56 protein-coding genes and 3 pseudogenes (2 of these 59 only partly in view) are annotated in these 56,176 nt (G+C 57.7%); 27 read left to right on the top strand and 32 right to left on the bottom strand.

The annotated features are described in order from the left end of the window. The 4 genes in view from ASD46_RS08660 to pyrF are tightly spaced (each overlapping or abutting the next) and all read left to right on the top strand, a layout consistent with a single transcriptional unit that may run on beyond the window. Positions 1–247 carry the 3' end of a hypothetical protein gene (locus tag ASD46_RS08660; RefSeq protein WP_060642041.1) on the top strand. It extends 689 nt beyond the left edge of the window, so only the last 247 of its 936 coding nucleotides appear in the window; the start codon falls outside the window, past its left edge; its stop codon occupies positions 245–247. Next, complete coding sequence (locus tag ASD46_RS08655; RefSeq protein ID WP_060642040.1) at positions 231–1,355, top strand: aminotransferase class V-fold PLP-dependent enzyme; 1,125 nt, start codon at positions 231–233, stop codon at positions 1,353–1,355. The genes ASD46_RS08660 and ASD46_RS08655 overlap by 17 nt, the downstream gene beginning before the upstream one ends. Continuing rightward, entirely contained in the window at positions 1,352–1,657 is a 306-nt protein-coding gene (locus tag ASD46_RS27320) for a hypothetical protein (protein ID WP_060642039.1), read from the top strand. The genes ASD46_RS08655 and ASD46_RS27320 overlap by 4 nt, the downstream gene beginning before the upstream one ends. Continuing rightward, a complete protein-coding gene (gene pyrF / locus ASD46_RS08645) occupies positions 1,657–2,310 on the top strand; it encodes an orotidine-5'-phosphate decarboxylase (RefSeq protein ID WP_060642038.1) in 654 nt (217 codons plus the stop codon). Before ASD46_RS27320 ends, pyrF begins: the two co-directional genes overlap by 1 nt. Positions 2,311–2,490: 180 nt before the next feature. Here pyrF and ASD46_RS08640 read toward each other — a convergent pair whose 3' ends face one another. The 6 genes and pseudogenes from ASD46_RS08640 to ASD46_RS08610 form a co-directional block, all read right to left on the bottom strand. Further along, positions 2,491–3,399 carry a helix-turn-helix domain-containing protein gene (locus tag ASD46_RS08640; protein ID WP_060642037.1) on the bottom strand — a complete coding sequence of 303 codons (909 nt, stop codon included), beginning with the start codon at positions 3,397–3,399 and terminating at the stop codon, positions 2,491–2,493. A 352-nt stretch (positions 3,400–3,751) separates the two neighbouring features. Next, complete coding sequence (locus ASD46_RS08635; protein WP_156390002.1) at positions 3,752–4,993, bottom strand: MFS transporter; 1,242 nt, start codon at positions 4,991–4,993, stop codon at positions 3,752–3,754. Positions 4,994–5,047: 54 nt separating this feature from the next. After that, positions 5,048–5,335, bottom strand: coding sequence for a hypothetical protein (locus ASD46_RS27585; RefSeq protein ID WP_060642036.1), 288 nt, complete (start codon positions 5,333–5,335; stop codon positions 5,048–5,050). 65 nt (positions 5,336–5,400) lie between these two features. Then, positions 5,401–8,360 (bottom strand): annotated as a pseudogene (locus ASD46_RS08625) (Tn3 family transposase). 62 nt (positions 8,361–8,422) lie between these two features. Next, the gene (locus ASD46_RS08620) at positions 8,423–9,157 is read right to left on the bottom strand and encodes an ImuA family protein (protein ID WP_323455101.1); all 735 of its coding nucleotides are present in this window, start codon (positions 9,155–9,157) and stop codon (positions 8,423–8,425) included. Between the two features lie 469 nt (positions 9,158–9,626). Further along, entirely contained in the window at positions 9,627–10,019 is a 393-nt protein-coding gene (locus ASD46_RS08610) for a winged helix-turn-helix transcriptional regulator (RefSeq protein ID WP_060642034.1), read from the bottom strand. Positions 10,020–10,100: 81 nt separating this feature from the next. Here ASD46_RS08610 and ASD46_RS08605 point away from each other — a divergent pair, with 81 nt between their 5' ends. Beyond that, positions 10,101–10,832 (top strand): SDR family NAD(P)-dependent oxidoreductase, encoded by a 732-nt coding sequence (locus ASD46_RS08605; RefSeq protein WP_060642033.1) that lies wholly within the window; start codon positions 10,101–10,103, stop codon positions 10,830–10,832. Between the two features lie 112 nt (positions 10,833–10,944). Next, positions 10,945–11,081, top strand: a pseudogene (locus tag ASD46_RS27930) (NAD(P)-dependent dehydrogenase); the annotation flags it as partial. On the opposite strand, the gene ASD46_RS08600 reads toward ASD46_RS27930, so the two are convergent. After that, on the bottom strand, positions 11,066–12,391 hold the full coding sequence (locus tag ASD46_RS08600; protein ID WP_323455100.1) for a PAS domain S-box protein: 1,326 nt from the start codon (positions 12,389–12,391) through the stop codon (positions 11,066–11,068). The pseudogene ASD46_RS27930 and the gene ASD46_RS08600 overlap by 16 nt on opposite strands. Here ASD46_RS08600 and ASD46_RS08595 point away from each other — a divergent pair. Next, complete coding sequence (locus ASD46_RS08595) at positions 12,366–12,803, top strand: VOC family protein (protein WP_060642032.1); 438 nt, start codon at positions 12,366–12,368, stop codon at positions 12,801–12,803. The genes ASD46_RS08600 and ASD46_RS08595 overlap by 26 nt on opposite strands. Positions 12,804–13,002: 199 nt before the next feature. Here the strand turns inward: ASD46_RS08595 and ASD46_RS08590 are convergent, their stop codons facing one another. Next, positions 13,003–13,575 carry a TetR/AcrR family transcriptional regulator gene (locus tag ASD46_RS08590; protein ID WP_056536345.1) on the bottom strand — a complete coding sequence of 191 codons (573 nt, stop codon included), beginning with the start codon at positions 13,573–13,575 and terminating at the stop codon, positions 13,003–13,005. Between the two features lie 139 nt (positions 13,576–13,714). On the opposite strand from ASD46_RS08590, the gene ASD46_RS08585 reads away from it, so the two are divergent. The 5 genes from ASD46_RS08585 to ASD46_RS08570 all read left to right on the top strand — a co-directional run bounded on the left by ASD46_RS08585 (position 13,715) and on the right by ASD46_RS08570 (position 18,668). After that, positions 13,715–14,065: a DoxX family protein gene (locus ASD46_RS08585; protein ID WP_060642031.1), complete on the top strand. Its 351-nt coding sequence runs from the start codon at positions 13,715–13,717 to the stop codon at positions 14,063–14,065. A gap of 98 nt (positions 14,066–14,163) precedes the next feature. Further along, positions 14,164–14,748 (top strand): flavodoxin family protein, encoded by a 585-nt coding sequence (locus tag ASD46_RS08580; protein ID WP_060642030.1) that lies wholly within the window; start codon positions 14,164–14,166, stop codon positions 14,746–14,748. Between the two features lie 219 nt (positions 14,749–14,967). Then, positions 14,968–15,261 (top strand): I78 family peptidase inhibitor, encoded by a 294-nt coding sequence (locus tag ASD46_RS26365; RefSeq protein WP_082546156.1) that lies wholly within the window; start codon positions 14,968–14,970, stop codon positions 15,259–15,261. Between the two features lie 336 nt (positions 15,262–15,597). Next, complete coding sequence (gene ligD / locus ASD46_RS08575; protein ID WP_060642029.1) at positions 15,598–18,252, top strand: DNA ligase D; 2,655 nt, start codon at positions 15,598–15,600, stop codon at positions 18,250–18,252. Beyond that, positions 18,249–18,668: a DUF4112 domain-containing protein gene (locus tag ASD46_RS08570; RefSeq protein ID WP_060642028.1), complete on the top strand. Its 420-nt coding sequence runs from the start codon at positions 18,249–18,251 to the stop codon at positions 18,666–18,668. The genes ligD (ASD46_RS08575) and ASD46_RS08570 overlap by 4 nt, the downstream gene beginning before the upstream one ends. A gap of 26 nt (positions 18,669–18,694) precedes the next feature. On the opposite strand, the gene ASD46_RS08565 is transcribed toward ASD46_RS08570, so the two are convergent. The 6 genes from ASD46_RS08565 to ASD46_RS08540 all read right to left on the bottom strand — a co-directional run bounded on the left by ASD46_RS08565 (position 18,695) and on the right by ASD46_RS08540 (position 22,754). Further along, positions 18,695–18,970, bottom strand: coding sequence for a hypothetical protein (locus tag ASD46_RS08565; RefSeq protein WP_060642027.1), 276 nt, complete (start codon positions 18,968–18,970; stop codon positions 18,695–18,697). Between the two features lie 10 nt (positions 18,971–18,980). After that, on the bottom strand, positions 18,981–19,280 hold the full coding sequence (locus tag ASD46_RS08560; RefSeq protein WP_060642026.1) for a DUF982 domain-containing protein: 300 nt from the start codon (positions 19,278–19,280) through the stop codon (positions 18,981–18,983). A gap of 71 nt (positions 19,281–19,351) precedes the next feature. Continuing rightward, positions 19,352–19,828 (bottom strand): Hsp20 family protein, encoded by a 477-nt coding sequence (locus ASD46_RS08555; protein WP_060642025.1) that lies wholly within the window; start codon positions 19,826–19,828, stop codon positions 19,352–19,354. A gap of 173 nt (positions 19,829–20,001) precedes the next feature. Then, on the bottom strand, positions 20,002–21,033 hold the full coding sequence (ligD, locus tag ASD46_RS08550; RefSeq protein WP_060642024.1) for a non-homologous end-joining DNA ligase: 1,032 nt from the start codon (positions 21,031–21,033) through the stop codon (positions 20,002–20,004). After that, positions 21,030–21,842, bottom strand: a complete 813-nt coding sequence (locus ASD46_RS08545) for a Ku protein (protein WP_060642023.1) — start codon at positions 21,840–21,842, stop codon at positions 21,030–21,032. Before ASD46_RS08545 ends, ligD (ASD46_RS08550) begins: the two co-directional genes overlap by 4 nt. Positions 21,843–21,854: 12 nt before the next feature. Continuing rightward, positions 21,855–22,754, bottom strand: coding sequence for a Ku protein (locus ASD46_RS08540; protein ID WP_060642089.1), 900 nt, complete (start codon positions 22,752–22,754; stop codon positions 21,855–21,857). Positions 22,755–22,953: 199 nt separating this feature from the next. On the opposite strand from ASD46_RS08540, the gene ASD46_RS27450 reads away from it, so the two are divergent. The 4 genes from ASD46_RS27450 (at position 22,954) to ASD46_RS26985 (ending at position 24,411) form a co-directional block, all read left to right on the top strand. Beyond that, entirely contained in the window at positions 22,954–23,130 is a 177-nt protein-coding gene (locus tag ASD46_RS27450; protein WP_010974312.1) for a hypothetical protein, read from the top strand. Positions 23,131–23,140: 10 nt separating this feature from the next. Further along, positions 23,141–23,917 (top strand): exodeoxyribonuclease III, encoded by a 777-nt coding sequence (gene xth / locus ASD46_RS08530; RefSeq protein WP_060642088.1) that lies wholly within the window; start codon positions 23,141–23,143, stop codon positions 23,915–23,917. Positions 23,918–23,999: 82 nt separating this feature from the next. Then, positions 24,000–24,245 carry a hypothetical protein gene (locus ASD46_RS08525; protein WP_060642022.1) on the top strand — a complete coding sequence of 82 codons (246 nt, stop codon included), beginning with the start codon at positions 24,000–24,002 and terminating at the stop codon, positions 24,243–24,245. A gap of 13 nt (positions 24,246–24,258) precedes the next feature. Continuing rightward, positions 24,259–24,411: a hypothetical protein gene (locus ASD46_RS26985; RefSeq protein WP_156390000.1), complete on the top strand. Its 153-nt coding sequence runs from the start codon at positions 24,259–24,261 to the stop codon at positions 24,409–24,411. A 197-nt stretch (positions 24,412–24,608) separates the two neighbouring features. Here the strand turns inward: ASD46_RS26985 and ASD46_RS08520 are convergent, their stop codons facing one another. Next, entirely contained in the window at positions 24,609–25,478 is an 870-nt protein-coding gene (locus ASD46_RS08520; RefSeq protein ID WP_060642021.1) for a nucleotidyl transferase AbiEii/AbiGii toxin family protein, read from the bottom strand. Then, positions 25,466–26,545 (bottom strand): type IV toxin-antitoxin system AbiEi family antitoxin, encoded by a 1,080-nt coding sequence (locus ASD46_RS08515; RefSeq protein ID WP_060642020.1) that lies wholly within the window; start codon positions 26,543–26,545, stop codon positions 25,466–25,468. The genes ASD46_RS08520 and ASD46_RS08515 overlap by 13 nt, the downstream gene beginning before the upstream one ends. Positions 26,546–26,742: 197 nt before the next feature. Here ASD46_RS08515 and ASD46_RS08510 point away from each other — a divergent pair, with 197 nt between their 5' ends. Genes ASD46_RS08510 through ASD46_RS08500 form a run of 3 tightly spaced genes read left to right on the top strand, consistent with a single transcriptional unit; the run spans position 26,743 to position 28,993 of the window. Next, entirely contained in the window at positions 26,743–26,970 is a 228-nt protein-coding gene (locus ASD46_RS08510) for a hypothetical protein (protein ID WP_060642019.1), read from the top strand. A 52-nt stretch (positions 26,971–27,022) separates the two neighbouring features. After that, the gene (locus ASD46_RS08505) at positions 27,023–27,940 is read left to right on the top strand and encodes an alpha/beta hydrolase (RefSeq protein ID WP_323455099.1); all 918 of its coding nucleotides are present in this window, start codon (positions 27,023–27,025) and stop codon (positions 27,938–27,940) included. Between the two features lie 21 nt (positions 27,941–27,961). Next, the gene (locus ASD46_RS08500) at positions 27,962–28,993 is read left to right on the top strand and encodes an ankyrin repeat domain-containing protein (RefSeq protein WP_060642018.1); all 1,032 of its coding nucleotides are present in this window, start codon (positions 27,962–27,964) and stop codon (positions 28,991–28,993) included. Between the two features lie 295 nt (positions 28,994–29,288). Here the strand turns inward: ASD46_RS08500 and ASD46_RS08495 are convergent, their stop codons facing one another. After that, positions 29,289–30,230 (bottom strand): NmrA family NAD(P)-binding protein, encoded by a 942-nt coding sequence (locus ASD46_RS08495; RefSeq protein ID WP_060642017.1) that lies wholly within the window; start codon positions 30,228–30,230, stop codon positions 29,289–29,291. A gap of 74 nt (positions 30,231–30,304) precedes the next feature. On the opposite strand from ASD46_RS08495, the gene ASD46_RS08490 reads away from it, so the two are divergent. Then, positions 30,305–31,120 (top strand): AraC family transcriptional regulator, encoded by an 816-nt coding sequence (locus ASD46_RS08490; RefSeq protein ID WP_060642016.1) that lies wholly within the window; start codon positions 30,305–30,307, stop codon positions 31,118–31,120. Between the two features lie 383 nt (positions 31,121–31,503). Here ASD46_RS08490 and ASD46_RS08485 read toward each other — a convergent pair whose 3' ends face one another. The 3 genes from ASD46_RS08485 to ASD46_RS08475 form a co-directional block, all read right to left on the bottom strand. After that, complete coding sequence (locus tag ASD46_RS08485; protein ID WP_060642015.1) at positions 31,504–32,535, bottom strand: LLM class flavin-dependent oxidoreductase; 1,032 nt, start codon at positions 32,533–32,535, stop codon at positions 31,504–31,506. Beyond that, positions 32,535–33,707, bottom strand: coding sequence for an alpha/beta fold hydrolase (locus tag ASD46_RS08480; protein ID WP_082546153.1), 1,173 nt, complete (start codon positions 33,705–33,707; stop codon positions 32,535–32,537). The genes ASD46_RS08485 and ASD46_RS08480 overlap by 1 nt, the downstream gene beginning before the upstream one ends. Positions 33,708–33,819: 112 nt before the next feature. Beyond that, positions 33,820–35,025 (bottom strand): MFS transporter, encoded by a 1,206-nt coding sequence (locus ASD46_RS08475; RefSeq protein WP_060642014.1) that lies wholly within the window; start codon positions 35,023–35,025, stop codon positions 33,820–33,822. Between the two features lie 72 nt (positions 35,026–35,097). Here ASD46_RS08475 and ASD46_RS08470 point away from each other — a divergent pair, with 72 nt between their 5' ends. Both ASD46_RS08470 and ASD46_RS27690 read left to right on the top strand, forming a co-directional pair. After that, positions 35,098–36,060: an AraC family transcriptional regulator gene (locus tag ASD46_RS08470; RefSeq protein ID WP_060642013.1), complete on the top strand. Its 963-nt coding sequence runs from the start codon at positions 35,098–35,100 to the stop codon at positions 36,058–36,060. A 311-nt stretch (positions 36,061–36,371) separates the two neighbouring features. Continuing rightward, positions 36,372–36,590: pseudogene (locus ASD46_RS27690) on the top strand (hypothetical protein); the annotation flags it as partial. On the opposite strand, the gene ASD46_RS26980 reads toward ASD46_RS27690, so the two are convergent. From ASD46_RS26980 to ASD46_RS08455, 3 genes are all read right to left on the bottom strand, one after another. Beyond that, complete coding sequence (locus ASD46_RS26980; protein WP_156389998.1) at positions 36,539–36,937, bottom strand: hypothetical protein; 399 nt, start codon at positions 36,935–36,937, stop codon at positions 36,539–36,541. The pseudogene ASD46_RS27690 and the gene ASD46_RS26980 sit on opposite strands and share 52 nt — an antisense overlap. 59 nt (positions 36,938–36,996) lie before the next feature. Then, complete coding sequence (locus tag ASD46_RS08460) at positions 36,997–38,586, bottom strand: peptidoglycan D,D-transpeptidase FtsI family protein (RefSeq protein WP_156389996.1); 1,590 nt, start codon at positions 38,584–38,586, stop codon at positions 36,997–36,999. A 70-nt stretch (positions 38,587–38,656) separates the two neighbouring features. After that, entirely contained in the window at positions 38,657–41,080 is a 2,424-nt protein-coding gene (locus ASD46_RS08455; protein WP_060642010.1) for a penicillin-binding protein 1A, read from the bottom strand. A 228-nt stretch (positions 41,081–41,308) separates the two neighbouring features. Between ASD46_RS08455 and gcvA the strand changes: the two genes are divergently transcribed. The 3 genes from gcvA (at position 41,309) to ASD46_RS08440 (ending at position 44,504) form a co-directional block, all read left to right on the top strand. Continuing rightward, the gene (gene gcvA, locus ASD46_RS08450; protein ID WP_060642009.1) at positions 41,309–42,232 is read left to right on the top strand and encodes a LysR family transcriptional regulator; all 924 of its coding nucleotides are present in this window, start codon (positions 41,309–41,311) and stop codon (positions 42,230–42,232) included. 775 nt (positions 42,233–43,007) lie between these two features. Beyond that, complete coding sequence (locus ASD46_RS08445) at positions 43,008–43,817, top strand: nucleotidyltransferase domain-containing protein (RefSeq protein ID WP_060642008.1); 810 nt, start codon at positions 43,008–43,010, stop codon at positions 43,815–43,817. Between the two features lie 282 nt (positions 43,818–44,099). Beyond that, positions 44,100–44,504, top strand: coding sequence for a VOC family protein (locus ASD46_RS08440; protein ID WP_060642007.1), 405 nt, complete (start codon positions 44,100–44,102; stop codon positions 44,502–44,504). Positions 44,505–44,911: 407 nt separating this feature from the next. On the opposite strand, the gene ASD46_RS08435 is transcribed toward ASD46_RS08440, so the two are convergent. Then, entirely contained in the window at positions 44,912–46,105 is a 1,194-nt protein-coding gene (locus ASD46_RS08435) for an IS91 family transposase (RefSeq protein WP_060642006.1), read from the bottom strand. Between the two features lie 3 nt (positions 46,106–46,108). Beyond that, positions 46,109–47,014, bottom strand: a complete 906-nt coding sequence (locus ASD46_RS08430) for a tyrosine-type recombinase/integrase (RefSeq protein ID WP_060642005.1) — start codon at positions 47,012–47,014, stop codon at positions 46,109–46,111. A 348-nt stretch (positions 47,015–47,362) separates the two neighbouring features. Here ASD46_RS08430 and ASD46_RS08425 point away from each other — a divergent pair, with 348 nt between their 5' ends. Together ASD46_RS08425 and ASD46_RS08420 are read left to right on the top strand one after the other, a co-directional pair. Beyond that, on the top strand, positions 47,363–48,976 hold the full coding sequence (locus ASD46_RS08425) for a hypothetical protein (protein WP_060642004.1): 1,614 nt from the start codon (positions 47,363–47,365) through the stop codon (positions 48,974–48,976). 426 nt (positions 48,977–49,402) lie between these two features. After that, entirely contained in the window at positions 49,403–50,434 is a 1,032-nt protein-coding gene (locus ASD46_RS08420; RefSeq protein WP_060642003.1) for a PIN domain-containing protein, read from the top strand. 33 nt (positions 50,435–50,467) lie between these two features. Here the strand turns inward: ASD46_RS08420 and ASD46_RS08415 are convergent, their stop codons facing one another. From ASD46_RS08415 to ASD46_RS08385, 7 genes are all read right to left on the bottom strand, one after another. Next, a complete protein-coding gene (locus tag ASD46_RS08415; RefSeq protein ID WP_060642002.1) occupies positions 50,468–51,757 on the bottom strand; it encodes a hypothetical protein in 1,290 nt (429 codons plus the stop codon). A 17-nt stretch (positions 51,758–51,774) separates the two neighbouring features. Continuing rightward, positions 51,775–52,956 (bottom strand): HNH endonuclease, encoded by a 1,182-nt coding sequence (locus ASD46_RS08410; RefSeq protein WP_060642001.1) that lies wholly within the window; start codon positions 52,954–52,956, stop codon positions 51,775–51,777. A 4-nt stretch (positions 52,957–52,960) separates the two neighbouring features. Continuing rightward, complete coding sequence (locus ASD46_RS08405) at positions 52,961–53,656, bottom strand: Abi family protein (RefSeq protein ID WP_060642000.1); 696 nt, start codon at positions 53,654–53,656, stop codon at positions 52,961–52,963. An 88-nt stretch (positions 53,657–53,744) separates the two neighbouring features. Next, positions 53,745–54,227 (bottom strand): helix-turn-helix domain-containing protein, encoded by a 483-nt coding sequence (locus ASD46_RS08400; protein ID WP_060641999.1) that lies wholly within the window; start codon positions 54,225–54,227, stop codon positions 53,745–53,747. A 342-nt stretch (positions 54,228–54,569) separates the two neighbouring features. Continuing rightward, entirely contained in the window at positions 54,570–55,412 is an 843-nt protein-coding gene (locus ASD46_RS08395) for a hypothetical protein (protein ID WP_060641998.1), read from the bottom strand. 9 nt (positions 55,413–55,421) lie between these two features. Next, on the bottom strand, positions 55,422–56,147 hold the full coding sequence (locus ASD46_RS08390; protein WP_060641997.1) for a DUF6602 domain-containing protein: 726 nt from the start codon (positions 56,145–56,147) through the stop codon (positions 55,422–55,424). Continuing rightward, positions 56,144–56,176: the end of a hypothetical protein gene (locus ASD46_RS08385; protein ID WP_060641996.1), read on the bottom strand. 723 nt of this gene lie beyond the right edge of the window; 33 of the gene's 756 nt are visible here — the last part of the coding sequence; the start codon falls outside the window, past its right edge — the gene reads right to left on this strand; it ends in the stop codon at positions 56,144–56,146. The genes ASD46_RS08390 and ASD46_RS08385 overlap by 4 nt, the downstream gene beginning before the upstream one ends.

Here is a 56,176-nt window from a genome sequence, read left to right as displayed (position 1 = left end):
GGATGACGATTTCAATACCTTCGTCGCCGCCGTAAAGGCACAGGGCCTCGTGCCGCTTTTCCATTCATCCGTGTGCGTCAACGCCTGGGCGCTGGATCGCATCCCTATGCCGCACATATGGAAGGAATATCCGGCGCTGTGCGTCAACTGCCGCAACTGTGAGCGTGATCTACAGGACCGTTTTTCACAGTCAGCTGTTCCCTCCTTCACCTCTCCGCAGCCGGTGTATCATGTCAGTCTACCTTAACAATGCCACCACAGGATATCCAAAGGCCATCTCTGCGGTAGAGGCCTATTCCGCGGCGCTGCAATCGATACCATCGGATGTGCGTCACAGCGCTGAGCCGCAAATCGAACTGGTGCGGGGGCGCATAGGCTCGCTGCTGGGCGTGGACCACACGCATCTCTTCTTCCTTTCGGATGCGACGCTGGCGCTTAATGCCGTAATCCGGGGATACGTCGGCGCGGGAGACCATTGCGTCACCGACAACAGGTCGCACAACGCGGTTCTGAGAACACTCAACGGAATACCGGGCGTCAGTTGGCAGGTTGCTCGGGTTCATGATCTTCACGAGGAACCCGACTTTTCCTTCCTCGACGTCATTGACGAGCCAAAACTGGTTTGCCTGACCCACACCAGTAACGTCACCGGTTCTGTTTATGATGTGACGACGCTCATCAGGCGCATCCGCTCGCGATTTCCGAAAGCGGCTGTGCTCGTGGATGCGTCACAATCGGTCGGCTTTTGCCCCATTGACGATCTGGATGACGCTGACTTCATCGTATTTCCGGCTCACAAGCATCTGCATTCAATGCCTGGTGCGGCCGTGCTTGTGGCACGCCGCAGGCTTGTTCCGTTTATTCTTGGCGGTACCGGCAGCAATTCAGCTGAACTCGCGCTCGGCGATACTGGCAGGAATTTCGTCGAGGTTGGCACACCGAATTTACCGGCGATACTTGCACTGGGCGCAGCACTTGAAGAGCAGAATGACGGTGCTCACGACATTCGCCGTCGGATCGAAAACCTCACCGAGATGCTCTGGAGCGGACTTCAGTCGGTTCCCGGCATCCAGCCTCTCGGGCGGCGACCCTATCAGAAGCGTTCAGGCGTTGTCGCCTGCAAGCTGCCGGGCTCACCGGAAGCTGACTGGATTCCCTTTCTGCGCAGCCAGGACATAATCGCCAGGGGAGGGCTTCACTGTGCCCCGACAATTCACGAAGAACTAGGTCTGGGAAACGTCGGCACCCTCCGCTTCAGCATCAGCCGGTTCACTCGTGAAGACGAGATCCGTAGCGCTGTAGAGGCTGTTCAGATATTTGCGGACTTTGTCGCAGAGGAGACGGGTCGGCCATGACGCTATATCGATCCGATCGCCTTGTAATCGAAGAACCACGCCCCTGCGCAGAGGAGCCCGACCGTATCCACCTGGTAGGCCATCTAAGGTCGACGACACTCGACGAGATCGCCACGCTCCTGCTCGAGGACCGCTGGCGAACCTTGCGACTGAAGCAGCCCGCCGCACTGGTGGCGCACGGCCCGGACGGAGAATTGCTCACGCTGAACGCGGAATGCGAATTCTCGCTCTCGCGGCTGATCGACGCGCAATCCGGCCTTGCATTTTTTCACGATCTGATCACGAGAATGGAGTTGCAATAATGAGCAAGTTTCTGGGAGAAAAACGCACCGGTCTTATATTCGCGGCGGATTTGCCCTCTTTCGATGAGAATGCCCGGGTACTCGATGTCATCAGTGAATATGTCGATGTTATCAAGGTCTGTAACCCTCTGGTAATGCGGGAGGGCGCTGCAACGATCCGCAAACTGGCAGACCGTTACGGGAAGCCTGTGTTTGCTGACCTCAAGGTCGCCGACGTTCCGCATACGAGTGCCCAGATCGTGAAAATCGTGGCGGACAACGGCGGTTCAGCCGTAATGGTGCACGGCTTTGTCGGTCCCGACGGGATTTCGGAATGCATGGAGGCCGCCGGCGATAAGGTAGGCATCATTGTCCAGTTGGAACTGACGAATCCGGGTGGGAAATTATTTACCGCTCCAATTGCCAACGACATGGCCCGGCTTGCAGCTGACATGGGGGTCTACGGCACCCAGGCGCCTGGCAACAGACCCAACAGGATCGCAGAAATCAGAGACATTATTGGTCCCGACCCGGTCATCGTTTGCTGCGGCGTCGGAGCCCAGGGCGGCAAGCACAACGAGGTTATGCAAGCCGGGGGCACCTATTCCATCGTCGGGCGGGCGATCTATAACGCCGAGGATCCCATCCAGGCGGTCACGGCTGTGCTGAACTGACCCTGGAGGCCGTCTCCATTTGTGGACGGCTTCTCCCGTTAACTGCGCGCTCCGGCAGTTACCGGATCTGTCCACAGACCATCAGCCGCCGGAGAACTACAGTGGCTGATGCAAACCACCCCGCGACAGCAACCCGCGCGGGACGCGTCGTCGTCGAAAGACCGGAGGTTCCACTCGACCCTACCGGTCGTCGTCCAAACCGTATTTGGCTATCAGATTATCGATGAAGTCCGCCGCTTCGGTCGCCTTCAGCGCCTGCTCCCACATTTGACGTGAGATGTCCTCATGCAGTCGCACGCCGTCCTGAGAGGTAGTTATCAGACCGACCCCGACGCGAATATTTGGCTGCTCTCCCAAACGGAACGGACTGATCGCCAACACCGAGTGATCGGCCTGACGAAAAATCTGGAAGCTGGTCGAGGGGACCGATTGCGGAAGAATCCCCAGTTGCACCCCCAGGGGCTGCTTTCGAAACAGGCTGCTGATGTGGCGCACTTCCCGGCATGCCATGACACGGCGGCGCCTCTGAACTTCTTCCGGCAAATCCTGGCGACCAATCAGCCCATGGAGAAGGAAACGCTCAAGATCTGAGGAGGCGATCAGGCTAACGAGCAAAGGCCGGCGCAATCGGTAGTTTTTCTTTCGTCCCTTCAACGTATCGATCAACCGGCGGATTGCGTCTTTGGTCGCGTCATCCATGGGAGCTGTATCGAGGAAGACCTCCTGAAGCATCTCATCGTAGACTTCGGAGGTCAGCAGATAAGAGATCGGGCCAAAAAAACCGATGATCTGCTCGCTCTTCTCCTCCAGTTGACGCATGCGCTCAAAGAAGGAGCCGGCGGTGTCAATATATTCGATGTCAACGCCAAGGAGACTCTGGATAGAAACGCCCAACACCTTGGTGATGCTGACGAGCAGCTCTATCTTGAGAATCTCCCCTTTCTCCGCGCGATAAAGGGCGGCACGGGAAATGCCGAGACGTTTCGCCATTTCCTCCGGCGAAAGACCGTGACCGATACGATAGGCCTGCAATCGCGCACCAATCTCCTCGATCCGAATTACATCATCATATGCAGTTTCGTCAGTCATCCTGATGCCGCCGCCAACTTTCAAAGACTAATACATGAGCGATACCGTTCGCATACCGGAAGGATCGGGGCAACATGCCACAATGCCCGCATGGTATTTATACAAATCTAAACTTCTAGACCCCCCGATAAAATACCGCCAAGCAATCGCTCGATGGGACGACCGTTGAACTTTGCAGTGACGGGCAGGCGGGAATTATGCTGCGAAAAAAATCAATGCATCTTCCTGTTGCGCCGAAAACGCCGCATGGGCGGCATCATTTCAGCATTTCGCTCCGCTTGCCAGTCGGGTTCACCCTGCCGCGTTCTGCGGCAGGGTGTCGAATTTGCAGCCGTTGATGCTCGCTCAATCGTCAGGAAAGCTCACGTCCGCGCCGTTCCGGGATCAGGAGCCACATGGCGACCATGTCGAGAATATACAACGTCGCCAACAGCGCGATCGCCAGTTCAAATCCGTAAAACGAAGCAATAGTGCCAACCACGACGGGACCAAATCCACCGACACCGCGTCCGACATTAAAGAGGACATTTTGTGCAGTAGCGCGGGCCGCGGTCGGAAAAAGCTCGCTGATAAGGGCACCGTAACCGCCAAGCATTCCGTTGACGAAGAATCCCATAACTGCACCTGCCACCAGCAATTCATATGGGTCGGTCAATTGCGAGTAGATCACGACCATAACAGCGGCCATGAACATGTACCCGAAGAAGGCAGGACGACGACCGATCCGGTCTGCAATGTGACCAAACATAAAAATGCCCAGCGCCATCCCCGCAATCGTCACGGTCGTCCAGATCGCCGATTGTGTCAGTGCAAAACCAAATCGAGTAGCAAGATAGTTCGGAAGCCAGATCATAACGCCGTAATATCCGAAATTCTGAACTGAGCAGAGAATAGCCATGCCGATGCTCAGCTTTGTGGTGCCCCAATCGGCTACGAGGAGTCGCAGCGACGACTTTGTAGACTTTGTTGCCTTGTTCGCAACAAAGACCTCCGGCTCATGCAACGAGTTCCGAATGAAGTAGGCAACGAAAGCCGGAAAAATCCCGATCGCGAACATCCCGCGCCACCCGATCATAGGCAAGAGCATTGGCGTCACTATCGCCGCTGCCAGGACACCGAGTTGCCACCCCAGACCGACATAGGATGACGCTCTGGCGCGTTTGTTTGCCGGCCAGGCCTCGGCCACCAAGGCCATCCCGATGCCGAACTCACCACCAAGGCCGAGGCCGGCCATCGTCCGGTAGAAAAGAAGGTCCCAATAGCCCTGTGCAAGGGCGCAAAGTCCAGTGAAGATGGCAAAAAGTACGATGGTCCAGGTAAGAACTTTAACGCGGCCCAGTCTGTCGGAGAGCATGCCGAATAGGACGCCTCCGATGACGGCGCCAACGAGCGTTGCGGTAACGAGCGATGCCGCCTGACCCTGGCTTAGGGAGAGGTCGCTCGAAATTGCTTTTAACATAAAGCCCAGGATCAGCAGATCGAACCCGTCCATCGCATAACCGATGGCGGCACCCAGCATCGCCTTCTTTGCCTTTCCATCAACCTCACCTGGACTCGAGATCACTTCCTCACGATACGCGGTGTCCATGGTCATTTTGTTCCCCTTTTTGACCTTATGACGAAAATAAGACTAGATCACATCAATGTCTCACGGGTCAATATTAGTCTCAGTATTTAGACGAATAAAATTTTGTCGCCGCATCATCGCGTATTCTGAAGAGCTCGACGCGGCTAATCCATAAGCCGGCGAAGGATAGGCGCGCTGCGCGGAGGGCTGCATGTAACTGCCCCGATTGCATTGGGGAGCGCCACGTTCTGCTGCCAGTGCGAGCTTCTCAAGCCTTTCGATCCGCTCGTCCTTGCGAGCGATATGCTCTTCCTTACTGGCTATCTGGGCGTCTTTGTCTGCCGCGCGTACCTGGGCCGCAATCAGCATCGCCTTCAGGGGGTCAAAACAAGAGGAGTGCAAAATCGTACGCTAAGGGCGAACGGAATGAGAACTTATGCGGCCCGCCGTAGCCCAGCTGGAAGGCGGAGCGGTCGAAATCCGTTGGGCATCTGATGTTCGGCATCCCAGGTGTAGATGCCGGTAAGGTTGATATGTTCCCAACTCAGCGGCGAGATGTGCTTCAACAGAGTATCAGGAATGTCTCGTCCCGCTCGTTTCAGCTGTGTGACCGCGCGATTAAGATAGACCGTATTCCAGTGCACGATTGCACTGACGACGAGATTGAGCCCTGAAGCGCGGAATGCCTGGCTCTCGAACGACCGATCACGGATCTCGCCTCGCTCGTGGAAAAAGACAGCGCGCTTCAGCTTATGGGCGGCCTCGCCTTTGTTGAGACCGGCTTGGCATCTCCGCCGTAGTGCCGGGCTTGAGTACCATTCGATCATGAAGAGCGAACGTTCAATCCGACCGAGTTCGCGGAGCGCCTTCGCGAGATGGCTTTGCTTCGGAGACGCAGAAAGCTTCTTCAGGATCGTAGACGGCACCACGGACCGCGTCGTAATCGACGCTGCAAGATGGAGCAGATCGTCCCAATGATCGAGTATCAGACTGGTATTTATCGGCCCGCCGATGTGGTTCGACAGCGCCGGATATGCACCGCTCTTTTCTAACGTGTGGAACTTCCGGTCTTTGAGGTTGCGCAGTCGCGGTGAGAACCGCTTTCCGATCAAGGCGAAGAGCCCGAAGATATGATCACTCGCGCCGCCTGTGTCAGTAAAGTGTTCATGGATGTCGAGGACAGTGTCCTGATCGAATAGCCCATCGAGCACATAGGCCGCCTCGCTCTCGGTGGGACTGATGGGCAAAATGCTGAAGTAGCCGTATTGATCTGACAGATGGCTATAGAATTTCGATCCGGGCTCGCTACCGTAATGCAAATTGATGTCCCCGCGCTTTGCAGCCCGGTCGCTCGTACGGAAGAATTGGCCATCGGACGACGACGTTGTGCCATTGCCCCAAAGGCGCGAATGCGGATGCTGGGTGTGGGCATCGGTGATGCACGCTTGAGCCGTGCGGTATGTCTCCGATCGGGCGTGGAATGTGCGCATCCACCCAATCTGGTGAGCGCTAATCCCCTTGGAGGCGCCCGCCATTCGTTTGGGGCCAAGGTTCGTAGCATCGGCCAATACACCAGCCAGCATGGCAGAAACATTTTTTGGGACGTCGCCGGTGCGAACATGCGTGAATAAATCTGCAAAGCCAGTCCATTCATGCACTTCCCTTAACAGGTCGGGAACCTCGACCAACGGATACATATCGCTGATCTCGGCATTCAGTGCCTCGGCGGCCACAGGGATTTCGCTGGCAGTTGGTGTGATGATCAACGTTCCGGCCTCAAGACGAACTCCTTCGAGCTTTCCGGATCGTGCCCTGTGCGCCAGACGCTGCAGGTTGAAGTCGAGCATCTGACGCGCTTCGGCAAGCCACTGCGCGCCATCAGCTTGGACGCCTAATCCGAGACGATCCCCCTCCTTCAACGTGATGAATGTTGTTCGCGGCATCAAATGCTCGTCAATGGGCCGGAAAGATCGGCTGCCGTCGACCCAGATCTCCGCAGATCGAAGCCGGTCTCGCAAAGAAGCGAGCGTTGCGATCTCGTAGAGACGGCGATCAGGTTTTTCTCGTTCGAAGATGAGCCGCCGGTCAGTTTGGCTAAGGTGGGTGAGCGGGACGCGATCAGGGAGCGTCCGTCGCTTCTCGGCATGAAGCCGTTTAAGCAGCGCAATTGCCGCTAGAAGTGGATCGTGGCGAAGCGCCGAGCGGAACGTGAATGCCTGAAGGAATGCACCAGTGTATTTGTGGACGGTCGCATATTGCTCGGCTGCTACGGTCAACGACGGCGCCTCGTTGTCGTCGACCATCGACTCGAGCTCAGGCTTCATCCGAAGCAGTCGATCCCAGCCGACTCTTTGGTCGAGAACAACCATTGCATTCCGACCATTGTTGTTGGCGGACTGCAGGGCGGTGATCGTATCGAGAAACATGCGCAGCGCTTTGGCGGTGTTCGCTCTGCAGTCCATCTGCCGCTGCTTCTTTCGGTTGTTGGCTTGCGAGAACAACTTACCCATCAGCTTGATGAACATCGTCACCGCTTCGTCCGTGAGTTTCTGGCAAAGCTTGATGACTTGAGCCACAATCAGAGCCTGGCGACGGCTGGCATTGAAGTCGTTGGCAAGCCAGGCCGGGGTTGCGTTACCCTCCCGGATCATCTGGTCCCACCGTCCTGCTGATATGCGCGCCTGTAACGTCGGATCGATCTCCAGCCGCCGCAGAAAGGCTATCCGCTCTGTCAGCCCGACCAGATTCGACGCACCTGGCGCTTCTGGCGCCGAGCGTAGCCAATGGAAGCGCGTCTGGCCGATCGACGGGTCCACTTCTAACAGCCGGTCCAATGATCGGAGCGTATCGAGCGGAACGTCTTTAATCAGAGTTGTCTCTGCCCGACGGCGAGCTATCGCACGGCCGGCAAGGCCAATCCGTTCGATAGAAGAGCGCCGCGTTCACGAAACGCGGCGACAATCGAACTAACTATCGCAGCACCGTCGTCGGACGTCGCCGCCGCCTGAATTGCAGACAATAGCGCGGCGCGGCGATCTTGCAGCGTCGCGCTTCTCGTATCCAGATACATCATTAGCCGTGCTGTGTGATCCCGACGGGTTTCTTCACGGCGTGCATAGAGCGAAAATGCTTCCGGGGCGGCGCCGATCTGATCAGCAACATATTTAAGCATGGCGCGTGGCGGAATTTCTTCTGCCCCCAGCACTCGACCCGGGTATCGCATCAGACATAGCTGAATGGCAAAGCCAAGTCGGTTGTGATTGCGTCTGCGCAGTTCGATCTCTAGGCGATCGGCCGGTGACAATGAGTAGTGTCGGAATAGGCTGTCCTCGTCGACAGGGATATCGACAAGCTTTCGGCGATCTTGATCTTTGAGAAGCTTGCGCTTTGCCATAGCCCGACTCCATTCATAACCAATCTGCGCTTAGCGTTGTCGAGTCGGGCCGGACAGAGAAATCAAAACCAGCGAATATCGATGGCAATCCACAGAGATCGAACATCCAAAATCAGAACTACGGCATTGTTCATGCTTCGTTCGGCCTTAGCGTACGATTTCGGACTGCTCTTGTTCTGACCCCATCTTGGGCGGCCAACGCCCGCGACTGGCAACGCCTCCGACGGCAGCACGCTTACCCTCCATCGTGTCGTCGAGGCTGTCGGATTGCCGAAGTCCGACGCCTCCGTCTGTCGCCGCCACCTGCGGACAACGAGCCCCATGGTGCCTGTCTTTTCAGCAGCCAGCTGCAGCCGCCGGGATGCCACCATCGGCAATCGAACCAGTTCCCCGACCACTGCTGCCAATCCCCCGAAGGAAAGCCCTTCTTCCATGGAAGCAAGGACGTCTTCCTCCTTGTCACCCTCGCAAAAGATCACGCGATCGGGATGCAGGCCTGCTTGGGCGATAGCGGGGAAAAAGAGATCAGGTCTCGTCAGACACCAAAGGACCTTGCCTTTCGAGCGCGCGGCAATGCCGGCGGCAAACAATGCAGCCGCGGCTCCGTCCACCGTACCGGCGCCGCCACCCGCAATCTCATGCAGGGCACCATAAGGCAGGCCACCACCTGGCAGCCGCTCATCCATCTCGCTGATACCGAAGGGTAGCACGATGGCCTTTTTCGCCGCACTCCCCTCAAGGTGGGCGATACGATCTCTGAGTTCCTCGATGACCCGAGGGCTGGTGGTGCGCGACATCGTTCACGGACCTCCCCGGCTCGCGTTGCATGGACTTCACGTCCCCGAAAATTGTTGACGTTCCTCTTTTGTTCCGCCCCGTTGAAAGAGTCAAGCCGGTCTCAGGGCGGTAATTTAGGTTCCGCTAAAGCGATGTCACGCAAATGATGAGACGAATCAGAGGTCTAGGCGGATTTCAGCCAAGTAACTCCATCGACTCATTTAATCACAATACCCCCGGTTTCCTTGCGGACCGAAACGCGGGGTTGCGACACGACAAGCGCATCGTCCCAATTATGCAGATACAGTTGCTTCGAACTCAGCTCTCCCTCAAATTTTGTGTGACTGGCGATCGGCGCTTTATCGATTTAGGCTCCATCGGCGACGCCCAAGAACGGTCCGCTACCAATCTCTTCCTGAATGGCTGATTGGGCCGAAGAGGGCCAAGACCTCAGTCTCTGAAGAGCTAGGAGCGGACACAGCGACGCCGTCAACGACGATTTCCGGTGTTGTCGTAGTGTTGCGTGGCCGCCTCGACCTTGTCGGCATTGGCTGCTGCCCACGCACACAGTGCTTCAAACGGCTCACGCAGGGAATGGCCTAGCGGAGTGATTGCATATTCCACGCCGATCGGCTGCGTTGGGAGCACCGTCCTCGTGACAAGGCCGTTCCGCTCAAGCCTCTTCAAAGCGTCGGCCAGAGCCTTGTGCGTGATCCCATCGAGACGCCTTTTGAGTTCGTTGAAGCGCGCTGGTTTCGGACAGATCACTGTCAGGATCATAATCGTCCATTTATCGGCGATCTTGTCCAGCACCGGGCGAACCTGCGGCATGTTGCAGAGTGCGCTATGAGAGAGGGCTTCCAGGTCGGTATACTCGTCCATATCTAGGCTATTCCAGGTGCGTAATTGATATCAGATATCCATCGTATATCATGACGAGACCATTCAGTGAAAGGATTTACGATGGCTCGAATGAACAACAAAGTGGCTCTGGTTGTTGGCGGCGCGAAGGGTATTGGGCTGGCGATTGCGGAGCGACTTTCTGCCGAAGGCGCAACTGTCTTCATCACCAGTCGTAGAGCTGAAGATGCTGACAAGGCGTCCAAACGCATCGGCAATGGCACGGTCGGCATTCTCGCTGACGCAAGCTCTCCGGAAGACATGATCGTCGTTGTCGAGAAAGTGCGCAAAGCCTACGGTCGTATCGACGCCCTTGTTTTGAATGCAGGTCTTTCCGAGCCTTCGCAGATCGCCGAGATAACGCCGGAGCACTTCGACCGCCACTTCGACGTCAACGTTCGAGGGATGGTGTTCGGCCTCCAGGCAGCTCTTCCCGCAATGACAGAAGGCGGCTCGGTCGTCCTCGTCGGGTCCATAGCCGGGAACGCCGGCTACTCGGATTACGGAACCTACTGCGCAACCAAAGCGGCCGTTCGATCCTACGCCAGAACCTGGACGGCAGAACCCGCACCCAAAGGTATTCGCGTCAATGTCGTTGCACCCGGCCCCACCGATACGGACATGATGGCAGCTGTCGCGGAAGACACTCGCGCGGCAATTGTTGCTCCGATTCCGATGGGTCGTATGGCACGGCCTTCAGAAGTGGCTGCGGCCGCCTTGTTCTTGTTGAGCGATGACGCGAGCTACATCGCCGGCGCTGAACTATGCGTTGACGGCGGCTTGCGGCAAGTCTAGGGAGCCGCCGAAACGGGGTACCCGATCTCAAATAGGTCGGGTACAACCAAGAGGCGGATGCCAGGGAGGTGATCGACCTTATCGAAGCCGAGGATCGCAAGCCGGTTGCGCTCAGAGTTATCGCGGGGCGGGAAAGCTCACAGGCGGAAGGCACTCGTCATCGGCGTCGATTCAGGCATCGGCCGTGCCGCAGCAATCGCTTTTCTGCCCGGGGGCGCCGATGCCGCCATCGCCTATCTTCCGGATGAATCGCTGATAGCGCCGCGGGGGACGGACAGTCGAATCGAGAGCCCATTCGGCATCCACTCGCGCGAGATATCGACCCCGAGACTCTTTCCGATTATCTGCTCAAGCCGGCTTCCAAAACCGATCGAACGTGTCTCCGACGTGGAGTGTTGAGGACCGTTGCTCTCGAGCCAGACTATCTCCAGGATCTCGCCCTTCACCGTCACTGCGATATCCAGCTTCCCCTCTTCGACGGACAGCGCACCATATTTCGCGGCGTTGGTTGCGAATTCATGGAACAGCAGCGCGAAATTTGTGATCTTGTTGCCGCTGACATCGATGTCATCTCCGGTCAGCTGCCAACGAGTGGCACCCTCCCGCTCATAGGGTGCGAGAATATTGGACAAAAGCCGGAACAGGGTCGTCTGTGGAGTGCCGGTCGCGGCCTCAGCGTTCAAGCTCGGCAATGTCATCTCATGCGCCCGGGACAGGGCCATCAACCTGTCCTTCAACCCCGAGGCGAGATCGGTAGTCGTTTTTGCCGTCCTAGCCGCAAGAGTGATGATGCTGCCGGTAATGGCGAATAGGTTTTTTACCCGGTGATGCATTTCCCGAAGCAAAAGTTCCTGATGCTCGGCAGCTCGCTTGCGCTCTGAGATATCGCGGGCGATCTTCGATGCGCCGATGATCTCTCCGTTGCCGTCCCGAATAGGCGAGATGGTGAGAGAAATATCGATCAGGCTACCGTCTTTGCGTCGTCGTATCGTCTCGAAGTGATCGACGCGCTCGCCGGCCTGGATGCGGGCGAGAATGGCTGGTTCCTCGTCGAGGCGATCCGGTGGAATGACGATCGTGATTGGCTTTCCGATGGCCTCATTCGCCGCATAGCCGAAAAGACGCTCGGCGCCATTATTCCAGGTCGTGATAACGCCGCTGAGGCTCTTGCTGACGATCGCATCGTCGGAGGATTCGACGATCGCTGCAAGAAAAGCTGCAGCAATATGTCCCGCCTGCGCAGCTTCTATGTCAGCCTCTAGTTGTCGCGGGCCCTTCGCCTGGTCCTCGCATTGCTGATCATCGGAAATAGACATCTTGGCCCCGTCAATCAAAGTATTTTTGGACGCCTGACGGTCAAGCCACCTGGCGTAGCGCCGATCATATTCGGCAAACGTCACCAATAACAGCACGAAGTCTCGTAAGGGGGAAACCCATCCGAATAGATTCCCTAAAGATTTTGATAGTGATGTCAGGACCGATGGTTCATCTACGTCTGGAAGAAAATCGGTGCGAAAACCGGAGGAGGCCGACATGGCGGTAAAGCGATTGGACAACATCGGGATCGTCGTTGAAGATCTTGGAGCGGCGATAGACTTTTTTCAGGAGCTGGGCCTCGAACTCGAAGGTCGCGCGACGATCGAGGGCGAATGGGCCGGTCGCGTCACTGGTCTGGGCGACCAGCACGTCGAGATCGCCATGATGCGCACACCGGACGGCCACAGCCGGCTGGAGCTCTCACGCTTCCTCAGACCGGAGGTCGTCGCGGATCATCGGAACGCTCCGGTGAACTCCCTTGGTTATCTGCGAGCCATGTTCACAGTCGATGACGTCGAAGAGACCGTTGAGAGATTGCGCACGCACGGCGCCCAGCTTGTCGGCGATGTCGTCCGATATGAGAACGCCTACAAGCTCTGCTACATCCGCGGACCCGAAGGTCTTCTCATCGGCCTTGCCGAGGAACTCGGATAAGCAGAGATGTGTTTGGAAAGCCACTGTCCGGGGGCCGTTGAGACCGCGCGCCAACAGGTAGCCTCGATCTCATGCAGCTTACAATTGAGTCTGCGAATGCGCCATATGATCATTTGGAAAAGTGCGAGGAAGCCCAGCAAACCTCGCAAATGACCTTAAGTCGGGATGCCTGTGTGGAAACGTCTCGCGTATTCCTATGTCAACTCTTAGACGCAAACATATCAACGATATGTGCAACTCGCTCTTTGCGAAACGCCGTCCTGATCCGTCCATGGCGCTCAAGCTCCGCTAGACCATGAAGGGTAGCCCAGAAAGCCTCGGTGGCGAGTTCAGCGTTTGCGCAAAATGGCTCAACGACAGCCATCATGGCTCCGAATGTATCGCGCAAGGACTGAGGTGTATCGGACTTTGCAAACCGCAGACCGCTCGGAAGGACGAACATGGCTTCGTACAAAGCCGGCCGCTCAATGGCGAATTCCAGGTAGGCCATAGCAACGTCTTCCATTGCTTGCGCCGCACTCGCGCCGCGGCGAACCGATGACCGCAGCACCGGCCCTAACTCCCCAAATCCTTCCAGAGCGACCGCCCCGACAATCGCGTCGCGGTTTTCGAAATGGGCGTACAGGACGGGCTGACTGTATTCAATCTCCTGAGCAAGTCGACGAACAGTCACCGAAGCCCATCCGTCTTTTTCGGCAAGCATCTTTGCCGCGCCGATGATCCGCTGCTCTCGCTCGGCCTTCTCCCGCTCTTTGCGTTCACTTATGCCCACAACTTCACCTTCATTCGTTTCAAAGCATTATAGCGGCACAAATAATCTTAAGCAACGATTGACATTCTAGCAGTGCTATAGTTATTTATGACGCTATTGACGCCGCATCGCTCGCGGGTGTCACCGTTAGGATCGTCCAATGTTCAACTTCATATCGCTGTCAGTCGGCAATGCGGCGACGCTCCTGGCCGCCGCCGCATTCCTTCTCGGTGCGGTCATCAACGCGTCCGGCAGCAAGGCTGTTCGGGAAGAGTTCGTTCGTTACGGATTTCCATCGTGGTGGTGTTGGATCACCGCAATCTTGGAATTCCTGACGGCAGTTCTGTTGGTCTTGCGGCAAACCTTCGCATTCGGCGTGGCGCTTGGAGCCTGCATCATGGTCGCGGCCGTTATCGCTATCATCAGGGCCCGCGATTTCCGCCATATCCCGCCGCCATCGGTGTTCCTGCTGCTACTAATCATCGCAGCTCTCGTCCAGTTCTCATCTTAGCTGCGCGGAAACCGCCAGCCTCAATCACAGCAACGACTAATCCGAACCGCGCTGAGTTCCATCAGCGAGGCGCATAACCATGGGATAAGGAGCCAATCATGACCACATCGAGTTCCGTCCCAAGCACTGTTATCGTCTGCCATTCCGGCTACGGCCATACGCACCGCATGGCTGAATCCGTCGCGGAAGGTGCTGGCGCAAAGCTCCTTGCGATTGACGCCGAGGGCAACCTTTCTGACGACGGATGGGCCGCGTTGGATGCCGCCGACGCGATCATCTTCGGCTCGCCGACTTACATGGGCGGACCGAGCTGGCAATTTAAGAAATTCGCTGATGCATCTTCCAAGCCGTGGTTTTCCGCGAAGTGGCAGGACAAAGTCTTTGGCGGCTTCACCAACAGCGCCAGCCTCAATGGCGACAAGCTAAACACGCTGCAATACTTTGTCCTTCTTTCCGGGCAACATGGTGGCCTATGGGTGAGCCTCGGCATCAAACCATCGAACGTGAAAGCGTCTAAGCGCGATGACGCGAACCGCATGGGTTCATATATTGGCGCGATGACGCAGTCGGACGCTGACGCCGCCCCGGATGAAATGTCCTCGGGCGATCTCGAAACAGCACGTCTCTATGGCGCGCGGGTTATGAGCGTCGCTCGGCAGTACAAAGCAACGCAGGATGAATAACAAGGAGGCTTTCGGGTCAATGTCGTTGCACCCGGGCCCCACGGATGCGGGTATGCCGGCGGCTCGCGACAAGTCTAAAGAGCCGCCGAAACGGTGTAGCCGATCTCGAATACGTCGGGTACATCAAAACGCTTTCGATGACAGAACGACTTCATATTGAAGTTAGCTGGCGGCAATGCAAAGACACAATCTGACGTTGATCGAAAGAGGCAAAAGCCAATGAAATCTGCTCTGCGTGTTACGACTATTCTGGTTTTCCTCGGCACGCTCCCGGCTTTGGTGGCTTGCTCCGCAGGCTCTGAAGTCCCTAGTGGTCGGTGCGATCCCGTAGCTGCACGGGCACTTAATGGGCAACCAAAGCCGACCGACGAGGAAGCCAAGCGAAGAACTGGAGTGACCATCGTACGCCAGATCGCCCCCGGCCAACCCGTCACCCATGATTACCGAGACAACAGGGTAACCTTAGAGACCGATCCCACCTCAGGCCGCGTGGTGGGGGCGATCTGTGGATAGAAATCGGACGAGAGAAACATAACTAAAGCGGTTGGCGCGGGTTATCGACCTTTGCGTCTTTTCAGCATCCTGAAGGTCGAGCAGGTCAGTTGACGCGCGGCGTGTTTCCGTCGCGGCGTCTTAACACGCTGATTTGGAACAAAATGCGGGCTGGATGCTTCTCAGTTCCGAGGTCGCGTGCCGTGTCAACCGGATGTGATAGGGATGATGAACGCGAGGATTTTTCCGGTTTCTCCTTGCGGCCAACGAAACGGCAGTCGAGCTTCCTACCTGTCCGGCCGCGCCTCAACTCTCTCGTCATTCGACGTTGGAGGCGGATTTGTACCGGGGACTGCCATGGCCAGCGATAAGCTCTCGACCTACAAACAGAAGCGCGATTTTCAGAAGACGCAGGAGCCCAGCGGCGCTGCGAAACTGAAGGCGTCGAGCCGCAGGCGCTTCGTCATTCAGAAACACGACGCCACGCGGCTGCATTATGACTTGCGGCTCGAACTCGATGGCGTCTTCAAGTCGTGGGCGGTCACGAAGGGGCCATCACTCGATCCGCACGACAAGCGTTTGGCTGTCGAGGTCGAGGACCATCCGTTAGACTACGGCGACTTCGAAGGCACGATCCCCAAGGGCCAATATGGCGGCGGCACGGTGATGTTGTGGGATCGCGGCTACTGGGAGCCGGAAGGCAACAAGACGCCCGAACAGGCGCTGGCCAAGGGTGATTTCAAGTTTACGCTGGAAGGTGAGCGGCTGCATGGCAGTTTCGTGCTGGTGCGGATGCGCAACGATCGCGACGGCGGCAAGCGCACAAATTGGCTGCTGATCAAGCATCACGACGATTACTCAGTCGAAGAGAATGGCGCTGCCATCCTTGAGGACAATGCAACCTCCGTTGCATCCGGCCGAACCATGGAGGCGATCGCCGCGGGAAAGGGCAGGAAGCCAAAACCGTTCATGGTGCAGAGCGGCGACGTTCAGGCGGATGCCGTCTGGGACAGCAATCATGGGCTTGCGGCGGAGGAACGGGCCGCGGACACGAAGACAAAGCGAAAGCCAGCAGCGAAAAAACCGGCAAAGTCCACGATGCCGGAGTTCATTGCGCCGCAGCTTTGCGAAACGCTCGATCGCCCGCCTTCAGGCGATGGCTGGATCCACGAGATCAAGTTCGACGGCTACCGCATCCAGACGCGCATCGAAAACGGCGAGGTGACGCTGAAGACCCGTAAGGGCCTGGACTGGACGGCCAAGTATCCGGCGATTGCGACATCGGCGGCAAACTTGTCTGATGCCGTCATCGACGGGGAGATCTGCGCGCTCGATGAAAACGGCGCGCCGGATTTCGCAGCACTTCAGGCCGCACTGTCGGAAGGCAAGACCGACGAACTGGTCTACTTTGCCTTCGATTTGCTGTTCGAGGGCAATGAGGATCTGCAACAACTGCCGTTGACCGAACGCAAGGAACGTCTGCAGACACTGCTTGATGATGCCGGCGAGGACCCACGCCTGCGTTTCGTCGAACATTTCGAAACCGGTGGCGATGCCGTTCTCAGATCGGCGTGCAAGCTGTCGCTGGAAGGCATCGTCTCGAAACAGGCCGACGCGCCCTATCAATCGGGCCGTACCGAGAGCTGGGCGAAGTCCAAGTGCCGCGCTGGCCATGAAGTCGTCATCGGCGCCTATGCCAAGACCAACGGTAAGTTCCGCTCCCTGTTGGTCGGTGTCTTCAGGGGTGATCACTTCGTCTATGTCGGCCGGGTTGGAACCGGCTACGGTGCCAAAACGGTCGATACGATCTTGCCAAGACTCCGCGAGATCGAAGCCGCTAAATCACCGTTTACCGGAATTGGCGCGCCGAAGAAGGATCCCAACATCGTCTGGGTCAAACCCGAACTGGTCGCCGAAATCCAGTTCGCCGGCTGGACAGCGGACGGACTGGTGCGTCAGGCGGCGTTCAAGGGTTTGCGCGAAGACAAGCCTGCGGCCGAGGTCGAGGCGGAAAAACCGGCATCGCCGGCAAAGACCGACACGCCGACGCCGGCCGTGACAAAGCCATCAAGACCAGGACGCGGCAAGAATGCCAAGGCCGAGGTGATGGGCGTGATGATCTCTAGCCCGGACAAGCCGCTCTGGCCCGATGCCAATGACGGAGAGCCGGTAACCAAGGAAGATTTGGCCCGTTATCACGAAGCCGTTGGTCCATGGCTGATCAACCATATCAAGGGACGGCCATGCTCGATCATCCGAACGCCGGATGGCATCGGCGGCGAGCAATTCTTCCAGCGGCATGCGATGCCGGGAACCTCGAACCTGCTCGAACTGGTGAAGGTGTTTGGAGACAAGAAACCCTATCTGCAGATCGATCGAGTCGAGGGCCTTGCCGCCATTGCCCAGATCGGTGGTGTCGAGCTGCATCCGTGGAATTGCGAACCGGGCCAGCCGGAGGTGCCAGGCCGTCTTGTCTTCGACCTTGATCCCGGTCCGGATGTCCCGTTCGCAACCGTCGTCGAAGCCGCTCGGGAAATGCGCGACCGGCTGGAAGAACTCGGCCTCGTCAGTTTCTGCAAGACCACGGGCGGCAAGGGGCTGCATGTCGTCACGCCGCTTGCGGTGGCGAAGGGTAAGAAGCTGGCCTGGCCGGAGGCAAAAGGGTTCGCGCACGATGTCTGCCTGCAAATGGCGCGCGAGAACCCTGAGCTTTATCTGATCAAGATGGCGAAGAACCAGCGCAATGGCCGGATCTTCCTCGATTACCTGCGTAATGACCGGATGGCGACAGCAGTCGCGCCGTTGTCGCCACGTGCCCGCCCCGGCGCCACGGTGTCGATGCCACTCACCTGGAGCCAGGTGAAGACGGATCTCGACCCGAAACGCTTCACGATCCGCACCGTGCCCGCACTCCTGGCAAAGACGACGGCCTGGCAAGACTATTGCGATGGACAGCGTTCGCTGGAGCAGGCGATCAAACGTCTCGGCAAGATGACGAAGGCGGCGGCATGACGCACAACCGAGCGCGTAGCCAGCGTGTGGAATTCCGCGACACGGACCACCTGATCCGCCTTCGTCGCATGCGCGGGCTGGCGCGGCTCATGGATACGGCACTGCGCATTCCCGGGACCCACTTCTCGTTCGGCGCGGATTCAATCATCGGATTGGTCCCGGGCCTCGGCGATTTCGCCGGCGCGGCGATCAGCCTCTACATCGTCAACGAAGCGCGACGGGTGGGGGTGCCGAACGACAAGCTCGTAAAGATGTTGGTCAATATCGGTTTCGATGCGGCGGCCGGGAGCGTTCCGTTGGTCGGTGACCTGTTCGACGTCTACTTCAAATCCAACCGCCGTAACCTTGATCTCGTTCTGGAGCACTTCGGTCTCGACCATTCAGATCTCGATCGCAACCGACCGACACGTGAATAAACGGCCGGTTCGGCCGGTAGGCGCAATCAATATCCGTAACGCCGATCAAGTTCTGTGAGGGCAGCCTTAACCTCATCTATGGAAACCGGCTGCGGTGTTCCGGGGATATGGCGGAACGCCGGCTTGGAGTCGACCGCGTAGAAGTCCGAGGCCCATGAGGCTAAGATGGTCCGTTTGTCGTCTGCGGAGAGTGCGGTCGCTTTCACCACGTCAAGCGGCCGCTCAATCTGCATGCCCTGAAGGAGGACCGTCGGACCCATCGCAGCGGCGCTGCTTGCGGCCTGCTGCAAAACCTCGTGCATGTCGGCCTCCTTAGCGAACGTGCGGATCTTTGTCACGCTGGCGACTGGAGGCGGCGATCGCATTGGTTTCCGGCGCCAGCAGATCGTGCTTCTCAGCGAAGGCGGCAAACAGGCCGCGCGCGGTCTCGGCTTCGATCTCGCCGCGCAGTGCCGCGCTACACGCTTTCAGCGCGATTGAATGTGCAGTGTCGCGCGACGATCCTGGCCATTCAGCAAGATGTCGGTAGGCATCCATCACGGTTCGGACCTCAGCCGGAAAGCCAAGGCCGACAAGGATGGTAACAGGTTGTTCGAACATATCGGGTTTCATTGTCTCTCTCCTCTCAACCCGGATGTCTGATAGGGCACCGCTGCGCGCGGCGCCCTTCACCAAAGTTTCGGTCAGGCGGCCTTCTGCGCTTCGATCTGCACCGGAGCGGTCGGCTGCACGAGGGCCGGGTTGGTCTGGATGTCGATCTTCCGCGGCTTCAGGGCCTCGGGGATCTCACGAACGAGATCGATTGAGAGAAGACCGTTCTTCAAATCGGCGCCATTTACGCGGACGTGGTCGGCCAGTTCGAAGCGGTGTTCGAAGGGCCGGCCGGCAATGCCGCGATGCAGGTAGTCGTCATTGGCAGTCTCCTGCTTCTTGCCCGTGACGGTCAGAAGGTTGGACTGGAAGGTGACGTCGAGGTCATCCTGGGCAAAGCCCGCCACCGCAATCGAAATCCGGTAGCTGTCATCGCCGGTCTTGGCGATGTCATAAGGCGGCCAGTCGCTGATCGAGCGAGCGCGCTGGGCATTTTCCAAAAGATTGAAAATCCGATCAAAGCCGACGGTCGAGCGGAAGAGGGGTGCATAGTCGTAAGATGTTGCCATAGCCATATCCTCCTTGAAGCAACATGGGTACGGAAGCGCCGAAAAGCGGCGCTCCCAGCGAGGCCAGCCCTGTCCTCAGCAGCTGGCGACAATCGATTTGGTTTTTGAGAATTTCCGATTCAAGAGCGTCGCTAGAAAAAAATTCGGAAGTCGCAACGGCCGCCTACATCAGGTCAGTCGAGCTCGTAGACTGCAGCATTATCCTGAATTTCGCGTAAGCCTTTATAGGAAGCATGACGCAGATTACCGTCGTCGGTCCAGCCGCGGAATTCGATCTCGGCGATCAGCGTCGGCTGCGCGAAGACATAGTTCTTACCCTTCAGCGGCACCACCGGCGTCCTCGTCTTCAGTTTGTCGAGGGTCTTCTTCAGATACGCCGCATCCTTTTCCTTGAAGCCCGTGCCGACGGCGCCGACATAGACCCAGTCGTGTCCGCGACGGGCGGCGAGCAGCAGACTGCCAATCCCACCGCGAGCAACCGCCGACTGCTCGTAGCCGACGATCATGAAACTCTCGCTTTGAATGCACTTGATCTTCAGCCAGTCGCCGGTGCGACCTGAACGGTACGGCCTATCGCGGTGCTTGGCGATGATACCTTCCAGTCCAAGCGAGCGGGCGTTTTCGAGGAGCTCGGCGCCGTCACCCTGCACCTCCTCGGAAAGCTGGATCGCGCCAACCGCACCATCGAGGAGGTCTGCCAGAAGATGCCTGCGGACCGACAGCTCGCACTTCGTCAGATCATGTCCGTCGAAATACAAGAGATCGAAAGCAAAGAGGACGGACTCGGCAGAGGTTCGTTTGCCGCCGCGTCCCCCGAGCGAACGTTGAAGCGCTCCGAAGTCCGAACGGCCTTGCGCATTGAGAACCACCGCCTCGCCATCCAGGATGGCCGTCCCGACTCCAAGCTCTTTTGCCGCCGCCGCAATCGTTGGAAACCGATGTGTCCAATCGTGGCCACCGCGGGTGATGATGCGGACGCCCTTCGGCTCGATATGGATGGCGAGCCGGTAGCCATCCCATTTGATTTCATAGGCCCAGTCAGGGCCGGTCGGCGGCGTAGCCTTCAGGAGCGCCAGGCACGGCTCGACCCGGGCTGGCATTGGATCGAACGGAAGATTCGGTTGAGCCGGGTCGCGCTTTCGGCGCGGCTGCGATTTGGCGGTGAAGCTGTCATCTAGTAGGAGTGGTTTGGCGCGTTTGCTCATTTGCCGGACCGGGTTTCGGCGGCGACCGACTTTTTCAAGGCATCCATGATGTTGATGACGTTGCTTGGCGTGGCTTTCCCCGGCGCTTGCGGCTTGGCTTTTGCCGGCTTCTTCATCGCCTTCTTCTTGGCGGCGATGATATCGAGCAGCCGGTCCTGCACCGGGTCGATCACCATCTTCGCATCCCAATGCTTCGTCTGCTTCTTGATCAACTGCTGCACCAAAGGCATCATATCGGAATCCGCCGTCTCGTCGTCGTCGATGCCTACGAAATAGGTATCCTCGTCACGGACTTCATCCCCGTAGCGCAAGGTCCAAAGGACAATACCCTTGCCGCGTGGCTCCAGCATGACGGCGCGTTCCCGGCGTGAGATCACCAGCCGCGAGATACCGACCATGTGCTGGGCTTCCATCGCGTCGCGGATGACGGAGAAGGCTTCCTGTCCGACAGGATCGTTGGGAGACAGATAATAGGGCGTGTCGAGCCAGATCCATTCAACACTGTCGCGCGGCGTAAAGGTCGAGATGTCGATTGTCTTGGTGCTGTCGAGCGCGACGTTTTCCAGTTCTTCGTCTTCCAGCATGATGTATTCGTTCTCGCCGCGCTGGTAGCCTTTGACCTCGTCTTCGTCCTTGACCTCCTTGCCGGTGACAGAATCGACATAGTGACTGACGACGCGGTTCTGGGTTTCACGGTTCAGCGTGTGAAAGCGAACCTTTTCGTTCTCGGAGGTCGCTGGCATCATCTGCACGGGGCAGGTGACCAGCGATAGCTTGAGATAGCCTTTCCAATAAGGACGGACAGCCATGTTTTCCTCCGATCAACCCGCGCGGCGGGTCTGCGATGCCGCAGACTTGGTTTTGGCAGCGGCGGGCTTGGCGGCCTTCTGGCGCGACGTGCCCTTGTTGACATTGGCAGCCGCTCGTTTCGGCTCGGCCTTCATCCCACCTATGCCGGCGCTCTCTCTGAGTGCCTGCAGAAGATCGCTGGGTTTCGACGCGGCCGGCGCCTTCTTCTTCGGGAGCGCCCTCCCCTCGATTTTCGCTTTCACCAGCTCCGCGACGGCAGCTTCATAACGATCATCGAATGTGCGGGCATCGAAGCTTCCCTTCTTGGTGCCGATGATATGCTCGGCGAGCTCCAACATCTCGCCTTCGATCTTCAGATCGGGCAGTTCCTCGAACGCGTCTTCGGAAGAGCGAACCTCGTAGTCGAAGTTCAACGTCGTGGCGATCAGCCCTTTGCCGTGCGGCCGGATGAGCACGGTGCGGACACGGCGAAACAGGACCGTGCGAGCAATGGCCGCGACTTTCGCTTTCTTCATGCCGTCGCGCAGTAGCACGAAGGCATCCGTCCCCATCTTGTCGGGTGCCAAGTAATACGGCTTGTCGAAATAGACCCCGTCGATCTCGTTGCAGGGAATGAAGGCGTCGATCTTCAGCGTCTTGTCGCTGTCGGGCACGGCGGCCGCCACCTCGTCGGGCTCAAGTACGATGTATTGACCATTCTCGATCTCGTAGCCCTTGACCTGATCGTCCCGCTCGACCGGATCGCCGGTCTCGCTGTCAACAAACTCGCGCTTTACCCGATTGCCGGTCTTGCGGTTCAGCGTGTTGAAAGCGATCCGTTCCGAGGATGAAGCCGCGGTGTAGAGCGCCACCGGACAAGCGACCTCTCCGAATTTGATGAAGCCTTTCCAATTCGCTCTCGGGGCAACCATGACGCAGGACTCCTGACACAACCAATGCGATTCAAGCGAATCAGCATGTAATTGTTCCGAGTCGAAACGAATCATTTTTCAAGGACTTAGCGCGATCAGGCCCACTCGTTTTGCGAGTCTGCGCTAGTCTCTTGATTCCCGTGCATCTTTTCCCGGTCGCGCGCGTTTTCTCCGACACCAACCCTAAAGGAGTCCTGCCATGAGCAAGCGCGAACTGATCGATACGGGAACCGACAAACGTTATGTCCGCCGGGACAAGGAAGGGAAGTTCAAGGAGAGCGTCGACGTCTCGCGATCACTGTCCGCCGATGCCCGCCACGACGCGAAGCATGATGCGAAGCCGGGTCAGGGTGACAAGGGTGATCGCAAGCACTGACGGAACGCCGGTGAAGCTCGCCACCTATAACGTCAACGGTATCAACGGCCGGCTTGAGGTCCTGCTCCGGTGGCTCGCTGAGGCGAAACCTGATGTCGTGTGCCTGCAGGAACTGAAGGCGCCGGACCAGAAGTTTCCGCGCCGTGAGATCGAGCGTGCAGGTTATGGCGCCATCTGGCACGGTCAGAAATCCTGGAACGGCGTGGCGATCCTTGCCAGGGATCAGGAGCCGCGCGAGACGCGACGCGGCTTGCCTGGCGATCCTGACGACAGTCACAGCCGTTACATCGAGGCTGCAATCGATGGCATCCTCGTCGGCTGCCTTTATCTTCCGAACGGCAATCCAGCGCCAGGGCCAAAATTCGACTACAAACTCCGCTGGTTCGAGCGGCTGCATTTCTATGCGGCGGAACTGTTTGAACTCGTTGTGCCCGTAGCTCTAGTTGGCGACTTCAACGTGATGCCGACCGACCTTGATGTTTACAAGCCGGAGCGCTGGCGAGACGATGCGCTTTTTCGGCCTGAGGTTCGCGCAGCTTATGCCGAACTCATTGCCATGGGCTGGACGGACGCTATTCGGCTGCTGCATCCGGAAGAGCGGATCTATACGTTCTGGAAGTATTTCCGGAACGCCTTCGCCCGCGATGCCGGGCTGCGCATCGACCATTTCCTGCTCAGCCCGTCACTGCGGGAAAGACTGCAGACCTGCGGCGTCGACAAGTTCGCGCGGGCCTGGGAGCACACCAGCGATCACGCGCCGGTCTGGATCGAACTCGATGAGGGATAACTTATCTCATGGTCAGACATCTTGGCTATGGGCCCCTCTGCCGGGTGACTGTACTGAAGATATCAATTGAAGGAGTGGCGCCATGCCCGATCAAGCAGACTTCGATGCCGGTGGTTTCGCCAATCGTCTCGCGGCGATGAGCGAAGATGAACTGTTCGAAACTATGCGGGGGCTTGAAGAGGAAAGCGAAGGCATCCGTCCCGACGAGCGCGACGGTAGCGATGTGTTCGCGAAAATCGCCTTGGTCGAGACGGCCATCGTGGATCGGTTTCCGGGGCAGCTCCTTGCGCCGTACAAAGATTGGCTACAGCGTCGAGCCGTAAACTGAAGGAGCGCCTATCATGACCGAACAATCCGGAAGTCCGGAACGGCTGTTTCAGCAGCTTGACGATCTTATCGCTGACATCATCGACCAGTTTGCAAGCCAGGGACATGGAACTGCGGTCGTCATCGAAACGCTGCAGGACGTTCTGGCAAAACTTCAGCTTGCTTAGCTGCGCTGAACCATTTCACCTTGCCGGTGGGCATATATAATTTCCTACTTAAGAAGTTTCTTGCATTTTTGCAGCCTCGTCCACGCAATTGGAATTGGCTCGGTACGGGCCCCAGTCTCCCGGGTGCCCTACCTTTTCCTCTTGGTTCACCGTCGCCGGCAAACGGCGTTTCGCGGCTCGCTATCTCGATTTCGATCTCAGCTTCTCAGGCCGAGTGCCCGCAGCCATGCATCCACCTGTCCGAAAGCATCAAGTTGCCACTGGTCGGGGGTGCGGTCGCCGAGGATCTCGGTCTCAGCTACGAATTTTCGGACACTCGTTGGGCCGTATCCCTCTGGTACGTCAAACTTTTCCGAAATGTACTGGTAACCTTGAACACCACTCTTCTCTTCGAGCAAGGGCTTACAAGCTTCGGCAAGCCCTTCTATCCCGTCGGGATAGTTTCGAATGCAATAATAGACATCATACGCGTCTTTTTGCTTATGCCGTCCGTTGAGGGCGTAACCCTTCATGGCCAATAGCGCAGGTATGGAACAAACCGCGACCTCAACGCGGTTGGTGCCGCCTTCTGGCATATCGCCTGAGATTGCCACCAACTGATAGAAACGAAGAGCAAGATCCGCTCCATCAGCCCGTTGAACTGCAAAATCGCTCAAGATGGGAGGACTATTTTTTACGATTTCAGCATGCCGGGGCATGAGGAAATCGACGATTATGTTAATGGGTACGCCACCGTCGCTCGCGGGCACCTCACGGACAAGCTGAAATCTCCGGAGTTCCTTTCCCTGCTCGTAGCCGTGCCCCATCAATGCTTCAACGAGCGTCACATATTCGCCATCACCCAACGCTTCCGCGTCAAGACCGAGGTCTACATCAAGGGTGCCGACGTGACGCATGTCCTCGTTGTCAAGCAGAAGCCAGGGAACGGCGCCACCGATTACGGCGAACTTTCCCTTGAAGCTGCCGAGAATCTGACCGATCTCAAGGAGCACGCTCTTTACGGCCTTCGTAGTGCGGTCTTCATAATCAGCCGCAGATTGGGGATCGGGTACGGCTACGTTTGCCATGAAAGTCTTTCCTTTCGCAGGTGATCAGCTGCCTCGGCTCCTCTCTCCCCTGCTATCGCAAGATCGAGATAAGTCTGAACGGGACTTGTGCAGACTATGCCTGGCGCCGGAGCGATTGTGTCGAGAAACGGTCCTTCTTCTGCTAGCACTGTGATGACGACGTTTGACCCAGCTGTGGCTGGCGACAGTTTCAATGAATCCTGAAGGCGCTTGGCGCCAGCATCATCCGCGTAGAAATACTGAGTGGAGATCCGTCCGTACGGCGCGAGCCACTGCGCTGCAGAAAAGGAAGCGAAAACTGAGCGTGGCGCATTACAGCCGACGTTCAGAACTTCACGGGTAGCCGACTCAAGTATAGATCCATGCAGGGTCGTGTAAAAGGTTAGTCGCTCTCCCTTCGGCGACACGTACACCTCCCGCCAAGCGTCGAGCAGATCGTCCGGCCGCGCAACTCGTAGACCATCGTCAGTGACCTCGGCCCATTCGCGATCAACGAGCTCTGTTCGAACATTGCTAACATGACCAAGGCTCACGGCAGAGGCTTCGGCGAGATCGACGACCTTCCATGCCCGCCCAGGATCGCGAAGCAGGATGCGAAGAACTTGTGCTGACTTGGGTTTGAATACCGATTTAAAGCTGCGCTGGAAGGCGGGTGGTTTGTCCGCGACCTGGCGCTCGATGTATATGCCATCAAGCGCTATGCGAGCATTTCCCATTAGGTCGAGATAACCCACCTCGTATTCTCGGCAAAGAGCCTGAGACTCTTGCGACAGAAATGGAGCAATGAATACTGGGGTGGCACGAGGGGTAAAATTCTCAGCGGCCCTTTGAAGCCGAAGGAGCGCTGCTCTAACATGCCGAGGCTGCCCCATGGACTTTACCTCACATGCAAGCACGTGCTGGCGACTGTGGTGTGTAAAGCGGGCAACGATGTCGACCCCGACGTCTGGACCATTGATGAGTTCCACGCCGTGAACTTGCAGAGCGGGTACGTGTTGAAGCAGCTCCTTGACCGCCAAGGCAGCTTGCTCTTCTAATTTTTTCAGTGGAATAGGCGATTTCAACATCTGCTGAAAATGTCATCAATAGTGAAACCAGTCAAGTGCATTTCACTAAAAGATGCGTTTTCAACATCTGTTGAAATGGAAGAATTAGCTCAGATGTTCTGGCGCCAGCGGGACTGCCTCGATGAGTGCGGTTGTCATGGTCTAGCACTATTCGCCGCGAGCCTGCACGCAACAACGAGGTTAGGACTTGGGCTCGCGTGATCGGAACGTCTCCATCGGCACGGTGGCTTGACAAGAAGATTGGTGCCGAGCTCTCCATTGATGTTACGAACTCGCGCAACGCGCTCGACCTTGCTCTTGCCGGAGTGGCGCCCACCTTCTTCGGGCAGTGCTCAAACCGATTGAAACAGGTAACAGCGCCGATCAACACGCTGGACCGCGTGATCGAGCGCACCCATGCGGTCTTAAGGGCAGTTATCAAGTGATTGTTTTCGCGCAATCCCGTTCCTGCCGCGTGGCGAGCTGAGTACATGGGACTTGCTACGCAGTCGCGGTCTCGGCGATCTCTATTATGCTTTCGACATGATGAAGCCGGAGACGGATGACCGTATCCGTGATGCCAGCAAGACTATTCCGAGTGCACTTTATTGGCTCTCGGGCGAACCCGCCGAAGGAACCGGCTGGGACCCCATCGACGCAAAGCGGAATATGTTTCGACCTGCCCCTGACGTGCTGCCGACTTGGGCCGATCCARCCTATGTGAAGCACAACATCGACACGTTCCAGCGAACGGGATTCAGAGGCGGTCTGAACCAGTACCGTGGCGTGCAGGCGACGTTTGAGCATCTCGCAATCCCGTTCCTGCCGCGTGGCGAGCTGAGTACATGGGACTTGCTACGCAGTCGCGGTCTCGGCGATCTCTATTATGCTTTCGACATGATGAAGCCGGAGACGGATGACCGTATCCGTGATGCCAGCAAGACTATTCCGAGTGCACTTTATTGGCTCTCGGGCGAACCCACTGAGGGAACCGGGTGGGATCCCATCGACGCAAAGCGGAATATGTTTCGACCTGCCCCTGACGTGCTGCCGACTTGGGCCGATCCAACCTATGTGAAGCACAACATCGACACGTTCCAGCGAACGGGATTCAGAGGCGGTCTGAACCAGTACCGTGGCGTGCAGGCGACGTTTGAGCATCTCGCCGCGTACAAGGACGTACTGATCAAGCAGCCATCGCTTTATATTTGGGGCGATGCAGATGGGTTGTGCCGACTGTTCCACCCGGTCCCACCAACCGTGGAAGAGATGCGCAAGACAGCGCCCGGGCTCGTCGATGTCGTGCGCCTGGAAGGTGTAGGTCACTGGCCTCATCATGAGGCCCGCGAACGCGTGAATGCCGAAATCATCAAATTCCTGAACGGCCTGAATGCCGCCGTTTCAGCAACTGTCTAATCGATCAAGGAACATAGAACCATGATACTTTCTCACGCACTTCGTACAGGCGATCTTGCTTCGGTCAAAGAAGCTATCGACGCCGGGGCGGACGTTAACGCTAGAGGCCCCGATGGTCTCACGCCGTTGATGATCGCGTCTGCGCTTGGGCAGGCACAAGCTGTTGCTYTGCTCCTTACTGCCGGCGCGGACGTGCTGACGGCGGACCCTCGAATGGGAGCAACGGCAATCCACAARGCGGCACAGTCCGGCAGCGCCGACGTGATCGGGATTCTGCTTGACCACGGAGCCTTCATCRATCAGCAATCGCCAGTTCTYGGCAATACCGCATTGATGGATGCCGTGCTTCACAAGCACGAAGCTGTTGTGCGGGTTTTGCTGTCGCGCCGCGCGCGCACCACGATACGGAATTACTGGCAACAGACCGCGCTCGACATCGCCAAGTATGACGACCTGAAAGCAATCGCAGCGCTGATTGAGGAAMGAGATGAGGCGGATGAAAAGCACATCGCCAGCTTGTCGATCATCTCATCAGTCAAGGCCGGAAATATTGAGGAGGTGAAGCGGCTGATCGCAGATGGCGYGGATTTTGAGGTTCGGGTGCCGATAACCGGGACGTTCGATGACGACTACACGCCKCTCGGTCTTGCAGTTCGCGAAGGTCATGCCGAAATCGTGCGCCTATTGCTGGATGCTGGGGCAGATCCTCGCCGCACCATCGGTCTCATGCGCGGTTCGCCACTTCACGATGCTGCCTATTTTGGRAMGGCGGATCACATCGATATTCTGACGTCAGCAGCAAAACAGGGGGACACACAGATTGAGCTCGAYGCGCAGGGTCCTTACAATGGCCTGACCGCTTTGCACGATGCTGTTTGGCATGGATACGTAGATGCAGTTGCMTCCCTTGTGCGCGCTGGTGCTCGCCGTGATCTGAAAACTCACTCGGGCCTRACACCACTGAGCCTCGCTACTCTCTACGGCTATGAACCGATCGTTGAMATGCTGAGCAGCGACAGTCAGCAGACTGGATCCCAACCAGAAATCCKTTGAGTTAACTCGTTGAGCTCTCAAGGGCGCGGCGATGGAAATTAAAGACTGATCCGTAGTGCAGTGGTGTGATCTCGGTTTGATGGCCAAGCTGCGCAAATTTCGCTCNCGTTGAGCTCTCAAGGGCGCGGCGATGGAAATTAAAGACTGATCCGTAGTGCAGTGGTGTGATCTCGGTTTGATGGCCAAGCTGCGCAAATTTCGCTCATTTAGCTACCGCAAATTAACAGTTTGCGGTAGCATCCAATAAGGTCTCGAGATTGCTGGGAGGGTTCAAAAAAACCAGCCTGACATCCAGCTAGTCCCTGGCGGTCCACATGGAAAACGTCTCGCGTTCGTCTCCCGCACGGACTGCTTCCAGGTAACGCGGCTTCCAGACATCACCAATGAACGCCTCCATCGTCGTGGGCAATTTCGGACGATCCTCCCGCTCCCCATGGAACCTTACGATGCCATTGTTCAAAGCGTCGGCACTCTGGGTGTCGTCCTGCCATTTCGCCAGCGTCCCGAACCGCGCCAGAAATTCAGCTTCCACGTCTTTGCTGGTCGTCTCGATGTATCGGTACTCCACCGGCCTGCCGATCTCCTTGCCAATGATAGCGGCCAGTTCGTTCATCGAGACATCGTCAGAGCCTACTTCGCGATAGACGCGGTGTCTGCCCGTCGGATTGGTCAGTTCGTTTGCTGCCAGCCAAGCGATGTCATCGGTCGCCACCCAGGGCATCTTCAAATCAGGTTTGCAGAACCAGGCAATTCGACCGTATTTGGCAACCGGCCCCGTCCACGCCGCCACATTTTCCATAAACCAAGCGGCGCGCAGGTGGACCAGATCGATATTGACGAGTTCGTTGAGCTTTTCGTCCAGACGGTAGAAGGACTCGAAATGACCCGTTGTCCCCTTCGCGTCCGAACCCATGGCCGTTAGGCTTACGACCAGTTTGACGGGGGATTTTTCGAGCGCATCGACAAAGCGCTGGGCAACAGCGGGGTAGTGTCCCTCGATGTTGTTCCAATCGGTCTTCACCATCAGGAACGCAGCATCGGCACCCTGGAAAAATTGGTCACGGTCTCCCGCTCCTGTGTCAAAGCTTCCCAGGAATGGCTCTGCTCCGAGCTCGACCAGTGCGTCCAGCGCTGGGCCACCTCTCGACAACGCTCTGACCTGATGCCCGGCGCTCAGCAGGGTCCGGGTCAGCTTGGCGCCAATTCGTCCCGTTGCGCCGACGACAGAAATTCGCATGACAGTCTCCATTCGATTGTTGATCGCCCGATGGTAGACTATTGCAGTCCGCACGAATTTGGAGATAATGCCAAATGATCTCTAAATCCGGCCAATCCGCAAACCTGCTGCGTTCCTGCTTCGACGACATTGATTTCGAGCGGTCGGATCGTCCGGCCGTCGCCGTCCGCCTCGACTTCAGTGACTATGAAGCGGAAGTGCACCAGCATCAGCACAAGCAAGGGCAGCTCATTCTGGCCCTCCACGGGGCAGTGACCTGCAAAACGGAAAACGGCCTCTGGATTGTCCCACCGGACTGCGGGGTCTGGATACCCGGTGGCGTGTCCCACAGCAATCAGGTCACGCCCAACGCGCGCCTGTCCTATCTGTTCGTTCAACCAGGCGCCGCGACGCTGCCGCAGCACTGCTGCACTTTGTCTGTGTCGCCGATGATCCGCGAGATGATCCTCCGGCTGGCAGATGTGCCGGCCAATTCTGCGCAGGAGGATCATGTCGGCCGTATGGTGCGGGTCTTGCTGGATGAACTCGCGCAAATGCCGATACAAGGGCTGGACTTGCCCGCGTCCAGCCATCCCAAGATCGCCGCGATTACCGCGGCCCTGATGGCGGAGCCGAGCGACCGTCGCACCCTTGTCGATTGGGCGGCACACGTTGCCATGAGCGAGCGATCCCTAAAGCGGCTGATGGTCCAGGAAACGGGACTGACCTTCGGCCGATGGCGGCGGCAACTGCACCTGGTCATCGCATTGCGGGAACTGGCCAGCGGGGCGACGGTTCAGAGGGTGTCGAGCGACTTGGGATACGAATCCCCTACCGCCTTTATCGTCATGTTCAAGAAGGCATTGGGCACAACGCCGACCCGCTACTTCGCGAATTCATTTTCCGAATAGCCGAATTTGGCAAGACTGGTCGGCCCTTGCGGCACGTGCCGTGACTGCAATGGGCCAACTACGGACGATGATCTTGCTTCGTCCCGCTCAGGAAACAAGCGCATTGACTGCGGCATTCGCGAAATAGACGTCAATTCTGACAAAACATTTCTCCGCCTCGGCTACAAGGCGGTCGAGATCGACGAGGTTGCCGCCACGCCTTGGACGCCGATAGCATTTTCGCCGAGTTCCGTAAGCGCGTTGTCAATCGCGTCCTGGCGGCGACGGTATTAATCACTCGCGCTCCTTCAGCGATAAATTGACGGGCAGTCGCAAGACCAATTCCACTGCTTCCGTCGGTGACGACAGCCGTTTTCCGTCGAGCTTTCTCATCGTTCTTCCCTCTAGCTTTGAGTTGGTGCGTGTGGGGTAAGATCATTGCGACCAGTCGTCTCGATACCTGCCGCCTCGGCGACCAGTTCGAGGGAACGCAATCGCGTCGCGTGGTCGTAGACATCCGAAACGACCAACAACTCGTTGGCACCCGTCGTCTTGGCCAGTGCCTCAAGCTCGGTTCGAACCGTCTCGACGGACCCAATGATCGAGCAGGACAGCATTTGCAGCACGCGCATCTTCTCACTTGGCGACCAGACATTCTCCATGTCGTCGATGGGAGGACGCGTAAGCAGGCGTGCGCCGCGAATGATATCGACAAACGACATCTGCTGCGTCGTTGCGAGCCATTGCGCTTCTTCATCCGTCTCAGCAGCGATGATGTTGACGCCTACCATGGCGTAGGGTTCAGCAAGTTGTTCACTCGGTTTGAAGCGCTCGCGATAGATTTTGAGCGCCGAGATCATGTGCTCGGGCGCAAAATGCGATGCAAACGCGTACGGCAACCCGAGTTCCGCCGCGAGCATTGCTCCGAAATGGCTGGAGCCGAGAATCCACAATGGTACGTTCGTTCCGGCCGCGGGAACTGCCACGATTTGCTGGCTATCTCCCGGTGATGCCAGGAAAGCCTGGAGCTCAAGGACATCCTGCGGGAAATTGTCGGCGTCTTGCGGCGAACGACGCAGCGCTCTGAGCGTGCGCTGATCGGTACCCGGTGCTCGGCCCAGCCCGAGGTCTATACGATCCGGGAAAAGCCGCGCCAGCGTTCCGAACTGCTCGGCGATAATGTATGGCGCGTGATTCGGCAGCATGATGCCGCCAGCACCGACCCGGATCTGGGATGTCGCTCCTGCAAGATGGGCGACAACGATCGATGTCGCAGCGCTGGCAATGCCCGGCATATTGTGGTGCTCAGCAACCCAGATGCGTTTGTAATCCAGCATTTCGGCATGGACAGCAATGCCGCGAGCGTTAGCAAGCGTTTCGCTGGCATCAGACCCCTCGCTTATACGAGCGAGTTCCAGAATCGACAGTGGTATCATTATTCGATACCCTTTTTGGACAGCCATTCGTGCATGGCGAGATTCACTTCCTCTTTTCTTTCGAGCATGAAGAAGTGCCCGCCTTGAATCCTTACCTCGCTGAGGTCCGCACAATCGTCGCGCATCGGTTCCGCAAGCCGGCTATTCACTGTTTCGCAGACGACATCGAAGTCTCCATGGAAGAACAGAACCGGCATATCGAGATGGCCGAAATTGTGAGCTTCAGCTGCATATTCAATGTTGGCTGCGTCATTGAGATACCAGGCGTTTACGCCGGCGAACCCGGTTTCCGAAAAGGCGGAAACGAAGAGTTTATGATCGGCTTGGGGGATCATCGCGAAGTCGGGCGCCACTGCCGGAGCACGATGGCTTGGGCCAAACCATCCCTGATCCTGGCGCAGAGTCGCGGTAAACGCGGGCTTGCCGACCGCTTCTGGAGTACCAGGCCGGTAAAGGGCTGCGATCGTTGCCGGAACATCTATCTCGAAATCGCGGTTGGCGGTTTCAAATTGTTCTCTGTAATAGAGCCAGTAGTCCCACTGGCCGACCGGATATTTCTCGACTGGATAAAGATCGCGGTCGACCAAAGCGACAAGATGAGGCAAAGCGAAACCACGCGCCATATAGGGCACGGACATATTGATGACTGCGCGGCACCTTTCGGGATGATGAGAAGCCATAGCCCATGCGATCGGAGCACCCCAGTCATGCCCGACCCAGACCGCTGCCTTGGCGCCGAGAGCGTCGTGTAGTTCTATCATGTCGGTGACGATTTCCTGTACGGCATAGCTGCTCACCTCAGCATGGACGGTGGAGCCGCCGTAACCCCGCATGTCAGGCGCAACGCATCTCCACCCGGCAGCTGCAAAATGCTCCATCTGCGCGCGCCACATGACACCCAGCTCGGGATGACCGTGCACAAAAATCATCAGCGGGCCCATTCTGGGACCAGCCTCGATATAGGAAGTCCGGTGCCTAGAGGTGTTCACCTCACCAACGGAGAAGCCGGAAATGTTTTTGATGTAATCCGATGATTTCCCTATGAGCCTACTCGCGGCAAGCACCGCGTTTCCTGCAAGCGCAAAGCCCGCGAAGGAGGCTGCGCCAAGAAGAAATTTCCTTCGTTTTACAGCCTGAACTGTTGCATTTCCAAGAATGCCAAATTCTAACATTTTTGCTTTCCATCTTTTTCGTCCCCGCCAGGAATTGAATGTATTTTCCAGATGCGAGATGGTTTCGGTGGGAACGCCAACTGCGCTGGCGCGGCGATACTGGTGTGGGTGATTATTTTCGAGAAAGGAGAAGCATCACGAAGCTTCCCGCGACTGCCGTCAGGCAGCAGTAGATCATGACGCTCTCTATACCCAGGTTGTCGACGAGCATGCCTCCGGCCACGGAGCCGATGGCAATTGCGACTTGCGTCGTGGTGACGAGGAGGGCGCCGGCACTTTCGGCGTGGTCCGCACCTGCTTGCGTCGTCCAGGTCTGGGTGCCGACGGGAAGCGCGCCAAAAGCAAAACCCCATATCGTCACCGCGAAAATGGCTGTCACAGTGCTATGTCCAAAGACCAACAGCGTGAATGCCGCAAAAGCCAAAAGAACCGATGCCATGCCGATCTCCAGCCTGACGCTTCTTTCAGCGAGGAAGCCACCGGCGAAATTTCCGAAGAGACCTCCGCCTCCGAAGGCGAGCAGGGCCAGAGAGATCATCCGCACATCGAGATGCGGCACCTGTTCGAGAAACGGCCGGATATAGGTGTAACCTGCGAAGTGTCCGGAGAAGGCAAGCAGCACCGTCAGAAATCCGATCCGGATGCTGCGCCGCCTTAAAAGAATCGCGAAGGTGCCAGGGCCGGGCGGGGTTTCGGGAGATAGGCTCGGCAGCGTGACCAGCTGCATCAACAGAGCGAATGCAGCCAGACCGGCCGCCACAGTGAATGTGACGCGCCATCCCCAGAGATCGCCGAGAAAGGCTCCGAGTGCGGGAGCACACACGGTCGCAGCCGCAATGCCGCCGAAAATGACGGCGGTCGCCCTTGGCAGCATATGCCGGGGGACGAGGCGAAGGGCGAGAGCGGCGGCCAGCGCCCAGACCCCGCCCAGCGCGATGCCGACGCCAATACGAGCAAGGATCAGCACCCAGATGTTCCACGCCACACCCGCAAGGAGATTGGACAGCACCAGCAGGAGCGACAGGCCCCAGATCACGACGCGGCGATCGAGCCTCGCCGTTCCAAGGACAACGACAGGTGCCGCGATGGCCGCGACGAGCGCCGTTGCGGTCACCGCCTGCCCAGCGGTTCCATCGGTGACGCCGAGATCATTGGCCATGGGTGTCAAGAGGCTGGCTGGCAGAAACTCCGCTGTGACCATGGCGAATACGCCAACGGCCAGCGATGCGACCGCCCCCCAGGCAGCCTTTGTCTGTCCGAAATCGGAGGAAAAAGCGCTGGTAGATATCGCATCATCGTCACAGGACGTATCGGACATAGGCAGGCTCCGGTTTGGCTTCCCAGAGTCGTACCGTGGACGAATTGGCGTTTCCATGTTATAGAATCTGATATGCTTAGCAATTCCTCTAATTCGCCGCCAATTGATCATCTCACCGGCATGCTGCACACTTTACGGCTCGACGGCATCGAGTATGGGCGGCGTCATCTAGACGGCTCCTGGGCGTTCTCTTTTCCGCAAAAGCAGCACGCATATTTCCATTTCGTCGGAGGCAGAGCCTGCTGGCTCCTAACTCCGGGAGGAGAATGGTTGGAGCTATTAGCCGGCGATGCTGTTTTGCTGCCGCGCGGAGGAGCCCACGCACTTGCCAGTGAGCCAGACGCCATACGGCAACCTTTTCCCCAATGGCAGTGTCGACCTCTCGGCCAAGATGTCTACGATCCGAGCGCTCTGGCGACCGGCAGCAACTGCCTGTTGTTCTATGGGTCCATGCGCTTCAATCTGGACAGCCTGCATCCACTGCTCGGGATGATGCCGGACGTCATGCAAGCCAAGGAGCTCATGCGTCACGAACCCGCCACGCTTCAACTGCTTGATGCAATGGCTTGCGAGATGGCGGCAAACCGCGTCGGCGCTTGTGGGATTGTGGCGCGGCTCGCGGACGTCGTTGCGGCGCAGATCATCCGCTCCTGGGTGGAATACGGATGCGTCGGCGCCAGTGGATGGATCGCAGCGGTTCGCCATCCGCAGATCGGACGCGCGTTAGCTGCAATTCACTCCCACACAGAGTATGACTGGACCGTCGAGAAGCTTGCTGATCTCATCGGTGTATCGCGATCGGGCTTTGCCGCCAAGTTTGCCAACGTGGTTGGCGAAACACCGGCCCAGTATATCGCACAGGTTCGTATGCATCAGGCCCGACACTGGATCATTCGCGACAACGCGCGAATTTCCGATGTATCACAACGCCTTGGCTATGAGTCGGAAGCCTCTTTCAGCCGGGCCTTCAAACGGGTGATGGGTGTGCCTCCAAGCCACTATCGATCAGCAAATGTTGAAAGTGCAGCACACTAAATGATGGCACGTTAGCAAGCACCATTGGGAATGATCCTGCCGGGCCGCTGTTTGAGGGAGCAGTGAGTTCTGATCTCGCAAAAACGAGTGCGTTTTCGGGATCGTTATCTCGATCATTTGGATTTTCGGCTTGGAAGTTTTTGAGAGGGTGCGCGTGACTTCTCAGTGCGTGCCTCCTCAACCAATACCCACACCTTGAGCGGATTCGAACTTTCGACGCTGTTGTTTGTCAAAGATAGGTGACATTGCCCCCAAGTTTTACCCAATTTTGAGTTTGCCCCAGCGGTTTATGGTTTCGGTATTTGCGGCGGTATGCCCTCGTTCCAAAAAGTTCACTTGAAGCAGTGACCGAGGCGCGCGCGCGGAAAATCGCGACGCGCGAGCTTCAGCGGGTCGCGCATACCATGCGGCTCGAAGCTCAAGGCACGGGCGAGTCGGACTTCGATTCTCGCGTCCCAGCATACATTCGTGAACGATATCAGTCGCGCGAGGCAAGACAAGGGTCGAGCATGATATGCTTGCCATCCTGAATCCTCATGCCGCCACGGACGGTCACGACCTCGCCAAGGTGCATTTCATTGTCCGAATATGTCACGCATAATACACGGATGCTCGGCTGTGAGCAGATCCCGAGATACCAGAGCACGCCGTCGGTATCGACGATCGTCAACGGTCCGGTTGCCCACAGATCGACCCGCTGATCGCTTTTGGTCTGAAAATTCAGAATTGTTCGGCTCAAATCCGCGCAAGTCCCAATTTCCTGCGGTGTCCCTTCTGGAAATGTTAGACCAGGTCTCCCGGGGTATAGATCCTCCTGCGCCATGGCCAATGACGCGCACGGCAACAGGGCGATCACATAAATAACCAAGCGTTTCATACTGTATCCTCCGATGGATGATTGCGTGAGGTAAGCCCAGAACGCGACAGTCCAGACCATCAATAGGATTGGAGCAGAGGCGCATCAAACGAGGGCAACTCCCCGAGCATGGGAAGAATGCGGCTGAACACCGCGCTTCCGGTTGGTACTGCGTTCCACCCGGATGTGCGGAAGCCATGGGTTTCGAGAAGACCCCTTGGCTCATCCAGAAGAGTGAGCACTAGGAATTTCGGGGCATCGGCAGGGACGACTCCCATAAACGACGTGATGTTCAGCGTTTTTGAATATCGGCCGTCGACAACTTTCTCTGCAGTGCCCGTCTTACCGCCGATTAGGTATCCGGACACTCTGCCGTTTTGAGCGGAACCTACCTCCGCATTCAGCTGGAAAAGGTAGCGCATTACCTGCGTCGTTTCTGCCTTGACAAGGTCCGTGCCGAGGAAACGGGGCGCCAGTTCCGACGCCTTTATGAATGTGGGCCGGATCAGCTTTCCACCGTTGACCAGGGCAGCCACGCCGACACTCGCCTGGAGCGGTGTGACCGCAAGGCCATGGCCGAAAGACGCGGTCGCCGTCTCGATGTCGTTCCATCGCTTTGGCAGGAGCGGCATGGCTGATTCCGGTAGTTCCGTCCGAAGGGCATCCAACTGTCCGAATTGCTGCAGGAATCGCCGATGGGTTTGCCTGCCGATATCCAGAGCCATCTTTGCCATCGAGATGTTCGAGGAGTAGATGAATGCCTCCGGGAGGGACAGGGGCCTGTACTTGCCCTGGAAATCGTGGATCCGCGCCCGGCCGAAAGCGAGTGGCTTGCTGGCATCGATCACCGAATGGATTGAGTATCGACCAGAGTCGATCGCCATGGCGGTGGTCAGCGCCTTGAACGTCGAACCCATTTCAAAATTGGCCGCGGCAATACGATTGATGCGATCGGGTTTCAGCGCGTCCGAGGGCGTATTGGGATCGAAGTCCGGCAAGGATGCGAGGGCGAAAACTTCCCCGGTGTCTACCTGGAGCACAAGCCCTGCCGCCGCCTTGGCGGAATATTTTTTGATTGCCTTTCTCAATTCATCCTCGAGGGCATGCTGCACGCGGATATCGATTGTCGTGACCACAGGCTCCAATGCATCTGCCGAGGTGTCCATGCCGCTTGCGCGAAGATCCGCCAGGCCATCGGTCTCCATCCACTTCTCAAGTCCGGATATGCCGATGTTATCCACATTCACCGCGCCCAGCACATGGGAGGCAAGTGCTCCGTTAGGATAGAAGCGCTTCGTCTCGCTCCGGAAACTGACCGCCGGCACGCCGGCATCCCACAACGCCTGTTCTTCGAGCGGCGTTATCTGCCGCTTGATCCAGGCGAAGTGCGTCCGCGCGGCGAGCTTGTCATAAAGTTGTCGACGATCGAGCGCCGGAAACACGGCGGTGATGCGCTCGACCGCCTCGTCAATATCGACGATCAGCCTCGGTACCGCAAAAGCACTTTTGAAAGGGAGATCCATCGCCAAAATCGCACCATTTCTATCCAGAATTGCCGGGCGGCTGTTCGCGGTGATCCTCGGCATAATGGTACGCGATGGGGGGTCTAAGAGACCGAAAAAAGTCAGACGCGCGAGGATGAGAATAAAGATGCTTACGAATGTCGCCATCACAAGCAGGATCCGGCCAATTTGGGCCTGGCCCCTCGTCTTTAGGGTTGATCGCACGATGCGGCGCATCTCAATACAGACCCCCGGTGCTGCGCATCAGCCGGTCGAGCAACGCATCATCAAATTTTCCTGACGATGAACTGACTTCGGAGTTTTCCGTATCAGCAATCATAGCGCACGGTGACATGCACGGGCCGGTGCCTGGCTTGAATGCTTCCAAAAAGGAACCCGACTGCTCTTCTGTGGCCGTTCCATTTCGGCGGTCGATACGTTGGAGAAGCATGCCTTCCGGACGGTGGAAGGCGCCTGTCTTCCGGCCAGCGAGTACCGTTTTCATGTAATCGATAAAGACAGGCGCAGCGAGGCCTCCTCCGGTCTCGCCCGAGCCCATGGGGGTCGGCGTGTCATAGCCCATGAAGACACCGGTCACCAAATCCGGCGTATAGCCAACGAACCAGACGTCCTTTTCATCGTTTGTCGTGCCCGTCTTCCCCGCAAGCGGCACCCCAAGCACGTCCACGCTCCGCGCTGTGCCGCGCTGGACCACGCCTTGCAGCATAGAGGTGATCTGGTAGGCGGTCATCGGGTCGAGCACGTAGTCCCTGTCGTCCACCACGGTCGGTTCCGGTTGCCCGGCCCAAAGCGCAGCGTTGCAGCCTTCACAGCGTCTTTCGTCCTGTTTAAACATTGTCCGTCCGTCGCGACCTTGAATACGGTCGACGAAGGATGGCCGCACCTCACGGCCACCATTGGCGAAGACGGCATACGCCGCAACCAGCCGCATCAGCGTGGTTTCACCCGCACCGAGTGACATCGGAAGATATTCCTTCAGATCATCATAGAGGCCGAAGCGTTCGCTGTAGTCCGCCACCACATCCATGCCCACGGCGCGTGCGAGCCGAACCGTCATCTGGTTGCGACTGTTTTCCAAACCGGTCCTGAGCGTGGAGGCACCGCCGGAACGACCATCATAATTCTTGGGCCGCCACAGTCTGCCTGCGCCATCGGGAATGGCCAGAGGTGCATCGAGCACCAATGTTGCGGGGGTGTAGCCGGAGTCGAGTGCTGCAGCGTAGACGAACGGCTTGAATGACGAGCCGGGCTGGCGAAAAGCCTGGGTCGCACGGTTGAATTGTGATTGCGCATATGAGAAGCCACCCGCCATCGCCACGACCCGCCCGGTCTGTGCCCCCATGGAGACTAGCGCTCCCTGGACCTGTGGCGGCTGGCGCAGGCGATGCCCCGCTTCTGTCTTCTCGACATAGACGACGTCACCCACCGAAAAGACGTAAGACGCATCCTTCGCGCATCGTCTTTTGCCTGCCTGGTGGCTGCAAAGCGCCCAACCGAGCGCTTTCAGGTCCATCTCGATTGGCGCTTCGTCGCCGGCATGAAGCCGTAAAACCACGCCCTTCGCATCAACCCATGTTACGAGGGCCAAGCGCCACTCGGGAACGTCGACCAGAGGTGCAATCGTTTTGGCAGCGGACGGCCAGTCCTCTTCGTTCTCTAGATGGAGAAGCGGTCCGCGATAGCCCTTAGCCTGATCGTATTCGACGAGGCCCTTCTGCAGCGCGCTCATAGCCGCATGTTGAAGCTGAGGGTTCAAGCTCGTGCGCACGCTGAAGCCGGCACGATAGATTTCCACCTCGCCATATTTCGCCAGCAAGAACCTGCGGACCTCTTCCGTGAAATATTCCGCTTTGTGAACGGCCGGCAGGCTTTCCCTGACAACGACGTCTAACGGCTCCGCCACGGCCCGAAGCGCTTCGGTTCTGGTGATAAACCTGTTCGCCAGCATCTGCTCTATTACCCAGTTTCGACGGGCGATCGCTCGGTTGCGGGCCTTGACCGGATGGTAGTTGTTCGGCCCCTTTGGCAGCGCCGCGAGATAGGCGGCCTCGGCGATGTCGAGATCGGCTACGGCTTTGCCGAAATAGGTCAAAGCCGCCTGCGCCACTCCATAGCTTCCAGCGCCCAGGTAGATATCGTTGAGGTAGAGCTCGAGTAGTTGGTCCTTGGTAAAGGCCTGGCTCATGCGGATTGCCAGCAGCATTTCCTTCAGCTTCCGTTCGAATGTCCGGTCATTCGTCAACAGGAAGTTCTTGGCTATCTGCTGCGTGATCGTCGAAGCACCGATCAGGCGATCGCCGCTTAAGCTGTGTTCGATGTTCGAGAGGAAGGCCTGTCCGATGCTGAGCGGATCGACACCCGAATGACTGTAAAAATTCTTGTCCTCAGCAGCGAGAAAAGCGGCCCTTACCCGCAGCGGAACAGCCCAGATCGGCATGAACAGACGCTTCTCGCGTGCAAATTCCGCCATAAGCGTTCCATCCCCGGCGTAAAGCCGCGAGGTGACCGAGGGTTGCCAGTTGGCAAGCATGGTATGGTCGGGAAGCCCTACGCTGAAACTTGCGACCAAGAGATAAAGCATCAGGGCGAGCGCGAGGCCCAGATTGATTCCGGCACTCAAAATCCCTCCAAGAAGCTTCATCCCTTACTCCGTCTACATCCGGCCACCCCGCCCGCCATAAGACCAATCTTGAGGAAGCAGAAAGCGAGCCTCTCTTCTCGTGAGACGCTTCATTTCTTCTTGGCGAGCTGATCGTTCCGCCGCGTCTTTCTTGAAATCGACCGTTTCGATGATGGTTTGATATAGGGGTTGAACCGTCCACACAAACGACGTTATCTGGGAGCAGATGCAAATTTAATTTGGGTTATCATGGTTCGTCCACATCTGCCTCTCAATGCGCTCCGCGCATTCGAAGCCTCCGCCAGACATTTGAGCTTCACGCGGGCAGCGATTGAACTCGGGGTCACGCAGGCGGCTGTCAGCCATCAGGTCAAGATCCTCGAAGACCGATTGAAGGTCAGTCTCTTCAAGCGCATATCGCGGGGCCTGATGGTGACCGCCGAAGGCGAGGCCCTTCTGCCAGTCCTGCGCGATTCGTTCGACCGCATGGCCGACATGCTGGAGCGTTTCGAGGGGGGATACGTGCGGGAAGTCCTCACCGTCGGAGTGATCGGAACATTCGCGGTAGGATGGCTATTGCCACGTCTCGCTGACTTTCAGCTGCACCATCCCCAGATCGAACTGAGACTGTCGACCAACAACAATCGCGTGGACATTGCCGCAGAGGGCCTCGATTACGCGATCAGGTTTGGCAGTGGCGCCTGGCACAATATCGAGGCCGAACATCTGTTCGAAGCTCCCCTCTCGGCGATCTGCATTCCGGAGATGGCAAAGGAACTGAAGCGTCCGGAAGACCTTTTCAGAAAGATTCTTCTGCGCTCCTATCGCGCGGACGAGTGGACCGGCTGGTTCGCGGCCGCGGGCGTGACCGGAGAGCCGCCAATCGCGAGAGGCATAATGTTTGACTCGTCTCTGGCTATGATCGAAGCAGCAATGCAAGGCGCGGGGGTCGCGCTTGCGCCGCCGCTGATGTTCCAGCGGCAATTGACGACAGGCTCTCTGCAGCAACCGTTCGATGTTTTCGTCTCGCGTGGGAGCTACTGGCTCACGTCACAAAAATCCCGGAGCGAAACGCCGCCAATGGCAGCGTTCAGGACGTGGCTTCTGGAGGCGGCCAATGCCGTCGCGATGGAACCTCACGGACACCAAGGTGCTGAAGTGAACTTGACCTAGGCATTAGAAAAATTATTGTAAGCTAACAACGAATGCTGGCTTACCTCTTCTGATCCGCCCTCCGGCACAGAAAGTACTGGCCGTTGTCAATCCATCCTTGCAGGGGCATCTATTGCAAGACTTTGTCTTATCGTCGGCCTAGCGTGTTGACGACGATGACGCCGCCCAGCGCCAAGGTGCCCCTAAGTAGCGTCCTCGCTTCAGGCGCCTCATCGAGACCGGCCCAAGGGAAAGACACGGCACATGGTGGAATGAGATAGAGAAACTGGCCCGCTGCGCCGCGCCGAAATATTTGAGCGCATATGTACGGCACGACTGACCGATTGCCGCGAGCGCGACCGCAAGTAAGATGACTGCGCCGACAGCTGATGTCGAGGCTGAGGCGAGCTGCTCGATCCCTTCGCGATGCCATGGGCAGAGGGGCAATGGTGCCGGCGAGTATAACTGCCGCCGTTACGGACAGCGGGTTGTGGCGCGCAAGAGGCGGCCGTTGCAATACGGAATAGGTGGCCGCACTAGCTGCCGCTCCTACAATCACCATGGTTAAATCCAAGATCCAAAACTGTCCCTCTCATCCGGCGAATGGAACCGAGATCTGGCATCCGCGAGTCCGCAAAAATAGATGATCCAGCCTGACCTGCGGGATTTTCGCTGGTCTTTCGGGTTTGATTGGAGAAATCCAAACCGGATCGGGCTTGCAGTGGATCAACTCATTCCCATAATTGTCAAAATTTGACGCGCATTGTATTCTGGAGTGCTGACTAGGAGAATCACAATGGCCAGCACCCTTCCACAAGCCCATGCATGCTTTCTGCAGCACGTATGCGAAGCTACTGCGTCCGACGAACGGATGATCGCCCTTCTTATTGGCGGCTCGTACATCCATGGCGGATTCGACGAGCATTCCGACTTAGATTTCGTGGTCGTCGTGAAAAATGAAAGCTACGAGGATGTCATGGCATCGCGTTTGGCCTTCGCTGAGAGCTTACCCAATTTTGTCAACGCATTCACAGGCGAGCATGTCGGTGAACCACGCCTATTGATCTGCCTTTACGGCCCTCCACTTCTGCACGTCGACCTTAAGTTTGTGTTGATGTCCGACTTTGACAAACAAATCGAACGAAGAGCGGTTCTGTTTGCCAGAAAGCCGGAAGAGATCGAGGCGTTGATTCTCTCGGCGGAGCCCGTCTGGCCCAACCTTCCAGCTCAGTGGTTTGAAGAGCGGGCATGGATTTGGCTGCACTATGCGGTCACCAAGCTTCTACGCGGCGAGCTTTATGAAGCGATTGGCATGCTTGCCTTTTTCCGGGAACAAATTTTAGGACCGCTGATCTATCGCCGGGCCGGAAAGAATCAAAGAGGCGTTCGACGGCTGGAGGCCCTCGGGCCGGATCTCCATGGTAGGCTGGTCGATACCATCGCTTCCTACGATGCTACCGCAGTGAGGGATGCGATTGAAGCATCAATCGACATCTACCTGAATCTGAGGGCCGATGATCCTCTTTTTACTGCGACGCGACAGATGCCTGAGCTTTTGCGCGATCTCATTGGGCAGGGTTCGCCTCGGGCTGTTGGGGGGCAATAGGCCATAAAATGAGTCTGGGTCAGCTCGTTTGATATAAAAGCTGCCTCGCCTTCCGACCCATATCTTATGAACCCCAGCCCCGTCCTGACACGCTCACGCAGGGCGGGACCGAGACCTGATCTTGAGAAACTCTCATGTCGGCCTTTCCATTGGACGTGTCAGGTGACGTGCTGCTCCTGGCCCAGAGCAGAACAGGGAGCGCCATCTCGATCACGCGCCAAGGGTTCGTGACTGCATCACTTTATCCACTATGCCCAGATAAGATTTTAAAAGGAGCCGATTATGCCGCAGGTCCTCGCTTATGTTGCACTCGTCGTCCGAGACTATGATGAAGCAATCTCATTCTTTGTAGAGAAGCTTGGCTTCGATCTAATCGAGGACACATATCAGCCGGAACAGGACAAACGGTGGGTGGTGGTCGCGCCCGCTGGGCGCAACGGCTGTTCCATCTTGCTCGCCCGCGCATCCAACGACCATCAGGCGCAATGGATCGGAGATCAGGCTGGTGGCCGAGTCTTTCTTTTTTTGCGTACCGATAGTTTTTGGCGAGACTATCATCTGCTTGTGGATCGCGGAGTCAAGTTTGCTCGTGAGCCGAACGAAGCGCCTTATGGATGGGTTGCTGTCTTTAAAGATCTCTACGGCAATCTTTGGGACCTGGTGGAGTCTAACGACGGCAGGCCGTAGAAGACCGTCTGTAACTCGCGACCGTTTGCGCGCGCTCGTGACGGGATGCCATTATGGACGGCCTGTCCGCTTTCGGGCGGCCGAGATATGGCCTTTTCATCCGATATGCTTAAGGGTTTCGGGTGCCGTCAGGCGTACGAAAGCCTCTCATGCAGGAACCCGCGGTCGGCATTCTCTGAGCTATGGGTTTTTGTGTATCGGATCTTCTGGCGGACCGCCGATCGCAGCGGCGTTTGTTCGTCCCGGCGGGCCGAAATTGGTGTTTGCAAGCGTGATCGCCGAGATTTTCTCGGTGCTTGGGAGCGCGTTTGCCCGGCTTAAAGCCGTCGCCATTCGAACTGGCGCAGGCCCTCCCGTTGGCCGGCTCTGCTTTGAGCAGACCATATGAATGGATCTGCCATGCCGGGTCATGACGCGCTCTCCCGGTTCGTTGTCGCCGTGTTTGGCGGTCCGCGTGGCTGATGCCAGCATTCGAACACCTCGATGACGATCATGCGTCCGCCGCAACATGGGCATGGCGGGCGGATCTCGATTGGCTCGTTGGCAGCGTTGTCGACAGGCGGCAGGGCAGCGTTCAGGAGCTCGCGGGCGCGGGTGATGCTAGTCTTTCGGGAACTGCCGGCGAGCAGGCCGTAATGCCGGATGCGGTGGAACCCGCGCGGGAGAACGTGGAGCAGGAAGCGTCGAATGAACTCGTCGGGGGCAAGCGTCATGACCTGCTGCCGATCGGAACCGTCGCGGCGGTAGTCCTTGTAACGGAAGGTGACGCCGGTCTCTTCGAACGAGATCAGGCGACTGTTCGAGATGGCCACCCTATGGGTATAGCGCGACAGATAGGCAAGAACCGCCTCAGGTCCCGCGAAGGGCGGCTTGGCATAAACGACCCAACGCTTCTTTCGCACCGGCGACAGGTGCCGTCCGAATGCCCGGCGGTCAGCGAGATGCGCAGCCGAACCGAAGAAAGCGAGCTGCCCGGCATCGTGGAACTGGAGCAGTCGCGTGAGGAACAAGCGCCGGAAGAGCTTGCCGAGCACACGCACCGGCAAGAGGAATGCTGGACGTGACGATATCCAGCGTGACCCATCAAGGGCTATGCCGCCGCCCGGCACGATCATGTGAACATGGGGATGATGGGTCATGGCCGATCCCCATGTGTGCAGCACGGCAGTGATACCGATGCGCGCGCCGAGATGCTTCGGATCGGCAGCGATCGTCAGCATCGTTTCCGATGCGGCCTTGAACAGAAGATCGTAAACCAGCGCCTTGTTGTAGAAGGCAATGACGGCGGCCTCGGCTGGCAATGTGAAGACGACGTGGAAGTATCCTACCGGCAAGAGATCAGCCTCTCGTTCGGCGAGCCATGTGCGTGCGGCGGCGCCCTGGCACTTCGGACAGTGCCGGTTCCGGCAGGAATTGTAGGCAATGCGCCACTCTCCGCAGTCCTCGCAGGCCTCTACATGGCCGCCCAATGCAGCAGTGCGGCAGTGTTCTACCGCCGACATCACCTTGAGCTGGGCCAAGCTGAGCTGTCCCGCATGGGCTTTCCGATGAGTCGACCCGGCAACACGGAAGATATCGGCGACCTCGATCGAGGTACGCATGGCTCAGTCGTCGGGCGTCTTGCCTTCCACAAGTGCCATCAGCCGGTCGAGCGGCCCAGCGACCGCGTGGATCGTCCGGGTAGAAACCTTGGCATAGAGCGCGGTCGTCTCCAGCTTGCTATGTCCGAGCAGAACCTGGATGACCCGGATATCGGTGCCATCCTCCAGAAGGTGGGTGGCAAAGCTGTGCCGTAGGGTGTGCGGACTGACGCGCTTGTGTATTCCGGCGACCTCCGCAGCTTCCTGAACAGCGCGATGCAGTTGCCGCGACGAGATCGGGTCGGTGCGACTGCGTCCCGGAAACAGCCAGCCATGAGGTAGCATCACGCCGCGCCGCTTTCCTTCGCGCCACCACAGTCGCAACAGTTCAAGGAGTTGCGGGGAAAGCATGGCATTGCGATCCTTGCGTCCTTTGCCTTGTTCAACGCGGATCAGCATGCGTGTCGAGTCGATGTCATCGACCTTGAGATGCGCGACCTCCGAGACGCGCAAGCCCGCGCCATAGGCTACGCCGAGCGCCGCTTTGTATTTGATGCCTGGCGCCGCCTCGAGCAACCGTGCAGCTTCCTCCATGCTCAGCACATCGGGTAGCTTGCGTGGATTGCGGGTGATCACCAGCGCTCGCGCCATATCCCGCCGTTTTAGCGTCACCGTATACAGAAAGCGCAGCGCTGAAACCGTGCTGTTGATCGTCGCCGGGCCCACACCGTTCTCATGCTGATACAACTGGAAATGCCGTATGTCAGCGACCGTTGCGGTGTCAGGGGCGCGCCCAAGAAACGTGGCGAAGCGCCGGACATGACGGATGTAGTCCTGCTGAGTGTGGGATCCCAACCCCCGCATTACCCTGTCTTCTTGCATGCGTTGGCGAAGCGGTGTGGTCCGGGTATTGTTGGAGAAGCTGGCCATTGAACGTTCCTCTCGTTGAAGGGAACTCCATGGTCAGGCAACACCAACCGCCTGCCTAGAACTCAGATAATCACACCAGCCTCACCGCGCACGCCCTCCCGCGAAGCGGGTTCGTGCATGAAGGCGCAAAGCTGCCATTCGCCTTGAAGGGATCTGAACCGCCGACCCTTTTGATATAAAAGCTATCTCTCTGAAATTGTATCGGATGTCGGCTTTGCCTGCAGGAAATAGCTGATTTGGGGGCCGTGAGCGGACTGGCTGTTTTTGGCGCTAAGAACGCGATACACAAGTAATACTTGCTGGTATTTCAATATGTTCGAAACTTGATTCTTTCGGTAGCACCCTCAAATGACCCTCGACGGATTCCTGACCTTCCTTGGACTAGCTGCTGCCGTTTTCGCAATTATTCCACCGGTTGCCAGGTTGCGGATCCGTTTGCAGCTTGTTCCGCAAGCCATCTTGGCGGGCGCGGCATTGGTGCTCGCCCTCTACTTCGAGTTCTTCCAGTTTGTTTCCCTACCTTGCCTGCCGGCGTTTCGGATTGTCTGCAACGGGCTCGTAATCCAGCCCGGCGCCGCCTTTACGCCAGCGATGGCCGCATTTCTCGTTGTTGTGGTCTGGATGCTACTAGCTTGCTTGGTGGCGATATGCCTCCCACCGAGCCAGCGATCAATCCGCCCAATGGCCGATCTCGTCGAGCAGCTGTTCCACCAGCAACGCTACGGCCAGGCGGTTGACTTCGTCCTTCCGCACGTGCGCTTCTTGGAGCGTGCCCAAAATCGCAAGCTCTGGAATCAAAAGTTGAAGGACTGGCTCGCCGGCAAGCGTATCCCCGATCTGGAGGAATGGTTAAGTGATCCCATACGTGCGGACAAGAAGCGAAGGTGGCTAACGCCATTTCGATTGTTGGCGCGATGCGTTCCGGGGGGAGCACATGCGCAAGAGCACGCCGAACGCATCTTGAATTCCCTCTACCTAAGCCGGCAATTCATGGACTACGCTGCTCTTCAGCGCCCCAGTGTGACAGGGGTGCTTCTGACGCTCGATGCCCATCAGCGTTTCGACTTCTCCAATCGACTTTTGGCTAGCTTGGCTTCGTCGCCAGGAAGCCGCCTATATGAAGAAGTTGAACGGAACGCCAAGTATGAAGGCCTCGGCGACAATCTCGTGGTCGGCCACAATTTCATCTTGCGAGCGTATTTCTTGGACGCAAGCGTGGCCGAAAGCCTTGCGGCCTGGAAGCCCATCGGCGATTTCGTGATCGATTATATTAGGGGTGATGACGCCGTCGTTCGAGCAAAGCTCAACGGAAAGAGCGATGGTTTCGACCAACGAAGGTGGCGAGATCCGGTGGCTTTTGCCATCGCCTATTTCGACTTGATGATCCGTTCGGCGTTCAGTCAGAACATCAAGGATCACATGTGGCTGGCCTACCTGGATCACTTCGTTGACGAGCTGGTTGACATCTACGATGCCACCGGTCCCGAGATCGCTCAGGGTGATGAATTTCCGACTTGGAATGCTCACCTGATCTATGAATGTATCAACACCTTGGGACACTGGGTTCAGTTTACTCGAAAGGCCCCAGAGGGATCGGTTCATCGTAGTTTTCCGGGAAGCCTTCACCAAGGATCGGCGGGCATTCCGGCGAATGCGGCGCGCAGTCTTGGCACGTGCCTCTACCATGTTCTCCAGTCCCACCGTGTCGGCGATACGTTTGCTATGTATATGGTCGAATGCGCCTTGAGGGACATCAGGTATCTCGTGCAGCCCGGGGACGAGGAAGCTCGAAAGTTCCTCATCCGCTCAATCGTCACGGGCGGCGGTCGTGATAATGCCCATGATTATGGAGCAAGACTGGCACACCTACTCGGTGGCATCGATTATATTCTTTTGAATGATGTTTCGGATCTTCTCGCTGCAGCGAGGCTTACCCACCCCCGAGCAGAATTTCCCGATTGATAGGGTTATGCCGATCTCGGCAATGCAGGAGACGAACCGTTGGAAGATTTCATAGCATCGAGAAAGAGGTCGATGCTTTTGTTGCGGCCTTGCCGATAGCGACACTTGCGGCTCCGACATTGCTGCATCAGTTTATCTTCTCGATGCTTCATATGTCCGGACGCGATCAAACCAAGCGAGTCGCTGGCGAGACGATATAATATCGAATGAGCTGCTTGCTGGCCTGGCTGGCTGGTCGAGACTGGGACCTAGGGCCGGCCTCTGTTCCGGAAATGATGGCGACATTGAATGAAGCAGACCCAAAGAGAGATCAGTTCAAATCAGGGGACAGGCTGGAGTCGACGCGACGGCTGACGCACATCGCGAAAATCTGTAACGTTACGCAGAGCTACGATTTCAGATTAACCATAAAACCGGCACCTACAAATGTTGCATCTGTTGATTGATACGTGCATATGGCTCGACCTATCCAAAGATTACCGCTCGCAACCTCTCATCAACGCCCTGAAGGATCTGATCGCGGCGGGGGAAGTGGAGCTTATCGTTCCTCAAATTGTCGTTGACGAATTTCTGCGCAACAAATCGAGGGTCATCGCCGAAGCGCAGCGTAGCCTGCAGTCTCATTTCAGACTGGTCCGCGAAGCCGTTAATCAGTTCGGTGCTGACGAAATTAAAGCCCCTACCCTGCAGGCACTCAATGAAGTCGACCATAAGATTGTCACTGGCAGCGATTCCGTTCTGAGCGTCGTGGACTCCATTGAAAAGTTGCTGCTCGCACAAGCTCCCGTTCCAACGACGGATGCGGTTAAAGCGCGGGTGACGGATAGGGCGCTCGCGAACCTCGCCCCCTATCACCGGGCGAAAAACAGTGTCGGAGATGCGATCCTGGTCGAGATCTACGCGGACATCGTCGCGCGGTCCGACGTTAAAGACGCACGCTTCGCCTTCGTCACGCATAACATCAAGGATTTCAGCGAGCCAAATGGGGATCGCCGTCTTCCCCACCCCGACCTGGCGCCCTCATTCGCACCGCCAAAGTCCACCTACTGGGTTTCATTGCTCGATACGCTGAAAGACATAGATCCGGACCTCTTGGCCGATCACGACGCCGAATTCAACTATTCGCCCCAGTTCCGCAGGCTTTCGGAAATCCTGGAAGCCGAACACCTGCTGTTCCGCCAGGTCTGGTACAATCGGCATTGGAACCTCCGGTCAACAATCGAAGACGGCAAGCATCATGTCGTACCGGAATCCGAATATTCCCGCTCCCCGTACCGGCAGGATCAAACACTCGATACGGTTTGGGCAGGTGCGCTTGCAGCCGCGAAAAGGACAGAGGACGAGATCGGAATCGAGAATCTCGGCCCGTGGGACGATTTCGAATGGGGCATGATTAACGGGAAGCTGTCAGCTTTGCGTTGGGTTACAGGCGATGAGTGGGACATGCTCGATACATAGAACATTCCGATTTCGCTCGCGCCTTCTCAAGGATCAAATCAATGCGCGCCGCGCTGCTTCTCGCGTCAGCGCCCGAAGCAGACCGGCTAGATTGATGATGATCTGGTCATCCTCCTCGCTTGAATAGGGCGAAACAAGCTTGCCGTGCATGACACCGTTGCGGATCTTTATCCAGGACGCTACCTGAGGTCTTGTTCCCACCCTCTCATCCGCCAATGTGTAAAGCGCCCGCTGCACGGAAACCGCATCCGCTCTCTTAACCGCGGCTTTGGCTGCATCCCTTAGCCTCGACGCACCCTCCCACTGCTCGATATGAGCGACCAGGGAATCGATGGCGGCCTGATCGGCGTCGGTTCTGAGCGTGCCTTCAGGAACGAGGCGACGCGCCACGCCTTCGATACTGCTGGCCAGCGTCAGCGCCATCACCCATCTGGAACCCTGCGCAGATTGGATCACTTCCTCATAGAACGTGGTGATCGTGTGGCTTTCCCACCCTCCTTCGCGCGCAACCAGGGTGAGGAGCCCCGCATAGAGATCGAAGAAATCGGCGTCGTTCGTAAGACGGTCGTCACCGCTCCACAAAGCGGTCCATGTCGAATCCGAAGTCCAGGCCGGTGACTCTCGCACCCAGAGCATGGAGCGTCCGTTCGGAAAGCGGCGTTCGACCAGCCGCGGAAACGCCAACTGACCGAAAAGAATGCGGAGAGGTTCGCCGAACCAATTTTCGGCCGCGTGTGCGGGCAGGGCTGCGGCATGTGCAGCTGAAATGGAAAGTACGTTTGTCTCGCTGTCGAACGCGAACCTGACGGGTATGCCCAGCACGTTGATGGTGCGGACGGCGCATGCGCCGCCAGCCTCGGCGTCGCTTCGCACGAAGCGCCGGAAAATGATCGAGGCGCTATGATTTCGGGGAATAAGAAAACGGGATTCGGCGCCGCTTTCCCCCGTCGCTGGCCCCTCAACGCGGGTACTTAAGCTATCGGACGCGCCGGTGAGCACCCACTGATCGCCATCGGTATCTACCTTTGGGACCGTCCAGCCGCCCGACCATTCGGTCCCGTCCGCATCGGTCATCACCAGGCGGAACCTGTGTCGCGCCTCGTAGGGTTCGTTCCGCTGACGATTGAGCGCGCTCAGGCTGTGCCTCAGATCGACAGGCTGCCCTGTCATCCGGTAGCGGAATTCCCGCTCAGACACGATTTCGAACTCGCCTTCCCCTTCCGCAAGGAGCGGCTCAGAATCATAGGCCAATAGCGCCATTCTCGGAGCGCGGATCGTGACGGGGCCTCGCAGGTAGGGATTCAGGCGATCGATGTGCGGCATGGGGGCAATTCTGGCGATTAGCGTTGATCCGATGAAGAGGAATTGGGTCCAGGTCCAGCGGTTGCGGGGCGCGTCTCCTGCGAGAGCCTTGCGCGTTCATGCATCTGTTCCCTGGTTGGCATGTAGATCGACAAGTCCCGCTGCCATCGGCCTACGCCTTGTACCTCGAGGTCGACGCGCAGCGGCAGCCGGTTGTTTTCCGGCGACTCTGACAGTAGTTCGACGCTGCGGACGCGTGTGACGCACTGCAACGGCGTCGCCTGGGCGTTCATGATCCCGTCGGCGGCGGGAAGGGCCGCCTGACGGATAACGTCCAGTGTGAGGAGCTGGGATAACCAGAGGGTGCCGCTGAATGCCTCGAAATACTCAAAGAAGCGCACGCCCGACGTCACACCAAAGAGGTTTTCCCCCCGCTGCATCGATAGCAGCGACTGTATTTTCTGTGGGAGATAATCGACACCGGAAACCAAGGCGATGCTCGTGCCATCGAGAAACAAATCGTTGGCTTCAGGGTCTAGCGCCAGGCTGTTGCCGAGCTTCTGCGCGTCGATGCGTTGAGCAGACGGGCCGAGAGGGCAAGTCATTACGTGCACGCCGGCCTTCATCGTGAGCGTCGGCGCTTCTGAAAGCACCCTGCCGTCGCCCAGCTCGTTTGAAAGCACATATCTGTCTTCCGGCGCGCGCGTAGCGAAGCCGCCTATAAAGCCGATCAGTGCGTGCCGGTCGGCTGTTACAAAGTGATTCAGATGCAGGACCCAGCTCCCGGCCGTGACCTGCGCAATCTCTCCTGCACAGACAATATCGGGACCGATCGCCACCAAGCCCGCGCCCGGCAACACCCCGGCCCCGGCTCTCATGTCTTCGCCGCAGGCCTTTTCACGCGCCGCTTTCATCGCCCGCAGCATGTCGGCGGTATAAGTGGCTTCGTCGCGGTCGATCAGCCGCGCGTGGGTGGGGCAGAGCCAGATGGCGTTGCCAATGCCCGACCGTTCTTCCGGGCTCATGGTTTCGTCAAAGCGGCGGCCCCCCGGCGCCGCTGCGCAGATATGGGCGGCGTCGCCGACGATAGCGAAGGCGCCTGGCGTTTCCTCGCTCGGGCCGACGGTTTTTTGCTGGCATGCCGCAAAGGAGCATTGCCACCCAGCGCGCATCGCCACCGCTTTTTTCACTGCGGGAGAAAAATTGTCGCGGTTGCTCATCCGGTCAGGCTCCCTCGCCTTTCGCGTCCTTGAGCGGCTGATGCAGTGCGATCGGCTCCGCCGGATAGACCTGCTGGAACCGGCAGTGCGCCTGGCACCAGTCCGCCGCCGCCGGGGACAGCCAGCCGGTCATTTCCATCATGCTGTCATAGCGCTTCGGCAGGTTCCACATGATGATCGGCTCGTGATGGGCGATGCGATTCCGCAGGCTGCGGATCTGCGCCAGCGGACCGGAGAAGTCCTTCCTTCGCAACCCCTTTCCGTCAGGCTTGCGACCGATCTTGTGCAGCGTCGTCTGCCACAGCGTTTCATAGTCCTTGCCGAACATGGCCGTCCAGAAGCTGAATGTCAGCGCGGCGATGACACGGCCGGGTGTCGGCTCCTTTTTGTTTGCTTCAATATCCTGGATCGCCTTGGCAAGCTGTTCAGGCTGCCATTCACCGAGCAGCAGGCCTTCTTCGTGAAACCAGCTTTCATTGACCGCTTCCGCCATGACGGCATGGATGCGGTTGCGCAGCGCCACCTCCAGCATCTGGAGCGGCGTATAAAGGCTTTCCGAAATCAGGGTATTGAGCGTATACAGCTCGATAGCACGGTCCCGGTCGCTATTCGCCCAGTCGAGGTAACGGCCAAACCGCTCCAGGGAAAGCGCCATTTCCAGCGTTTCATAGGAAACTGTCTTCCCTACTTCCCCTTGCATTTTTTCCCCACCCCCTCTATATAGGTAATCGTACACCCCGGTACCGTCTCTGCCCTAGGCATGCGGCCGGGGTAATTTTTTGCCCTAATCACTTGAGATGCTTCGGGGTTTGCAAGGCCGCCTTGGCTTCCTTCCGCTGCTTCTTTTCAGCCGCGAATTCCGGCTCAAGCGCCTGAATCTTCGTCACCAGGCCGTCGAGGTGGTAGATATTGCTGTTCCAGTCACCGGCAGCCGTCTTGCGCATTTCGCGCTTGATATAGCCGGCCTTCTCCAGGGCGCGCATATTGTTCTGGATGGTTTTCTCCGTGACATCCATGCGTTTCGCCAGTTCCTTTTTGGCGGGAAACGGCTTACGCGTGGGCTCGTGCCAGTAATCCAGGAGCTGGATGACGATGTTCATCTGCATCGCGTTGATGCCGAGGCGCCGCTGCGCCTGGATCAAGATGGAGGGGATACCTGCATAGCCGTGACTATAAACAGCCTTGCCCCAGATGCGCTCCGTAGAGGACGGCTTCTTGGTTGCGGGCTTTGGAAAATTGATGACTTCTGCATCAGTAGAGGTTGCGCTCATGGTTTAAATCTCCTTCGGTTGCAAAGAAGATACGCAGGCGAATACCAGCTTTCAATGAGGCGGTTTGTTGGGGGTATGGAAAACGCAGGGGCTACCCCTATCTGCGTTAATTGTGCTGTCTCCACCACTAAAGCTATATGGTCTACGCTGCTTTTGTGGTCGGATTTCGCCCCTACCTTGGGAAGCTACGTTCCCGACCGGTGGGATCGCTAATTTCCATACTTAAGCATCATTTTTTGTATCGCAAAGCGGTTGTAACATGCCGAGACACTAATCGGAACGGAAAATGCGCCCTGTTCCGATCCTAATTCGACCGTTTCGAAGAGATGCACTCGCGCCGCTTCACGCTGCAGTGGCTCCCATCTTCTGAAGACGCTCGTGTTCCTCGATGAGATAGGTGATGTAGCTCCGGATCAGATTGCAATACAGCCGGGCCTCATTCTGCTGGATGGCGACCCCAGCCTTGAGATCCATACCGTGCCGTACGCCGCCGCCGGTTGGCGAGGACAGATAGCCGTGCAATTTCGTCATCCAGTCAAGGATCTGCTCCTGAGCTGTTCCGCGATTGCCGGATCTCATTTCGCCAATGATCTTGTTAAAATATTTACCCTGAACCGTGCCATCGTTCGTGCCGGTGCCCCGGAACACTGTCGCGACCGACTCCAGAAGCCAGAGGATTTCAGAAACCGCCTGGCGGCTTTTCCCTTCCTCGATGAGCCGGTGCGACTCCTCGAGCGATGCTTCAATCAGCGCCCGCGCCTGCGCGTCGAGGGACGGTGCGGCGTCGGGCACGGGAATCGGTGGGACCTGCGGGTTTGTGGCGACCAGATGGGGCGGTTCGATCCGATAGCCCGCGCCATGTTCTGCAAGTACGCGATTGATCATCGCCACGTCGGGCACACCGAGGCCGTCTTCGGCGCACTCCATGCAGACCCTATAAAACGCCTCGATGAACAGCGGCGCGTTCTCTTCCGCTCGGCGCATCGCGCTGTCCAGATCGGACCACGCCCAGCTCAGGCTGCTGCTGTTCCCCGAACCACCGAACGCTTCCTTAAAGCGTTCAACGATCATCCAGGTGTTTCTCTGAGTGGCGATTTTTTCGATGAAATCGTAAAATGCGCGCGACAGGGTCGCCGGCGCCGGTCCTGGGCTTGAAAACCGCCATGCAGGGTCAAATTTAAGCATCGAGCGCTCCTAGTGATCCGCGAGCCAGCGTGCATAAGCCCGCACGTCGATCATCGGCACGGTTCCAATCTCCTGCAGCCGGGCGATCAGCTCCAATAGAAAACCGGTGACGGATTTCCCGTTGAGCGACACCGCCGTAACGCCGTCGCCGTTGCGGCCGAACCAGCCGTGCGCCGCCACGCACCCAATGTCGAGCAGACTTTCATCCGGCGCGCTGTCGAGCAGGTCCGTCATGGTTTTGCCCATCGGCGGGCTCCACTCGCTTTCAAACGTCAGGATGCCGCAGAGAATCCAGTGCGGCTTCTTGGGCTCCGACTTCCCGCCGAGCCACGTCACCGCCAGGCTGGTGCGGTCGAGCTTGCGGACACTCGCCGCCTTGTCGCGGGCATAGCCCACATAAGTCGCGTTAAGCGTCTGCTTGGCCTCGAATACGGCATAGACGCTTTCGGCCGGAATGATTTTGATGCCGTGCATTTCGAAAATCAGCGGCGTGTATTGCCGGTCGTAAATGACGACATCGATCTGCTGGCTGAACGCGCCGTGATTATCGACCACATGGGCGGTCGCAACCTCGTATCGCTTCGGCAGATAGGTGTTCAGCAGTTCGACCCAGACGGCTTCGCTGGCGTCGCCTTTCGTGCCCGGATGGGCGAAAGACTTGCGCGCCCGGTTCAGGTCCTCCTGCACCTTGTCATGCAGCCCGGCCAGTAATTCTTGCAGCGACCACCCACTCATCTGACAAACTGCTCCCAGCTACCGTTAAG

The sequence above is a fragment of the Rhizobium sp. Root491 genome (genome assembly GCF_001427205.1).
GTDB classification, from domain to species: Bacteria; Pseudomonadota; Alphaproteobacteria; order Rhizobiales; family Rhizobiaceae; genus Agrobacterium; species Agrobacterium tumefaciens.
This window is presented reverse-complemented; position numbering and strand designations above follow the sequence as displayed.

Bases quoted from the DNA above. Each gene is read 5' to 3' on its own strand.
- ASD46_RS08415 (WP_060642002.1), bottom strand. From the start codon at position 51,757: ATGCCGCACATCGATCGCCTGAATCCCTACCTGCGAGGCCCCGTCACG.
- ASD46_RS08565 (WP_060642027.1), bottom strand. From the start codon at position 18,970: ATGCACGAGGTTTTGCAGCAGGCCGCAAGCAGCGCCGCTGCGATGGGT.
- ASD46_RS08555 (WP_060642025.1), bottom strand. From the start codon at position 19,828: ATGGCAACATCTTACGACTATGCACCCCTCTTCCGCTCGACCGTCGGC.
- ASD46_RS27585 (WP_060642036.1), bottom strand. From the start codon at position 5,335: ATGCTGATTGCGGCCCAGGTACGCGCGGCAGACAAAGACGCCCAGATA.
- ASD46_RS08485 (WP_060642015.1), bottom strand. From the start codon at position 32,535: ATGATACCACTGTCGATTCTGGAACTCGCTCGTATAAGCGAGGGGTCT.
- pyrF (WP_060642038.1), top strand. From the start codon at position 1,657: ATGAGCAAGTTTCTGGGAGAAAAACGCACCGGTCTTATATTCGCGGCG.
- gcvA (WP_060642009.1), top strand. From the start codon at position 41,309: ATGGTTCGTCCACATCTGCCTCTCAATGCGCTCCGCGCATTCGAAGCC.
- ASD46_RS08395 (WP_060641998.1), bottom strand. From the start codon at position 55,412: ATGCTTAAATTTGACCCTGCATGGCGGTTTTCAAGCCCAGGACCGGCG.
- ASD46_RS08585 (WP_060642031.1), top strand. From the start codon at position 13,715: ATGTTCAACTTCATATCGCTGTCAGTCGGCAATGCGGCGACGCTCCTG.
- ligD (WP_060642024.1), bottom strand. From the start codon at position 21,033: ATGAGCAAACGCGCCAAACCACTCCTACTAGATGACAGCTTCACCGCC.
- ASD46_RS08390 (WP_060641997.1), bottom strand. From the start codon at position 56,147: ATGAGTGGGTGGTCGCTGCAAGAATTACTGGCCGGGCTGCATGACAAG.
- ASD46_RS08455 (WP_060642010.1), bottom strand. From the start codon at position 41,080: ATGAAGCTTCTTGGAGGGATTTTGAGTGCCGGAATCAATCTGGGCCTC.
- ASD46_RS08440 (WP_060642007.1), top strand. From the start codon at position 44,100: ATGCCGCAGGTCCTCGCTTATGTTGCACTCGTCGTCCGAGACTATGAT.
- ASD46_RS08400 (WP_060641999.1), bottom strand. From the start codon at position 54,227: ATGAGCGCAACCTCTACTGATGCAGAAGTCATCAATTTTCCAAAGCCC.
- ASD46_RS08410 (WP_060642001.1), bottom strand. From the start codon at position 52,956: ATGAGCAACCGCGACAATTTTTCTCCCGCAGTGAAAAAAGCGGTGGCG.
- ASD46_RS08595 (WP_060642032.1), top strand. From the start codon at position 12,366: ATGGCGGTAAAGCGATTGGACAACATCGGGATCGTCGTTGAAGATCTT.
- ASD46_RS08435 (WP_060642006.1), bottom strand. From the start codon at position 46,105: ATGCGTACCTCGATCGAGGTCGCCGATATCTTCCGTGTTGCCGGGTCG.
- ASD46_RS08420 (WP_060642003.1), top strand. From the start codon at position 49,403: ATGTTGCATCTGTTGATTGATACGTGCATATGGCTCGACCTATCCAAA.
- ASD46_RS08520 (WP_060642021.1), bottom strand. From the start codon at position 25,478: ATGGCAAACGTAGCCGTACCCGATCCCCAATCTGCGGCTGATTATGAA.
- ASD46_RS08480 (WP_082546153.1), bottom strand. From the start codon at position 33,707: ATGTTAGAATTTGGCATTCTTGGAAATGCAACAGTTCAGGCTGTAAAA.
- ASD46_RS08570 (WP_060642028.1), top strand. From the start codon at position 18,249: ATGACGCACAACCGAGCGCGTAGCCAGCGTGTGGAATTCCGCGACACG.
- ASD46_RS08445 (WP_060642008.1), top strand. From the start codon at position 43,008: ATGGCCAGCACCCTTCCACAAGCCCATGCATGCTTTCTGCAGCACGTA.
- ASD46_RS26985 (WP_156390000.1), top strand. From the start codon at position 24,259: ATGACCGAACAATCCGGAAGTCCGGAACGGCTGTTTCAGCAGCTTGAC.
- ASD46_RS27320 (WP_060642039.1), top strand. From the start codon at position 1,352: ATGACGCTATATCGATCCGATCGCCTTGTAATCGAAGAACCACGCCCC.
- ASD46_RS08560 (WP_060642026.1), bottom strand. From the start codon at position 19,280: ATGAAACCCGATATGTTCGAACAACCTGTTACCATCCTTGTCGGCCTT.
- ASD46_RS08470 (WP_060642013.1), top strand. From the start codon at position 35,098: ATGCTTAGCAATTCCTCTAATTCGCCGCCAATTGATCATCTCACCGGC.
- ASD46_RS08495 (WP_060642017.1), bottom strand. From the start codon at position 30,230: ATGCGAATTTCTGTCGTCGGCGCAACGGGACGAATTGGCGCCAAGCTG.
- ASD46_RS08490 (WP_060642016.1), top strand. From the start codon at position 30,305: ATGATCTCTAAATCCGGCCAATCCGCAAACCTGCTGCGTTCCTGCTTC.
- ASD46_RS26980 (WP_156389998.1), bottom strand. From the start codon at position 36,937: ATGAAACGCTTGGTTATTTATGTGATCGCCCTGTTGCCGTGCGCGTCA.
- ASD46_RS26365 (WP_082546156.1), top strand. From the start codon at position 14,968: ATGAAATCTGCTCTGCGTGTTACGACTATTCTGGTTTTCCTCGGCACG.
- ASD46_RS08475 (WP_060642014.1), bottom strand. From the start codon at position 35,025: ATGTCCGATACGTCCTGTGACGATGATGCGATATCTACCAGCGCTTTT.
- ASD46_RS08635 (WP_156390002.1), bottom strand. From the start codon at position 4,993: ATGACCATGGACACCGCGTATCGTGAGGAAGTGATCTCGAGTCCAGGT.
- ASD46_RS08525 (WP_060642022.1), top strand. From the start codon at position 24,000: ATGCCCGATCAAGCAGACTTCGATGCCGGTGGTTTCGCCAATCGTCTC.
- ASD46_RS08545 (WP_060642023.1), bottom strand. From the start codon at position 21,842: ATGGCTGTCCGTCCTTATTGGAAAGGCTATCTCAAGCTATCGCTGGTC.
- ASD46_RS08580 (WP_060642030.1), top strand. From the start codon at position 14,164: ATGACCACATCGAGTTCCGTCCCAAGCACTGTTATCGTCTGCCATTCC.
- ASD46_RS08605 (WP_060642033.1), top strand. From the start codon at position 10,101: ATGGCTCGAATGAACAACAAAGTGGCTCTGGTTGTTGGCGGCGCGAAG.
- ASD46_RS08405 (WP_060642000.1), bottom strand. From the start codon at position 53,656: ATGCAAGGGGAAGTAGGGAAGACAGTTTCCTATGAAACGCTGGAAATG.
- ASD46_RS08600 (WP_323455100.1), bottom strand. From the start codon at position 12,391: ATGTTGTCCAATCGCTTTACCGCCATGTCGGCCTCCTCCGGTTTTCGC.
- ligD (WP_060642029.1), top strand. From the start codon at position 15,598: ATGGCCAGCGATAAGCTCTCGACCTACAAACAGAAGCGCGATTTTCAG.
- ASD46_RS27450 (WP_010974312.1), top strand. From the start codon at position 22,954: ATGAGCAAGCGCGAACTGATCGATACGGGAACCGACAAACGTTATGTC.
- ASD46_RS08425 (WP_060642004.1), top strand. From the start codon at position 47,363: ATGACCCTCGACGGATTCCTGACCTTCCTTGGACTAGCTGCTGCCGTT.
- ASD46_RS08655 (WP_060642040.1), top strand. From the start codon at position 231: ATGTCAGTCTACCTTAACAATGCCACCACAGGATATCCAAAGGCCATC.
- ASD46_RS08640 (WP_060642037.1), bottom strand. From the start codon at position 3,399: ATGACTGACGAAACTGCATATGATGATGTAATTCGGATCGAGGAGATT.
- ASD46_RS08610 (WP_060642034.1), bottom strand. From the start codon at position 10,019: ATGGACGAGTATACCGACCTGGAAGCCCTCTCTCATAGCGCACTCTGC.
- ASD46_RS08620 (WP_323455101.1), bottom strand. From the start codon at position 9,157: ATGTCGCGCACCACCAGCCCTCGGGTCATCGAGGAACTCAGAGATCGT.
- ASD46_RS08515 (WP_060642020.1), bottom strand. From the start codon at position 26,545: ATGTTGAAATCGCCTATTCCACTGAAAAAATTAGAAGAGCAAGCTGCC.
- ASD46_RS08460 (WP_156389996.1), bottom strand. From the start codon at position 38,586: ATGGCGACATTCGTAAGCATCTTTATTCTCATCCTCGCGCGTCTGACT.
- ASD46_RS08430 (WP_060642005.1), bottom strand. From the start codon at position 47,014: ATGGCCAGCTTCTCCAACAATACCCGGACCACACCGCTTCGCCAACGC.
- ASD46_RS08540 (WP_060642089.1), bottom strand. From the start codon at position 22,754: ATGGTTGCCCCGAGAGCGAATTGGAAAGGCTTCATCAAATTCGGAGAG.